The following is a 43,392-nucleotide window of genomic DNA, read 5'->3' as shown; positions in this document are numbered from 1 at the left end:
AGCGAGCGCCCACACAAATTATCTGTTTAAATTCTTAAAGAGCGCATCCAAGCCATTTGCCTGAACGAGCTGCGTATAATACAGATTAAAATACATGATGCAACACTATCAGTGCCAAAAACATAAAAAAGGCCTCAATTCTCATTGAAGCCTTTTTAACAATCTAATCTGCTTTACTAAAAAATCAATTTATTTGATTTCTAAAGCCTGCGTTTCAATACGAGCTTTCCATTCAGCCGGACCTGTAATATGTACAGAAGTACCTGCAGAATCGACCGCAACCGTCACTGGCATATCAACAACATCAAACTCATAAATAGCCTCCATCCCTAACTCTGGAAATGCGACAACATCAGCCTTCTTTATCGCTTTAGAGACTAAATAAGCAGCACCACCAACAGCCATAAGATACACAGCACCAAATTCTTTGATCGCCTCAATGGCAACAGGGCCGCGTTCAGATTTACCTATCATGCCAAGCAAACCCGTCTTATCAAGAATGGTACGAGTAAATTTATCCATACGCGTTGCTGTGGTTGGACCAGCGGGTCCAACAGCTTCGTCTCTTACAGGGTCCACAGGACCAACGTAATAGATAAAGCGACCCTTTAGGTCAACTGGAAGCTCTTCACCATTCGCCAACATCTCAACCATTTTCTTATGAGCAGCGTCACGACCTGTTAACATTTTACCGTTCAACAGAACCGTTTCGCCTGGCTGCCATTCTTTTACTTGCTCAGGTGTGATTTCGTTTAAATTGACACGACGAACACTCTCTCCCACCTCCCAAGTAATTTTAGGCCAATCATCAAGTGAAGGTGGAACCAAATCAGCAGGACCAGAACCATCTAATACGAAATGAGCATGACGCGTTGCAGCACAGTTAGGAATCATAGCCACAGGAAGCGACGCTGCATGCGTTGGGTAGTCCATAATTTTGACATCAAGTACCGTCGTCAATCCACCTAAACCTTGAGCACCAATACCAAGCTTATTCACCTCATCAAAAATAGCCAAACGAAGCTCTTCAACACGAGTCTTTGCTCCACGCGCTTTTAGGTCATGGATATCAATAGGCTCCATTAGTGATTCTTTCGCCATAACCATGGCTTTTTCAGCAGTACCGCCAATACCTATACCTAACATACCTGGTGGGCACCAGCCCGCACCCATTGTAGGAACCGTCTTCTTAACCCATTCAACAATATCATCTGAAGGATTCAGCATAGCAAGCTTAGATTTATTCTCTGAACCACCGCCTTTAGCAGCAACATGAATCTCAACTGTATCACCAGGAACAACTTCCATATGAATAACAGCTGGAGTGTTGTCTTTGGTGTTTTTGCGAGCGCCAGCAGGATCCGCAAGAATAGATGCACGCAACACATTATCCGGATGAAGATAAGCACGTCGAACACCTTCGTTAATCATGTCAGTCACACTCTTAGTGCCTTCCCACTGAACATTCATACCAATTTTAACAAATACTGTGACTATGCCCGTATCCTGACAAATAGGACGTTTACCTTCTGCACACATTCTAGAGTTAATTAAAATTTGCGCCATAGCATCTTTGGCCGCCTGGCTTTCTTCTCGCTCATACGCTTCATGTACGGCGTTAACAAAATCCAGAGGATGGTAATAAGAGATAAATTGTAGCGCGTCTGCAACGCTATCAATTAAATCATCTTCTTTAATAATGCTCATGCTTCTCTCCTGCTGAGTATTACGATTGAATCGAAGATGAAATGGTAAAAGATGCAGACACGCAAAGAAAGCATTAAGGCGAATTTTAGACAAATATACCCCTCATCAACTACATGAATGAGAGGTATATTAAAAAATTGATATAAGCTTTGCAGAAACCTAAGAGATTAAATCAACTCTACCTACTTACCTTTTGATCAGATTTTGGCTTTTGAACCGAGTGTTGAATATACTCTTCCAAGATTTGAGCAGTAAATTCCTCCCGCTCCGACAGTGAAGAAATACGCTCCGCCTCCCAGTTAATTAAACGAATAAATACTGAATATTTTTTAATAAATCCATAACCAATATCCCTTACACCAACACCATTAATTTCCATTAAATAAATTACTTGCTCGAGGTTTTTTCGAGTTTCGAATTGCCCACCCTCACTTGCAGCAATCAATAAACGCTGAATATGCTGTATAGGGTTTTCAGAGGACTTCGATTCATTTTTAGAAAGAGATGACGATAAAAATTTATCTAACATATTCTCAGTATGGGTCTCTCTTTCATGAACATCCAAAATCAAAGCAGATTCACGCTCCAACAAACGAATAAATAAACTTTTATTTTTAATATCTGAAAATTCTAAATCCTTTAACGAAAGATTATTCTTCTCCATAATATCGATAACACTATCATAAGATGCCACTGCACTCTCCCCAACAACCGAGGTAGCCAGAGCCAAATGCTGACGTAGTTCATGCATGATTTTAGCGGCACGATAATCTTCCTTTCTCTGAAGGTGCTGCTTAAATAACTCTTGACTCTTTTCTAGATCTTGGAGAACTGACTCATACCCTTGAACCGCCTCCTGCTCTTCTCTTAGACAGGCCATTCGAACACGAGTACAACTTCCCACCCATGCTTCATAAGATCTTGCCCTTGCCTGAAAAGCCCTTTCTATTGCCTCTTCAAAACTTTGCTCAATTCGAGCTCGATCCGAGCGCTCTTGAATTTCCGATTGCTCGTGCTCATAACGCTTTTGTTTTTTAACTTTTAGGCTCTCCTGCGCCAAAGAAAGCTGAACATTTAATGATTCAATGTCTGAGTGCGTTTTCGCCTCATCAAAACCAGTTAGTTTTTCATATACTTTCGACCAATAACCATCCTCGACAAAAGGCAAACTAGGGTCACTAGTTGCGTACTGTGCCTTTAACGCCTCTGAAAATTCATGCCCTGGGCGAAATACTTCAGCAGCATTAATGACATTATCATTAGATGACGTATAACTTGACGTATGAGCTTGATCACAACCCTGAGCCGACAACTTCTCTTCCACCTCTAAATCCAACTCAAAATCATCCGATATACCATCCATCACCATCTCATCTACCAAATCATCATTTTGATCAAAATTCTGCTTATCTATCTCCTCGCTTGATAACTCTGCATCGTAAAATCCATCAAGATCCATATCATCAAGAATCGTTCGAACAGACTCATAAGCTCGATCAGGGTCGACATATTTTTCAGCGCCGGCCCCCTTTTCACTAAAGCGACGCTGATAAACAGAACCTTCTGAGAAGGTTTTGATTACACTTTCTTTTTTGTGCTGAGGAGCACTTCCACCCCAACTAACTTTATAAAGCATAGCTTGATCACACAATTGCAAAATAGGCAGCTCTCCTTGAGAGATACTGTATTGTCTAATCAATGATTCAGCATGGCGTAATGCCATAGTGGACTCGCTAGCATTAGACGAAGTTGCCAAATTAAATAATTTAACAAGCTTTTGGACTGCCTTCTTCCTTCTGCGTATGCTCATAAAAAATGCTTCCAAATTGGCTGAAATTCACTCTCATATTATATAGAGCACTATTTTCAGAGCGCCTTACTAATAGTATAAATCTGCCTTATTGCTAGGCAATTTCAAATCGTCGCTCAGTAATGACTGAACCTTTTGCAAGATTTCAGCCAAGTTTTCCTTTGTATAAGAAACCGCAGGGAATTGCCCCCAAACAGGCCCAGGCCAACACAAATCTGTTGTGTAACGTACAATATGATGAAGGTGCAATTGAGGCACTTGATTGCCGAGAGCGGCAACATTTAACTTTGCCGCAGAAAAAGCATCATGCAGGGTTTCTGATAACAAACAACTTTCTGCCATCAACAACTGCCGATCCCCTTCCACCAGCTGATAAATCTCAGTGATGTCATTACGCTGAGGCACAAGCACAAACCAAGGGAACTGAGCATCATTAATCAAACGAAGTTGACACAATAAAAAATGCCCGACAAGAATAGAATCACGCTCTAATACAGGATTTAACTCAAACATCTTTATAGATTCCTACTTTACAAAAAAGGCTTTCATAAGCACTATAGCACCCTAAAATTTAAAATCACTCAGAGACTTGGAGCTCACATGACAACAATGCAATGTGTCTTGGATGCACAAGCAAAATTAGCAGAATGCCCTCGCTGGGACGAACACACCCAAACCCTATATTTTGTCGATATTGATGCGTTTAAATTACACGCTTACAATACCCAGTTAAAAACATTAGAAACACGCATTTTTGATGAAGAGATAGGTTGTTTTTCACTAAATGAAAAAGGCGGCTTCATTGCTGCTTTTCGAACTGGCGTATACACCTTTGCGGATTTACATGCACCATTACAAGTTTACTGGCTAGCAACCTACGACAAAAAAACAACTCGTTTCAATGATGGTCGCTGCGATGCAAAAGGTCGCTTCCTTGCTGGAACAATGTATTCACCGAAAGATGCATTTAAAGGTGCGTTACATCAATTTAGCCAAGGCCAAGAAAAGCTCATCGACCAAGCCGCTTGGACTTCAAATGGTTTGGCCTTTTCCCCAGACAACAAAATCATGTACTACTCGGATACACCAAATCACGTGGTTTATCAGTTTGATTATGACCTTGAAAGTGGAACCGCATCTAACAAGCGTATTTTCATTGAGTTCCCACGTGGCAATGGTCGTCCAGATGGTGCTGCTGTCGATATGGAAGGAAACTATTGGTCTGCACTGTATCAAGGCCAGCGCGTTGTGAAAATAAGTCCTGCAGGAGACATTCTAGAAGAGTATCCTGTACCGGCAACCTATCCAACAATGGTAGCATTCGGCGGACCCGATATGAGCACATTGTTCATAACGACATGTCGCTCAGCACAAACCGAAGAAGAACTGAAAGAATTCCCCCAAGCCGGTGGGATTTTTGCCATTACAGTTAATACAAAAGGCCAATACGAACCAAAATTTGCTGGTTAACAACTTAACTTTAAGCAATTTAACCTTAAAAACCTTAACTTTAAAATAGACAGAATTATCATGCGCGCAAGCAATTATTTATTTTCTACCCTACGTGATGCACCAACAGATGCCGTGGTTGCAAGCCATCAATTAATGGTTCGTGCCGGTATGATCCGACAACTATCTAAAGGCCTATACACTTGGTTGCCGACTGGACTAAAAGTACTTCGCAAAGTCGAAAACATTGTCCGTGAAGAAATGGAAAGAGCAGGCTCTCTTGAAGTGATTATGCCAGGCGTACAACCGGCAGAACTATGGCAAGAAACTGGCCGCTGGCAGAAATACGGTGCTGAACTACTTCGCCTACAAGATCGCCATGGTCGTGATTATTGCCTTGGGCCAACACACGAAGAAGTCATCACAGACCTTGCGCGAAATGAACTCACTAGCTACAAACAACTACCAATGAATTTCTTTCAAATTCAGACAAAATTTCGTGATGAAGTTCGACCACGCTTTGGCGTAATGCGCGCACGCGAATTCTGTATGAAAGACGCTTATTCATTTCACGTAGGCGAGGAATCACTACAAGAAACCTACGACATTATGCATCAAGCGTATTGCAATGTATTTGATCGAATTGGCTTAGATTACCGCCCAGTACTTGCGGATACAGGTAGTATTGGTGGCGCGTACTCTCATGAATTCCATGTGCTAGCCGAATCTGGCGAGGATGATATCGCTTTTAGTGATACTTCTGATTTCGCTGCCAACGTAGAACTTGCTGAAGCGGTATGCCTGAAATCAAAAGCAGACGCACCGACACAAGAATTGGCTGAGGTTCTGACACCTGATTGCAAAACAATCCAACAAGTTGCAGAGTTCCTTAAACTTGATGTCACAAAAACTGTCAAAACGATGTTAGTCAAAGGCTTAGATGACAATGAGCAAGCAACTATTGTTGCTCTTGTCTTGCGTGGCGACCACAACATTAACGAATTAAAAGTAGAGAAAATAAACGGTATCGTCTCTCCTTTTGAATTCGCGGATGAAGCAGACATCATTAATAAAATTGGCTGCGCTCCCGGCTCAATTGGCCCTAAAGACTTAAAAGAAAAAGGCATTCAAGTGATTGCCGATCGATCAGCTGCCATCATGTCTGATTTCTGTGCAGGTGCAAACAAAGACGACTACCATTTTACGGGTTTGAACTGGGAAAGAGACTGCCCTGATTTTGAAACCGCTGACTTGCGTAACGTCGTTGAAGGCGACCCATCACCAGACGGAAAAGGCACAATCGTTATTAAGCGTGGCATTGAAGTAGGTCATATTTTCCAGCTTGGCCAACAATATGCGGAAGCATTAAAAGCCACAGTCCTAGATGAGAACGGTAAAGCCAAAGTCATGCACATGGGCTGTTATGGCATTGGCGTATCTCGAATTGTAGCTGCTGCTATTGAGCAAAACTTTGATGATAAAGGCATTTTATGGCCTGCTAATATCACACCTTTTGATGTTGTCATTGTGGCAATGAATTACGATAAATCAGAAGCTGTACGTGACGAATGTGATCGTTTATATACCGAACTGAAAGCAAAAGGCTTAGACGTATTACTTGATGATCGAAAAGAGCGCCCAGGCGTTAAATTTGCGGATTGCGAATTAATCGGCATCCCTCATCGCCTTGTTGTTGGTGACAAAGGATTAGCAAATGGCACCCTTGAATATAAAAACCGTACTCAAGGCGAAAATGAAGACGTAGCCATCGAAGACGCTGTCGACTTTATTGTCGCTAAGAAATAAAAAGCATCAAAAAATAGGCAACACAAAAGCGCTACAGAGGTTCAGCAATCAACATGATTTGCTGAATCTCTCGCTAATGACCCATGAAGCACCCCACTCTCTTTTTAAGCGGACAACCACACAATAAATAGGAAGCCAAAATGACCACTATTTACCACAACCCGCGCTGCTCAAAATCTCGTCAAACACTACAACTCCTAGAAGAGCATGATATTCAGCCGAATATACGCCTGTACTTACAAGACAACCCAAGCGTTGACGAACTGCAAACTATTCTGAAACAACTCGCCATGTCACCATTAGAACTAATGAGAACAAAAGAGAGCCTTTATAAGGAACTTGGATTAAACAAAGACTCTAGTGATGATGAACGACTTCAAGCCATGCATAAAAACCCGAGCTTAATAGAGCGCCCTATTGTCATTCATAACAACAAAGCAAAATTAGGTCGACCACCAGAAAACGTGTTGGAATTATTTAAATGAGTGAACTACCTTACGTTCTAGTTTTATTTTACAGCCGTCACGGCTCTGTATCTGAAATGGCAAAGCACATTGCCAGAGGCGTTAATAAAGTAAGTGATGTTGAAGTAAAAATACGACAAGTGCCAGACGTTGCCGACACCACACAAATTGCAAAACCCGCACTTCCAGATGAAGGTGCGCCTTACTGCACGTTAGAAGAGTTATCCAACTGCTCAGGTCTTGCCATTGGATCACCGTCTTATTTTGGTAGCATGGCAGCACCTCTAAAGCATTTCATAGACCAAACATCGACACTCTGGCTTACAGGTCAATTGATTGATAAGCCAGCTTGTGGATTTACCAGTGCGAGCACTATGCATGGCGGCCAAGAACAATGTATTCACAGCATGATGACGCCATTATTACATCACGGAATGATTTGGGTCGGATTGCCTTACAAAAACAAAGAGCTCATTCACACTATGACTGGCGGTACACCCTACGGCGCAAGCCATTTAGCCAACAGCACCAACGAAACAACATTAACAGATGACGAAAAAGCACTTTGTGAAGCTCAGGGAAAACGTATTGCGGAAATAACGGTAAAGCTTAGAGAATAATCCCTTTCTAAAGCTGAAAAAACCACGATCATTTATGAAGTAACCCCCAATAGTTGGACTATCCAATTACTGGGGGTTTTTTAATGCCTACAAGAAGAGAAGCACACAGAAAGCCTAATATCTAGGCAGCTCAATATCTTTAAATAACAATTCAACTTCTTGTCTATTAGCAGACTCCATAGCTTCAATGACAAGGTCTTTCGTTAAATGAGGCGCGAAAGACTCAATAAATTTATACATATAACCACGAATAAATGTACTACTACGAATGCCTATTTTTGTACAACTATCAGCAAATAAGTGTGAAGCATCCAGTGAAACCAAATCCGAGTCTTGCTCTTCGTTGTACGCCATCGATGCAACAATACCAACGCCCAAACCAAGGCGAACGTAAGTTTTAATAACGTCAGAATCCGCCGCAGTAAATACAACGTTGGGGTGAAGATCTGCATCTTGAAATGCCTGATCCAATTGAGAACGACCCGTAAATCCAAACACATAAGTGACAATTGGAAATTCAGCCAAAGCGTCTAAAGTCAATTTCTCAACTTTTGCTAAAGGGTGATCTTTTGGCACAACCACAGATCGATTCCATATATAACAAGGCAGCATCACCAAATTACCAAACTGTTCAAGCGCTTCCGTTGCAATAGCAAAATCCACAACACCATCATTAGACATTTCAGCGATCTGCATCGGCGTCCCTTGATGCATATGTAAGGTAACGTCTGGATAACCTTCAATGAACTGATTGATCACTTTGGGCAGTGCATATCTAGCTTGTGTGTGTGTTGTCGCGATATCAAGAGAACCTTTACGCTCATCGCTGAACTCTTTAGCAACACGCTTGATATTCTGCGTCTGATTTAGAATTTCACCAGCCAAAGCAATAATTTTCTCACCAGCCGGCGTAACATGCGTTAAATGCTTTCCACTTCGTGCAAACACCTCAACACCAAGCTCATCTTCTAAAAGGCGAATTTGCTTACTTACCCCCGGCTGAGACGTATATAAACTTTGCGCTGTAGCCGAAACGTTCAAATCATTGCGCACCACTTCCCAAATATACCTAAGTTGCTGTAATTTCATCGGCGACCTTATTCGAAAAAGAATTAAAAACATAATAAAATATTACTTTATAGAATAGTAAAAAACATCTAGTGTTGCCAGCTTAAATAACTTCAATATGGTTTATGAATGGATTTTATCTGGTATATCGTTGCTGGTGCCGCAGTTGGTTTGGCAGTTGGCATCACAGGCGTTGGCGGCGGCTCACTTATGACGCCTTTATTATTACTCTTCGGCTTCCCACCACACATCGCTATCGGAACCGATTTAATGTACGCGGGTATTGCAAAAAGCACCGGCGTTGTTATGCATGCAAAACGCGGCAATGTTAACTGGAAAATTGTATTTGCTATGGCAGCGGGCAGCATTCCCGCCTCTTTGGTAACAGTGTGGGCTTTATCTCAATTCCACAAACCAGACCATTACCAAGAAATTCTTACTGGCACATTAGGCGTGATGTTAATTGTGACGGCCATTGTCATATTATTTAGAAATAAACTAATCAAAAATTTGAACGTCAATATCAGAGAAGACCAGGGAACAAAAATCATATTTTTTTCAGGTTTAATTTTAGGTGTATTTGTAACATTAACGTCCGTTGGCGCTGGCGCCTTAGGAACCGCAATTATGATGATTTTATTCCCCATTATGAGGGCAAAGAACATTGTGGGCACCGACCTAGCTCATGCCGTACCATTAACATTGGTAGCTGGCACTGGACATTTATTTTTGGGCAATGTCGATTACACCCTACTAGCAGCACTTTTAATTGGCTCTATTCCTACCATTTATATTGGTACGCGCATCGCAAGCCATGTTCCAAATCATATTTTGCAGCCCGTTCTAGCAACGGCATTATTAGCATTTGGAATAAAATACCTTTTCTTCTAAAAAACTCTTAAGTGGCGGTTCATTCGAAGATAAAAACACGTTATCGTTACTTATATAATTAAAAGCAAAAAAAGCAGGAAACCCCTTAATGAGTAATACACGTCTTGAAGACTTAAATATTGCCTCTTTTACCTCTTTGGTAACACCGAGCCAATTAAAAGAAGAATTATCGGTAAGCGATAGCATTAGTAATCATGTTGCAGAATCACGAGATACGATCAAGAACATCATGGACGGTAAAGATCACCGTTTAGCCATTGTTATTGGCCCATGCTCTATTCATGATACGGCTGCCGCTTTAGATTATGCGAAACGCCTAAAGAAGCTTGCAGCAGAATTAGATGATACTTTGTACATTATTATGCGCGCTTATTTTGAAAAGCCTCGTACGACCGTTGGCTGGAAAGGGTTGATAAACGATCCAAATCTAGATGGTACATTCGATATAGACAAAGGCATTCGAGTTGGTCGTAAATTATTAATCGATTTATCTGAATTGGGCCTTCCACTTGCTACAGAAGCACTGGATCCAATTTCACCTCAATACATTCAAGACCTTATTAGCTGGTCTGCCATTGGTGCTCGCACAACAGAATCACAAACTCACCGTGAAATGGCGTCTGGTTTGTCTGGACCTGTTGGCTTTAAAAACGGCACGGATGGCGGTTTAACCGTTGCTGTGAACGCAATGCAATCTGTATCTCATTCACACTCATTTCTAGGCATAAACGAAAGCGGCCAAGTTAGCATTGTAAACACTAAAGGTAACGCTTACGGCCACCTAGTTCTTCGTGGCGGTAACGGCTTACCAAACTATGATGCAACGAATATCGCACAATGCGAAACAGCACTTACGTCTGCCAACTTGAAACACAACATCATGGTTGATTGCTCCCATGAAAACTCAAGTAAAAAAGCAGAAAAACAAATCGCTGTAATGGAAGACTCAACCCAACAAATTTTGGATGGCAACAACTCCATCATGGGGCTAATGATCGAAAGTAATATTGGATGGGGCAACCAAAAAGTGCCTGCCGATCTGAAAGATTTAGAATACGGTGTATCTATTACTGACGCTTGCATTGATTGGGAAGCAACAGAAAAGTCATTAACTGCTATGGCACATGCTTTACGTGACTCTCTTCCAAAACGTCAACGCAGCTAATCAAAGAAGTCATTTAACATAACTTAAGACTTGATAAAAAAAATCAGTGTAGAATTCATCTACACTGATTTTTTTAAACTCAAATACTACTCACATTCTCAAATCACAAACGAACACTCTCGACTATCAAGTCAACAACATCATCAACTGACGTCTCTGTGATTTCAGAATCAGCAATTGCTGCATCCGCCACCAAGAAAGCTACACCCGTTTGACGAATCAAAGCCGCTTCTTGTACTGTTGCATCCGCTTTCACCAAGGCAACAATACCTTGACGTAGTAATAGTCGCTCTACAGTATCCGCTTTCACTAACACATCCGCAGACAAAGCAATGACAGCTGGCTTTTGACCAAGGCGTGCCGCACGATCTTCTGCGCTCACAACAGAGTCTGCATCCAGCTCAGCAATGGCTTCTTCCACCATCCCAGCACCAACAGTTACGTTAGTTAGACGGTCGATAATCACCAAAGCACCCGTCAAACGACTATTCTGGTATTCATCAAAGGCAACAGGCGCATCAAACTGAATAACACAATCGCCAATACCATTCAGCTCAAGCGCACTAATTTCGGTTTGTTCTAATGTGTTCACATCAATACGATGATTAAAGTGATGCACTTTACCCGGAACAGTTTGTGTTCCCAGCTTAAAGTCGTAAAGCTTACCCGGAACCAAGGCTTGATCTGCCATCCACACAACAGACGCGCGAAGCGTTGAGGCAATCAACGGCTCTTGATCTGGATGAGACAACATATCGCCACGACTGATATCGATTTCATCTTCCAATGTAATCGTCACCGCTTGCCCTGCTTTTGCCGATTCCAAGTTGCCATCGTACGTCACGATCTCAGCGACTTTAGATTTTTTACCAGAAGGCAAAGCCACAATCTCGTCACCCGGCTTAACAACACCCGCCGCAATGGTTCCAGAGAAACCACGGAAATCAAGATTCGGACGGTTGACATACTGAACAGGGAAACGGAAGGAATCACGTTTCACATCACGGTTAATTTGAACTGTTTCCAGCATGCCCATCAAAGGCAAACCTTTGTACCAAGACATACTCTCAGACGGATTTACCACGTTATCGCCTTTCAACGCCGACATCGGGATAAATTGAATGTCTTGTGGTTTACGATTACCAAGCTGATCAACAAACGCAAGGTAATCCGCTTTAATCTCATCATGCTTCGCTTCAGAGAAATCCACCAAATCCATCTTATTCACCGCAACAACGATATGTTTAATACCCAGCAAGGCTGCAATATAAGAATGACGTCGTGTTTGTGTTTGCACACCGTAACGCGCATCGATCAAAATAATCGCAAGGTCACAAGTAGATGCGCCTGTTGCCATGTTACGTGTGTATTGTTCGTGCCCCGGTGTGTCCGCGATAATAAACTTACGTTTTTCTGTAGAGAAATAACGGTAAGCCACATCAATCGTAATGCCCTGCTCGCGCTCTGCTTGCAAACCATCTACCAACAAAGCCAAGTCAATTTCTTCGCCTTGTGTACCGGATTTTTTACTGTCGCGCTTTACTGCATCTAAGTGATCTTCATAAATCAACTTAGAGTCATGCAATAAACGACCAATAAGCGTACTTTTACCATCGTCTACGTTGCCACAAGTAAGAAGGCGCAGTAGATCTTTTTCTTCATGTTGTTTCAAATAACCAAGTATGTCTTGGCTTATCAATTCTGACTGGTGAGACATTCTTTACTCCAAACTCTCTTTGCTCAAACCGACGTTACTTCAAACTTAGAAGTAGCCTTGTTTTTTCTTCTCTTCCATTGAACCGGAAGAGTCATGGTCAATCATTCGGCCTTCACGTTCTGAACTCGTCGTTAACAGCATTTCTTGAATGATCTCAGGCAAAGTCGCCGCTTCAGATTCCACAGCACCTGTCAGTGGGTAACAACCCAAGGTACGGAAACGAACCGACTTCATTTCAGGTACTTCACCATTCAACGGCATACGCTCGTCATCAACCATGATCATAGTGCCATCACGTTCAACCACTGGGCGTTTCGCAGAAAAATAAAGAGGCACAATTGGAATGCTCTCTAAGTAAATGTATTGCCAAATATCCAGTTCCGTCCAGTTAGACAATGGGAAAACACGAATGCTCTCGCCTTTGTTCACCTTACCGTTGTAGATATTCCAAAGCTCCGGACGCTGATTTTTAGGGTCCCAACGATGTTGCTTATCACGGAAAGAATACACGCGCTCTTTCGCACGAGATTTCTCTTCATCACGGCGAGCACCACCAAACGCGGCATCAAAACCGTATTTGTCTAAGGCTTGCTTCAAACCTTGAGTCTTCATCACATCCGTATGCTTAGAACTACCGTGAGTAAATGGACCGATGCCTTGGTCAATGCCTTCTTGGTTCTTATGTACAATAAGCTCTAAACCTAACTTCGCCACCAATTCATCACGGAAGGTGATCATCTCTTTGAACTTCCACGTTGTATCAACGTGCATCAAAGGGAACGGTGGTTTGCCAGGGTAAAATGCCTTCATCGCAAGATGCAGCATCACCGCCGAATCTTTACCGATGGAATACAGCATTACCGGATTATCAAATTCGGCTGCAACTTCACGAATGATATGAATACTTTCTGCTTCAAGCTGCTTTAAGTGAGTTAACCTTTCCTCAGTCATAAATCCTCATCTCTGTTGTAAGGAGTGTGTATCCGTAAACTATAACACGCAGAAAAGTTATAAAAACAAAGAAATATAGATCTTAATAGAATATGCATAGTTGAAAAATTCACTCTTGTTAAGGAGAAATACAGTGAATGAAAGGAAAGTAATTATTAAAAGTATAACTGTCATTAGACAATAAGACAGAATAAAAAGATGCTAAGCGATAGAGTCTTGCGAAGTTGAGTTTCTCAAGTCCATTTAGACAAACATATAGAAGATGATGGTGTCTCAACCTAATAAGTTAGGTTAAGGTAAATCAAATAACTACTTTAACGCACAATCTGCTTCCTGAAGTATTCTTTAATAAAATCAATAAGTAATCGTAGTTTTTTTGATTCTGCAGCACCGGAAGCGAAAACACCATATACATTTATATCACTAAGATTGTAGTCATCCAGTACCATTTCTAAAGTACCGGCTTTAATCTTTGGATGCGCATCATAGCTGGGTATCCGCCCTAATCCATGACCTCCTTCAACAAATGCGGTACGTGCCGCGGCGTTGTTTGTACTGATCTCGCCTTTTACTTTAATGCTAAATGAACGATTTCCTTTTTTTAATTCCAATACGTTTGACGTCAATTTATAAATAACCCATTTATGCGCTGTTAATTCAGACGGTGTTTTGGGGTAACCGTTTTTTTTTAAGTATTGAGGAGAGCCACAAAGGCAAGTTGTCAATGTTGAAAGCTTTGCCGCCTGTAAACCAGAATCAATAAGCGGTGCACCACGAATGGCTAAATCTATGCCTTCTTTCACGATATTAACCACTTCATCGGTAAGCATGACATCGAGCTCAATTTTCGGGTATAGCGTACGAAAATCATTAAGTGCAGGAACAATGGTCTGCAAGCCAATATTAACAGGGCAGGTTATTTTCAATAAGCCTTCTGGCTCATTTTTTAAATTTTCTATTTGCCGGTTCGCCGCAAACGCCTGTTCTGCAATGATACGACAACGCTGATAATACTGCTCCCCTGCTTCTGTAAGTGAAATTGTACGTGTTGATCGGTTGAGTAATTTAATAGCAAGGTGTGTTTCGAGCTTTTTAATATGGTAACTAACAACAGCACGGGACAAGCCGATATGCTTCGCTGCACCGCTTAAGCTACCTTGCTCAACAACCTGAGCAAACACCACCATACTTTTAAGTTGTTCAAACGAAACATCCATTAATAAGCATTCCTATCAAAATTTTTATTGTATCAATTTATTGAACAATGTTGTTAATTTTATCTGCATAGAATAATTATTGAATAGGAATATACTACTGACATTAATTTAATTGGAGAGAATAAAATGAGCACTAAAAAAGTATTAATCGTATTAACATCACATGATGAACTTGGTAATACTGGTCACAAAACAGGCTTTTGGGTTGAAGAATTTGCCGCTCCTTATTACCTCCTAAAAGATGCAGGCGTAGACATCACCTTAGCATCACCAGCAGGTGGCCAGCCGCCTATTGATCCTAATAGCGCACTTCCAGATTTCCAGACAGAATCAACAAAACGCTTTGATGCGGATAAAGAAACACAGGCAATATTATCTCAAACTCATAAACTATCTAAAATGAATCAAGCAGATTACGATGCTGTATTTTACCCAGGTGGCCACGGTCCATTATGGGATTTAACTGAAAACGCAGTATCAATTGCATTAATTGAATCATTTTTAAGCGCTGATAAAGCAGTCGCAGTGGTATGTCATGCTTCTGCAGCATTAATCAATATTAAAGATAAAAATGGCGAGTTAGCTGTGAAAGGAAAAGTGGTAACAGGCTTTTCAAACACAGAAGAAGCTGCAGTTCAATTAACAGACGTAGTACCTTTTTTACTAGAAGACGAATTAGTAAAAAAAGGCGCAGAATATCAAAAAGTCGCTGATTTTGAAGCTTATGCCGTACAAGACGGTTTAATTATTTCAGGTCAAAATCCAGCGAGCTCAGAGTTAGTGGCAGAAAAATTACTTAATCATATGAATGCATAAAGGTAGATACACACATGTTAAATTTTAGTTTTGAAAATCAAACACGTATTCATTTCGGCGAAGGCCAAATTGCAGCAATAACAAATGAAATCCCACTCGATGCAAAAGTATTAGTCACTTACGGCGGTGGTTCAATTAAAAATAATGGCGTTTACGATCAAGTTGTCGCGGCATTAAAAGATCACACTTGGTTTGAATTTTCAGGTATTGAGCCAAACCCAAAATACGATACGTTAATGAAAGCGCAAACCATTATTAAAGAACACGGCGTTGATTATCTATTAGCAGTGGGCGGCGGTTCAGTTGTTGATGGCACTAAATTTATTGCAGCAGCCGCGTTATTTGAAGGCGACGACCCTTGGGATATCGTAACAAAACAACTTAATATTAATAAAGCATTACCTATTGGTGCAGTGTTGACATTACCCGCTACAGGCAGTGAAACAAACACTGGCGCAGTAGTAACACGCAACGGCCATAAACTCCCTTTTAGAAGCCCTGTTGTTCGCCCTAGTTTTGCCGTACTTGACCCAGCGGTAACCTTGTCGCTTTCTGATCGCCAAATTAGTAACGGTGTTGTTGATGCGTTCATCCATACTATGGAGCAATACTTAACTTATAGTGTAAACGGTAAAGTACAAGATCGTTTTGCGGAAGGTTTATTGCAAACATTAATAGAAGATGGCCCGAAAGCATTACAAGCTGAGCATAAAAATGACTTAGAAATACGTGCAAATATTATGTGGTCTGCAACCATGGCATTGAATGGTTTAATCGGCGCGGGTGTTCCTCAAGATTGGTCGACGCACATGATCGGTCATGAGCTAACGGGAACTTACAATATTGATCACGCACGTACATTATCTATTGTATTGCCAGCAGTGATGAAAGTAGGCAAAGAGTCTAAACACGATAAATTAGTGCAATATGCACAACGTGTTTGGAATATTACCGAAGGTAGCGATGCTGAAAAAATCGACCAAGCCATTGAAAAAACAGAAGCCTTTTTTATCAACATGGGCATGCCAATTCGTTTATCTGATATTGATTTAGGCGCATCTGATATTGACGTGCTGATCTCACAACTTGAAATACACGGTATGGTTGCACTAGGCGAACATCAAAGTACAACACTTGAGATTAGTCGCCAAATTTTAAATACAGCATTGTAATAAATTAAATTCAGCCCATACAAGCATGTTTGGGCTGACTAATAGGATAACTCTATGACACAAAATAATACCGTAAATCGTCAAGTACTATTAGCTTCTCGCCCTGTTGGCGCGCCAACTGAAAGTAACTTTTCTATCGCAGAAAATACAATACCTGTAGCGCAGGAAGGAGAAGTATTATTACGTACTGTTTTCCTTTCATTAGACCCTTATATGCGTGGCCGTATGAGCGCAGCAGAATCCTACGCAGCACCAGTTGAAATAGGTTCACCTATGGTCGGCGGCTCTGTGTGTCGTGTTGAAACGTCTTTAAATGCAGACTTTCAAAAAGGCGATTGGGTTGTTGCGTTTGCTGGCTGGCAGGATTATAGCGTCAGTGATGGAAAAGGACTTGTTAAATTGCCTGCCATGCAAAACCCTTCCTATGCATTGGGTGTATTAGGCATGCCGGGGTTCACCGGCTACATGGGATTACTGGATATTGGTCAGCCTAAAGCGGGTGAAACTGTTGTTGTAGCAGCGGCAACCGGTGGTGTAGGTAGCACTGTTGGTCAAGTTGCCAAAATCAAAGGCTGTAAAGTTGTTGGTATTGCTGGTGGCCCTGAAAAATGTAAATTTGCCGTCGAAGAGCTAGGTTTTGATTACTGTTTAGATCACTATCAAGATAATCTAGCTGAAGAATTAGCAAAAGTTTGTGTTGATGGTATCGATGTGTATTTTGAAAATGTCGGCGGCAAAGTCTTTGATGCGGTTTTGCCATTGCTAAACACACAAGCACGTATTCCGCTTTGTGGTTTAATTTCACAATACAACCTGACTGAACTACCGGCTGGACCGGATCGTTCTTCAGCATTAATGGCTCGTTTACTGGTTAAACGTATTCGTCTGCAGGGCTTCATTGTCTTTGATGATTATGGTTCACAATACGGTGAATTTAGTCAACAAATGAGTCAATGGGTTAGTGAAGGCAAAGTTAAATACAAAGAACAAATGGTTGAAGGTTTAGACAATGCACCATCGGCATTTATGGGTCTACTCGAAGGTAAAAACTTTGGTAAATTAGTTGTTCGGGTTGGCGCAGATGACATGGAAACGAAATAATAATTCACCAGCCGCTATAGAATAAACAAAAGAAGGTGATCTTTGGATATTCAAATCTACAAAATCACCTTTTTTATAGCGGTAACACCTATTGAGTTTCTTTTCTTAATGCCGAATCAAAACATAGGTTAGTTTGTAGGTGGGCGATTTGTTGTTGGGTTTGTTTGTTAATCGCCGCGACAAGTACGGGTAAATCGTGAGGCTTTATATTTTCCGGTCAAGCTTCTGGCTTTCTACAACGACTTAACAAAAATAGATCAACAAAATCTAACCAACCTCCCTTCCCAACGCGGCACCCAGTCGGTGGAAGTAGGCTCGAAACGCATGATTGATGCGCTCTCGCTGTTCGCCTTAAGGGTAAAGTCCTGCTTGGGCTTCTTCTGAATAACGGGAACCTTTGACGAGAAATCGACTACTGGGTTTGGCGCCTTCAACGAAGGCTTCAAATGCTCTGGCGCACATTTCTTCTGGTTTGGAATAGTAGACAATTTTGTGGGCTTTAAGGCTGATTTTTGAGTGGCAGAAAGCAGTTGCTAAGGCAAAATAATTTAACTAATTGGCAGGTGAAGGAGCATTTTATTAATTACTTTTTATTAAGCCAATGCACTCATTTCATCTTCTAGATCTTTTAACTCTTCAATAATCGTAATGAATTTTTTACCAAAAGAAGTAACTACGTATTCTACTTTAGGTGGTACTTCGTTATATTCGATTCGTTCAATGATGCCAAAGTCCATGTTTTTACGCAGACAATCGTTAAGCACTTTAGTGGTTAAACCATCAACACTTCGTACCATTTCACCCGGTCGATTAACACCTTCAGCCAAAAGCTGATACACGGTCAATGACCATTTACAACGAAAAACGGCTTCGACTATGCGGGTGCTGCGCTCTGGTATAGAATTAATTTTCATTATTTTTTGCTTATTAATCATAAAGATATACCTTTAAGTACCTACCTTACTAAATAGTACTTACTTTTTTAAAACGATTTTCACTCGTAACCTTTGCTTCACTTTAAACATAAGAACAAGGATTACCAAATGAAAAATACAAAACAATCTGTCGCACTTATTGTTGGTGGATCAAGCGGAATGGGCTTCGAAAGCGCAAAGCTATTATTACAACGCAACATTAAAACAATCATTGTCGGACGCAACCCAGAAAAACTTAATAAAGCCAGTGACGCGCTTTCTGAATTCGGTGACGTTAGCACACTACAAGCAGACTTATACAACAAAGAGGATGTTCAACGTATTGTGACATTCGCTAACGATAATAACTTACACATCAAATATTTACTTAATTCTGCAGGTTACTTTAAACCGAAACCATTTGTTGATCATGATAATAATGATTTCGACATTTATCACGAATTAAATCGCGCCATCTTTTTCATATCCCAAGCGGTTGCTAAAAATATGATTGCGAACGATGGCGGCGCCATTGTGAATATTGGTTCAATGTGGGCAAAACAAGCCATCAAAGCAACGCCTTCTTCTGCTTATTCAATGGCAAAAGCAGGATTGCATTCATTAACTCAGCACATGGCAATGGAACTAGCGGACAGCAATATTCGTGTCAATGCGATTTCACCTGCTTTGGTTAAATCAACGATCTTCGAATCCTTTATTGATCCAACAGTGATGGACGAAACATTAGCAACATTCAATGGCTTCCACCCAATAGGTAGAATTGGACAACCAGAAGACGTGGCGAAAGTGGCAAGTTTACTACTGAGTGATGATACAAGCTGGGTAACAGGGGCAATATGGGATGTTGATGGCGGAGTGATCGCAGGTCGCAATTAATATAAGTTTAGAAATAATGAGATAAAAGAGACAACCAACTCTTTAGTTGGCTGTCTCTTTTTTACAAATTATTCAGCGTTAAGTTGTTGCTCTAATACCAATTGATTAATTTGTTTACGTAGTCGATTTATTTCACCGTTAACCTGAGTTCTAAATGCATCACTGGAATTTATTGCATCTTGATGATTTGTTAAGCTTGTTTGAATTTTTGCTAAATCCGCTGCGCTAACATCCGCAGACTTATTCTCAAGCGCTGAAATCTTTTTCTGCGCGGATTCCAAGTCCTGAAGAAGAGTCCTCACATTCAGACCCAACGTTTGACTTTGACCTGCTTGAAGTGCAATTTGGCTTTCAACTGATTGCAATTGTTTTGCTTGAGCTTCTTGCTTCACAGCAACAACCTTCACCGCTTCATCGATACCAGAAACAGCAGGTATCAACTTATTGTAGCCAGCTTCTAAATCATTAAAGGCTGATGATTGTATTGCGATACGTTTAGACTGAGTGGATAAAGTATCCTTAAGACTCGCAATCAACTTCTGAAGCTTTGCAATTTCATCACCATTATCTGCAATCGATTTTCTATTTCGATCATAAGCAATAGCCCAAAGCTTGCGAATTTCACTATCGTGAGTTTTAAGGGTTTCTTCAAGGGTTTGACCTTGCTTATTCGCAGACACATCCGCAGCAATTAATTGATGGTCTAAATTCTGGATTTCACTTTTAGCACCATAAATTTCATTACGCAGTTGCATATTTTGCTGCCATAACCAATATCCAACGCCAGCCGAAATTAACAGAATAAATATTAATAAAAAATAAACACCTACTAGGCTGGTTTTTTTCTGCACTACCATTGTCTTAGGCGCATGAGTAGGCCTTGCTGGAGAAGGAGCAGAATTATCTTTTGGTGCTGCATTAGGTCTTCTATCACTGACTTCATCTTGATCCAGAGTCAGGCTTGGGATCTCAACATCATCGTCTCTTTGCATGGAAATCTTATATAACCGCTATTAATAAAAATTATGGAAAATCGTAGAAGAACAATCCTAAATAATATTATCTTAAGATGTTCAATGCTACTATATAAGCACCATTAACTGCTTGATAACAAGCATTTTTCGTTAATATAAAGCAAGGAGAATTGAAATGTCTTTTGAATTACCCGCTCTTCCTTACGCTAAAGACGCACTTGAGCCGCACATGTCGGTTGAGACGCTTGAATACCATTACGGTAAGCATCACAACACATATGTTGTTAAATTAAATGGTCTACTTCCAGGATCTGAGTTTGAAAACAAATCACTTGAAGAAATCGTCAAATCTGCCTCAGGCCCTGTTTTCAACAATGCAGCTCAAATCTGGAATCACACTTTTTTCTGGAACAGCTTAAGCCCTAATGGCGGCGGCACTCCAACGGGTGCTCTAGCAGACGCTATCAATGCAACTTGGGGTTCTTTTGAAAAATTCCAAGAAGCGTTCAATGATAAAGCAGTAAACAACTTCGGCTCTAGCTGGACATGGTTAGTTAAGAATGCCGATGGCTCTTTAGAAATCGTAAACACAAGTAATGCAGCAACGCCTCTTACTGGTGACCAAACGGCTCTAATTACTGTCGACCTTTGGGAACACGCTTACTACATTGATTACCGCAATGTTCGTCCTGACTACCTTAAAGGTTTCTGGGCGCTAGCTAACTGGGAATTTGCGGCAGCAAACTTCGCAGCTTAAGGCCTTTCCTGACGTTCTTATTAAAACGTCAGTAAGACCAGTCAAAAAACGCGGCTTATTTGCCGCGTTTTTTATCTAAAAAGAAAATGTCATCACTATTCAAATTTACTCTTTGCTTATTTCATTCTGTACAAATATTTTTGCCTGAATAAATTCAGAATGAGGCATAAAGAGCAATTCACTGATTCTTCTGATTCTATGATCTTCATGGGCATCGAGATCACCATCAACAAAAGCGACACGCCACAAGGCTTTTAGAAGAAGCATTTTTTGCTCTAGTGTTGCGGTTTCATTAATCACTTTAGTGAATTGGTACAAATCATTTGCGTGCTCTACGCCGGTTTTAGCCTCTTGGTAAAGCACATCTATATCATCACCCAATTCGCTGACTTCACGGAGAAAGTCTTTAACTTGCCCTTCTTCTTTTTCATCAATAACATGGTCTGCCAGCATAACTTCCATAAGTAAGGCCGCAACCGCTTTTTGATAGGTTATTTGCTCACCTTGCTCAACTGGCATACTAAAAAGACTCTTTAAAGCTTTAAGCATCATTTCTCCAAAATGGTTTTACGTATTTTTTCAATTAGAACATTAGGAAATTGGCGATAATCTAAATAAGGACACCAAACACAAGAGGACGAAAAAGCAGCAACATGCCCTTCTCCAATTTCTTTCGCAAAGTCTGGCACAGGCCAAGCATCTCGAAAAGTATTACCAACAATGAAAAGTTTGCCTTGATAGCCATCTAATTGATCTACCGTAAAGGCAATCCCAACTTTCTTTAACAAGTCTTTATCACGGAATTCTCGCCAATCATCATAATGAGGAACAACCAGTTTCGCCATGATGGTTAAAATCTTGCGCCAATGGTTACCATTTAATTCAATCAAAAGTGCAGCATCAAGCTCCCTAGACAAAACACAGTCGCTCTCCTTGGATAACATAGGCTTGTTAGGCAAAAGAAAAACACATTGCGCCTCATCTTTTGAAGCACCTAGCCATAAATCATTCATCTAATCTCCTTTATCACTCAAGAATACAGCGTGTTTTCCATATTATCAGCCATCTAATAGGTAAATAGTGTGGAACTAAAGACCCCATTCTCTTTTTATAATCAGTCTTCATAAGCAAAAGTCGCAATAAAAAAATAAAAATCAATCATTTCAAAAAATACATTAGCATTACCTTATTAAGATACATTAGAATAGACTAATATTAATAATTGGAATCTAACATGGAAACTATATTTAACCCTCTCGTTGGCGGGCTACTGATTGGCTTAACGGCAACAATATACCTTCTTGTTACAGGCAAGGTAATTGGTATCAGCGGCATACTGTCACAACTTGTATTTAGCAAAGGCCGTTTTTTGCCTTTTTTATTCATAGCGGGACTCATCATAGGTGGTAGCGCGTACGGCATTTTAACGGAGCAAACGGTTGCGTTTCCTGAAACAAGAAGCCCATTACTTCTAATCATCTCTGGATTGCTTGTCGGTTACGGCACACGACTTGGTGGTGGCTGTACTAGTGGTCATGGCGTTTGTGGCATATCGAGACTATCACCTCGCTCCATTGCTGCAACAATCATCTTTATGGCAACGGCCATCATTACTGTTGCCGTTTTAAACTAAGCAAACAGATTAGGAAATCATCATGAATGCAATTATTACACTTCTGGCTGGCTTGCTGTTTGGTTTGGGATTGGCTTTTTCGGAAATGACTAACCCTGCCGTCGTCATTGGCTTTTTAGATATTTTCGGTAACTGGAACCCTTCACTTATCATTGTTATGGCCAGTGCCATTGCTGTCGGTATGATTGGGTACTTTATTAAAGGAAAGCAACTGCGTCCTTTTTTAGGCAGCACATGGCAAGTGCCAACTTTACGCCAAATCGACTCGAAATTGATTATTGGTTCATCACTTTTTGGTATTGGTTGGGGCATCAGTGGTTACTGTCCTGGACCTGGTTTGACCGCACTAGTGAACAATCCAAACGAAGGTATTTATTTCGTTGGAGCATTAATCATCGGTAGTGGTTTACACTATTTTCAAACCAAAATATCGCACAAATAAGACCTTACAAGTCATATGAAAAAAGAGACGATTTTCCGTCTCTTTTTTTTGACTAAAAAACAAAAAAATACTTGACGTAATCTCCTCTTGACCTTAAATTTCGCCCGCGTCATTGCTGAACATAATCCGCACCGCTTCAACTGCTGCGCTAGTCGCTTAAGGCCATCATAAATAAGGCCGGATAAGTAACAGCCATAAGTAGGACGGGAAAAGCTAAAGACGTTTACTTATTATCGGTTTATGTTTGTACAATGAGGAGTTTCTATCCATGACCATTAATGTCAACGATTTCTACACACCTGAGCGCTTCGCTCGTTTCAAGGCCTTTGCTGCAACAAAAGAAACACCTTTTGTTGTTATCGATACAGAAATAATCGATGAAGCTTACACCGAAATCACCAAAGGCTTCCCTATCGCCGATATCTTTTATGCGATCAAAGCCAATCCAGCACCAGAAGTCCTAACACTACTTCGTGATCGTGGTTCAAATTTCGACATAGCATCACGTTATGAGTTGGATAAATTACTTGCAATTGGTGGCGTATCTCCAGACCGTGTGAGTTATGGCAACACAATCAAAAAAGCAAATGACGTACGCTATTTCTATGAAAAAGGTGTTCGTATGTTTGCGACTGATTCTGAAGCAGATTTACGTAACATTGCCAAAGCCGCACCAGGCTCTCGTGTTTACGTCCGTATTTTGACGGAAGGTACCGTAACGGCCGACTGGCCGCTTTCTCGTAAATTTGGCTGTCGTCCAGACATGGCGATGGATTTACTTGTTTTAGCAAAAGAACTTGGTTTGATTCCTTACGGCATTTCATTCCATGTTGGTTCTCAGCAGCGTGATATAGGTGCATGGGATGCCGCTATTGCTAGCGTTAAAGTGATTTTTGAGCGTTTAAAAGAAGAAGACGGTATTGAGCTTCAAATGATCAATATGGGTGGCGGTTTTCCTGCTAACTATATTACGCGAACCAATGAGCTATCAACTTACGCAGAAGAAATTACACGTTTCTTGGAAGAAGACTTTGGCACAGAATTACCACGCATCATTCTTGAGCCGGGTCGTTCGCTTATTTCTAACGCCGGCGTATTGGTCAGCGAAGTGGTATTGATTTCTCGTAAATCACACACAGCATTGAACCGTTGGGTATTTACGGACGTAGGGAAATTTTCTGGTCTAATCGAAACACTGGATGAATCCATCAAATACCCGATTCACGTAGAAAAAGAAGGCGAACTAGAAGAAGTGATTATTGCAGGTCCAACTTGTGATAGTGCCGACATCATGTATGAAAACTACAAATACGGACTGCCACTTAATCTAGCCATTGGTGATCGTATGTTTTGGTTGTCTACTGGCGCCTACACTACGACATACAGTGCGATAGAATTTAACGGTTTCCCTCCTTTGGCTTCTTATTATCTATAAGACCCATTGATAAGCCTCAAGCTGACAATGCCAAAACGGTAACCGAAAGAACAAGCCTCAGAATTCTATTCTGGGGCTTTTTTATTAGGCTTTTTTAATTGAAAAAAAGACACACCCTAAGTAATAATGATGGCTAATCCCTAAAGGAAATCTCATGACCTACTCCCTGAGCAAACTGGCTATCTATCCGATTAAATCCATTCACGGCATTACATTGCAAACCAGCCAAGTGAACGAAGCCGGCCTTTTGAATGATCGGCGCTACATGTTAGTAACACCAGATGGAGAATGTGTGACAGGAAGGGAATTTCCAAAACTAACCTTAATAAAAGCAGAACAACTTGAAGATGGCGCTTGGTTGCTTTCTCACCCAACTCTTGTAACTGAATTAACGCTTTCCCCAAAAAGCCTTTCTGGGAATTATAAAAACGTCGTTATTTGGGAAGAAAGCGTACAAGGGGAAGTTGCCCTGGAAGAAGCAAATATCTGGTTCAGTTCAATTCTAGCTGAGCCCGTTGAGTTGGTCTACTTTAGTGACAAATCAGTACGTTTCACTAGCAGAAAACCAGATTCTCCAGTCGCCTTTGCTGATGGCTACCCTTTTCTACTCACCACACAAGCATCATTAAATGAACTCAATAGAACCTGTCCAGAAGATATTAAAATGGCTCAATTCCGACCGAATCTGGTCATTGAGGGGAACAAACCATTTGAAGAAGACAGCTGGAAGCGCATTAAAATTGGTGAAGTAGAGTTTGAAAATGTAAAACCCTGTATTCGCTGCATTTTCACCACATTAAACCCAGAAACAGCAGAACGACTCAAAAAAGGTGAACCATTAAAAACACTGGGGAAATTTCGCCTTCTAGATAAGAAAGGCATCACTTTTGGAATCAACATGATTGCTTTAAATACAGGCATTATCAATGTAGACGACAAAGTCGAAATCCTCGAATATCAAGAAGCCGATACTTATAATGACAGACGTTAGTACTAGCCAGTATTAATGCTTAAAAACATTCATCACCTCAAACAGTAAACATAAAAAAAGGAAGACCATTTGGCCTTCCTTTTTTATTTACTTATTCATTTACTTATCTTTTTATGAAACTTAAGACTCTAGCTTTTCTAAGTACTCATCGTAAGTGCCATGGAAATCGACAACACCTTTACTTGTTACTTCGACAATGCGAGTCGCAAGAGAGGAAACAAATTCACGGTCATGACTGACAAAAATCAAAGTGCCAGGATAATGATCCAACGCTAAGTTCAAGGCTTCAATGGACTCCATATCCATGTGGTTGGTTGGCTCATCCATCACAAGAACATTTGACTTTTGCAGCATCAATTTACCAAAAAGCATACGACCTTGTTCACCACCAGACAGTACTTTAACGGATTTTTTAATGTCATTTTGTGAGAACAATAGACGACCAAGTGTGCCTCGGATGATTTGCTCATCATCAGTTTCTTGACCCCATTGGTTCATCCACTCAACCAAGTCCACGTCTTTTTCAAATTCGTGGGCATGATCCTGAGCATAATAACCAATATTGGCATTTTCAGACCACTTCACTTCGCCTTTGGTTAGGTCTGTATCGCCAACCAAACATTTAAGCAGGGTTGTTTTACCAATACCATTTGGACCGATAACCGCAATACGCTCGCCCACTTCAACCATCATGTTCAAGTTACTGAAAAGTGGTTCGTCATAAGACTTAGCAAGGTTTTCAACCTGTACAGCAAGACGATGTAGTTTTTTCTCTTGCTCAAAGCGAATGAACGGGCTTTGACGGCTAGAAGGTTTAACATCTTCAAGTTGAATTTTATCAATTTGTTTCGCACGAGAAGTCGCTTGCTTAGATTTCGATGCGTTAGCAGAAAAGCGGCTCACGAAGGATTTCAATTCGTTGATCTGTGCTTTCTTCTTAGCATTATCCGCTAATAAGCGCTCACGAGACTGTGTTGCTGCTGTCATGTACTCATCATAGTTACCAGAGAACAAACGCAACTCACCGTAATCCAAATCTGCCATGTTGGTACAAACAGAGTTTAAGAAGTGACGGTCATGGGAAATAATGATCATGGTGCAGTTACGATCAACCAAAACGCCTTCCAACCAACGAATCGTGTTGATGTCCAAGTTATTGGTAGGCTCATCCAACAACAGTATTTCTGGATCAGAAAAAAGCGCTTGTGCTAACAATACTCGAAGTTTCAAACCAGGTGCCACTTCGCTCATCAAACCGTAATGTTGTTCAGTTGAAATACCAACACCCAACAACAATTCTCCGGCACGAGCGTCTGCCGTGTAGCCATCCATTTCTGCAAACTCAGCTTCCAAATCACCAGCACGTAAACCGTCGGCTTCTGTCATTTCAGGGTTAGCATAAATCGCATCTTTTTCAGACTTAATAGCCCAAAGCTCTGTATGCCCCATCATGACAGTATCGATAACAGAATATTCTTCGTAAGCGAATTGATCCTGTTTCAATTTACCAAGACGTTCATTAGGATCTTTCGATACATTCCCTGAACTTGGCTCTAGATCACCACCAAGAATTTTCATGAAAGTGGATTTACCACATCCATTCGCTCCGATAAGACCGTAGCGCTTACCTTCACTGAATTTAACAGAAACGTTTTCAAAAAGAGGTTTTGCACCAAATTGCATAGTGATGTTAGCTGTCGTTAACAAAGTATTCTTCCACTGATCATTAAGTAAATGTTTGTACTCCAATCTATCTAATTAAAAATTCAATCAGACTTGAGCAGGAGTAACGCTTATGTGGCGCATTATCGCACAGTTTGCCCTTATTCTTTAAGAGACAAACAACTTATTCCATAAAAAACTAACATCTATCGTTACACTCAATATGATTGTATTACTAGGGAAGACAAAAAAGTGGTGTTTTCCTTGCAGAATAAGTCCAATATTTAATAGATTTAGCTATTTAGAAATACAACTATTAGCCGATGAAATGATAACAGCGAAAACTTATGGCAAGGAAAACCAACAAAAACCCACTTGGCGAAGAGGATAAAAAATGAGAGCCCTCTCAGCAACTGAAGCTCAATACGACATATCCATCACGCGTTTAAAAGATGGGTCTATATTTGGCGCTTTATCAGAACCAGCAATTCAATATTTATTAGACAATGGCATTTTGATACAGGCACAAAAAGGCGACGAAATATTCAGCTATGGTAGTAAAGGCGGCAACTTCAATATTGTTCTGCATGGCAGTCTAGACTTTTACAAACATCACGAAAATAAAAGCATCTTCACCCGCAAGATTCAATTCGGAGAAGTCATCGGGTTTGTATCTATGATTGCACTGCACGATCGAGTAGGTAACCTTTATGCCGACGAAGACTGTTTATTACTTGAAGTCTCAAGTAATCTTTTCAGCGACTTTCATGATGATTTTCCGTTTGATTTCGGAATATTACTGATGAATTTATCAAGGGATATGGCAAGAACCATAAGAACATTAAGTAACGCTCTCGTTGAAAATAATGTCTCTATCAAAAAGTAAATCGAGACAAAAAAATGAGTAAGCGCTAAAAAAGCACCTACTCATTTTCTATATAGAACTTAAAGCGTTATTTTTCTGCAGCAACAACAGACACTTCAACTAACAATTCAGCTCTTGCCATACGTGCTTCAACACAGGCGCGAGCAGGCGCAAAACCTTCTGGAACCCAAGCATCCCAAACGGCATTCATGGCTGCGAAGTCCTTCATATCACGAATGTATACGGTCGCAGACAAAATGTGTTCTTTGCTAGAACCCGCTTGTGCTAACAAAGATTCAACTTTATCCAGCATAGTCTGAGTTTGTTCTGTAATGCCAGTATTCGCATCAGCGCCAACTTGACCACAAAGATACACAGTACCGTTATGTTTTACGATACGACTCATACGTTGACCTACTTCCATGCGCTCAATGGCTGCCATAAAAACCTCTATTAATTCGATTTAAAATAAAAACAAAATGATACCAGTCTTGCAGAAGATTATTTCTCTGAAAAAAACAATTTAATCAGAATATAAAACTATGAAAATCTAGAACTCCAGGCCTTTCTGAGCCTTAATGCCGCGTTTAAAAGCATGTTTTACTTCTTTTATTTCACTCACAGTATCAGCCAATTCAATCAAAGCATCGGAAGCACCACGTCCCGTCACAACCAAATGCTGGCTCTCAGGCCGATTCATCAAAGCCTGTAATACGGGATCTTCATCTAGATATTCGTAGTGCAATAAATACGTTAATTCATCCAACACAACCAGATCAATACTTGGATCAGCGAGCATGTCTGCGGCCTTTCCCCATGCCTGTTTCGAAGACGCTATGTCAGATTCTCTGTTCTGAGTTTCCCAAGTGAAACCTGCTGGCATGATTTCCCATTGAATACCGTCTTGCTTCTTAAAAAAGTCAATCTCACCAGTATTCCACTCACCTTTTAGAAACTGTACAACGCCTATTTTCATACCGTGACCTAAAGCGCGAGCGACCATACCCAGCGCAGAACTGGACTTACCTTTACCGTTGCCGGTTAACAGTACAAACGTCCCTTTATCTTCTTGTGCTTTCGCTATGCGTTTATCAACATGAGATTTGATCGATTGCATGCGCTTTTTATGCTGTTCTGGGTCTGTAATCGTTTTAGCCATGAGCTCATTTTACCTTTTAAACCATGAGATGATTCAATATTAAATACGGTCGTCTTCTGGGTCGTAACCAAGATTTGGGGCTAACCAACGCTCAGCATCGTCTTTGCTCATGCCTTTACGTTCAGCGTAACTATCCACTTGGTCTGGGCCGATTTTACCAACACCAAAATACGTTGCGTCAGGATGAGCAAAATACCAACCACTTACTGCCGCAGTTGGCAGCATGGCATAGCTTTCTGTCATTTCCATTCCAGTATTAGTGGTTACGTCTAATAAATCCCAAAGCTTGGATTTTTCAGTGTGATCTGGACACGCTGGATAACCTGGGGCCGGACGAATGCCTTGATACTTTTCTTTAATCAATTGAGCGTTTGTAAGGTCTTCATCAGATGCATAACCCCAAAATTCTTTACGCACTTTTTCATGTAAATATTCAGCAGTCGCTTCAGCAAGACGATCCGCAACCGCTTTAATCATAATAGAGTTGTAATCATCATGGTCCGCTTCGTATTTCGCCACAATAGGATCAATACCAAAACCTGCTGCACACGCAAATGCGCCTATATAATCAGGTACACCACTGTCTTTCGGTGCAACGAAATCCGCCAAGCTATGATTGTATTTACCTGGTGCTGTTAATTCATTCTGAATCCGAAGGAAAGATAAACGCTCAATCACTTCTGTACGGGATTCATCTGCGTACAACTCTATGTCGTCATGGCTTACTTGGTTTGCAGGAAAAATCCCCACAACGGCTTTGGCTTGCAAGCATTTCGTCGCAATCACTTCATCTAACATTTCCAACGCATCATTAAAAACACGTGTCGCTTCAGCACCCACCACAGCGTCCGTTAAGATTCGTGGATAAGCGCCTGCCAATTCCCACGTTTGAAAGAAAGGCGTCCAATCTATGTAATCTTTCACGACATCAAAATCGATGTCTTTTTCTGTAAGTACGGTTACACCTATTTTCTTTGGCGCCGTAATGCCAGTAGAAAAATCAATAGGCGCTTTATTTAATCTCGCTTTGTCTAAAGAAACTCGACGACCTGCTTTGACACGGTCTTTATAACGAATTCGTGTTTTCTCATAATCCGCTTTGATTTCATCAACAAATTTCTGGCGACGTTCAGCGTCTTTGCTCAACAAGGCACTCGCAACCCCCACACTTCGCGATGCATTGGTAACATGAACCACTTGATTACGCTTATAATTTTGTTCAACTTTCACTGCAGTATGCGCTTTCGATGTTGTCGCACCACCAATCATGACTGGCAAGTCAAAGCCTTGGCGTTCCATTTCTTTTGCAACATGCACCATTTCATCCAAAGACGGTGTAATCAAGCCAGACAAACCAATAATATCGGCACCCACTTCTTTGGCTGTACGAAGTATTTTCTCTGCAGGCACCATGACACCCAAATCGATTACTTCGAAATTATTACATTGCAGCACCACACCAACGATGTTTTTACCAATGTCATGAACATCACCCTTCACGGTTGCCATGACAATTTTGCCATTACTGGAAGATGCCGTGTCCATGTTACGGGCTTTTTCCTCTTCAATATAAGGCATCAAATACGCGACGGCTTTTTTCATTACACGAGCAGATTTCACTACTTGTGGTAAGAACATTTTGCCCGAGCCAAATAAGTCTCCGACAATGCTCATGCCATCCATCAAAGGTCCTTCAATGACTTCTAATGGGCGAGGAAATGCCTGACGCGCTTCTTCGGTATCGTCATCAATAAATTCGGTAATCCCTTTTACCAAGGCATGACTCAAACGTTCGGAAACAGGAAGGTTACGCCATTCTTGAGTTTCTTTTTCCGCCACTTCACCCGTACCAGCAAATTCAGCGGCCATACCAAGCAAATTATCGGTTGCGTCTGGTGTACGGTTAAGCACAGCATCTTCTACTGCATTACGAAGTTTCACAGGAATGTCTTCATACAAGGCCAACTGCCCTGCATTCACAATCCCCATTGTCATGCCTTGCTTAATAGCGTGATACAAAAACACCGCATGAATGGCTTCACGAACTGGATTATTGCCACGGAATGAGAAAGACACGTTAGAGACGCCACCAGACACTTTGGCGTAAGGCAATTCACGAGTGATATCGCCTGTCGCTTCAATAAAGTCCAACGCATAACGGTTGTGCTCTTCAATACCTGTCGCGATAGCAAAAATATTTGGGTCAAAAATAATGTCTTCTGGTGAGAAGCCAACGTCATCAACTAATATATGATAAGAACGACGACAAATATCGATTTTACGTTGACGTGTATCTGCTTGGCCCACTTCATCAAACGCCATCACAATAACCGCAGCACCGTACTTCATCAGCGTTCGAGCTTGTTCTTTAAACTTCTCTTCGCCTTCTTTCATACTGATAGAGTTGACGACACCCTTGCCTTGAACCCACTTCAAACCCGCTTCGAGAATCTCCCATTTTGAGGAATCCAACATGATTGGTACACGGGAAATATCAGGCTCTGAAGCAATCAGCTTTAGAAAACGTTCCATTGCAGCTTGAGAATCCAACATGCCTTCATCCATGTTGATATCAATAATCTGTGCGCCGTTTTCAACCTGTTGACGAGCCACATCAAGCGCCGTATCGAAGTCACCTTCTTTAATAAGACGTTTGAACATTGCCGAACCCGTAACATTTGTTCGTTCACCCACGTTAACAAACAAACTATTACCATCGATATTAAATGGCTCTAGACCTGACAAACGGCATGCTTTTTCTATTTCAGGAATAACACGCGGCGTGGCATCAGAAAATGCTGTCGCAAAGGTTTTAATGTGTTCTGGTGCCGTACCACAACAACCACCAATAATGTTTAAGAAACCGGAGCCTATCCACTCTTGAATTTCTTCAAGCATTTCTTCAGGTGATTCATCGTATTCACCAAACGCATTTGGCAAGCCTGCATTAGGGTGAGCAGAAACATGAACGTCAGCAATACGCGACAATTCTTCTACATATTGACGCAGCTCTTTTGGCCCTAATGCACAGTTTAAACCAACAGAAATAGGCTTAGCATGAGAAATCGAGTTCCAAAAAGCTTCTGTTGTTTGACCCGACAGAGTACGACCAGATGCATCGGTAATCGTACCGGAAATCATGATTGGGTAACGCACACCTGTTTTTTCGAAATAATCCAATACGGCATAAATTGCGGCTTTGGCATTTAAGGTATCAAAAATAGTTTCAATCAGAATGAGATCAGAACCACCTTTAATCAAACCGTCGACGGCTGTTGTATAGGCAGACACCAATTCATCAAAATGAATATTTCGAAAACCTGGGTCATTAACATCGGGTGAAATAGTACAAGTACGACTGGTCGGACCAAGCGTCCCCGCAACAAAACGCGGTTTGTCTGGATTTTGTTTCGTGAATTCGTCTGCCACTTCACGGGCCAATCGAGCGGATTCGAAATTCAGCTCGTAACTAAACTCTTCCATGTGGTAATCGAGCATGGAAATATAATTGGCATTAAACGTATTGGTTTCAATGATATCGGCGCCAGCGTCAAGATAACCAGCATGAATAGTTTTGATAATTTCAGGCTGAGTCAAAGACAGCAGATCATTATTGCCTTTTACATCACTTTCCCAATCAGCAAAACGCTCGCCACGGTAGTCCTGCTCTTCTAACTTATACGCTTGAATCATGGTGCCCATAGCACCATCAAGGATCAAGACATTTTCAGCTAAGCGCTTTTCAATAATAGAATACGAACCAGACTTTACCACGACCACTACCTCAAGAAAGAATATGCGAGTGTACTATACCGAAAAGCAATCAACTTCGCGTTGAAAAAAAGTAATGTGGAGTTGAATGATTCGAGGATTGAACATTAAATATTACAATGTGAACGACTATGTTATGAGATCTCGTTTACTTTAAATACATCACAGGTATGATTACGCACTCATAGACCTTTTTTAATTTTTTGACTTATTACTGGACACCGTTATGAACGACGAAATCAACTATACAAACAATCCGTTACACGGCCTGGGCTTACAAGATCTACTCACCCAGATAGTTGATCACTACGGGTTTGAAATTCTTTATGCTTATCTGAATATCAATTGTTTTAAAACCCACCCGAGTATTGAGTCCAGCGTGAAATTTCTCAAAAAAACAGAGTGGGCACGAGAAAAAGTTGAAATCTTCTATTTGTATAAATATAAAAACCTACCTAGGGTTTCATCTGAGCAGTTTGACCTCCCTCCTAGAAAACGTATTATCCCTGAAGGCCAAACGCCTCGCGAACCAGCAGAGCTAAACTTCGAAGATGCAGAACGCGTACGAGAAAAACAAACTCTAAAAGCAGCTCAACACGGTAAAACGAAACGTTATCAAAACGGCAAACAGGGAGGATATTAGAAAAATAAAACTTCCTATCTGATACTTCATTATCTATCCATGAATACAGAATTGCTTCCACTTCGAGTCACCTAAATACAGTTAAAAAAACCAGTTATTTGCAAAAAATACTGGTTTGCTCCTTAAACTAGATAAACTGAAAGATATAAAAAATAAAGCCAATCCAAGTTGATAACATTTCAGACCATAGATCTATAGTATTGATAGAAGGCTACCTGGTCACTTATCAGGACTTAAAAGTGAACCAACGACTTTGGGTTTGAGTTTGAGTTTGGCTAACATTTGGTATTTGAAATTGTTGCTGGAGCACTTATCAGGACTTAAAAGTGAACCTACGACTTAGGGTTTTGAGTTTGGCTAACATTGGGTATTAGAAATGATTGTGGTAGCACTTTTCTTAACTAAAGAATGAACCTACAACTATTTGTTTATTAACCAAAGATATTTTTATTGTTGGCTCACGAGCGTCAACATAAGCATCTTTAGGAAAAGAAGGCTCCTGATTTAAGGCCTTTAAAGAAGATTATTTAATATCACTAAGTTTGGCATCGAGCGAATTAGACCTGAACTTTGTATAAGTAATCACAGTTAATTCAACAATATCATTTAATTCATTACAAATAATTTTTGCTTTAGATAAATCGTTAGATAAACTTGCCCGTTCTATATTTTGACAAAATGTAAATAGAGTAGATGCTCCTAATGAGCCTGCTGAACTTTTTAACGCATGAGCGTGTTCACCGAGCTCTTCTAGATCAGAATTACTAATTGATAATTTGATCAATCGCACTCTTTTATCAATATCAGCAAGAAAAAAATCAATAAGTGTTAACACCGTAGCAGGTGAAGTATCCTCAACGAGATTGGCAAGCACCTCTTTTGATAAGATTTCAGCCTTTACTACAGCGTTATTCACTTCAGTTTTTGCTATCGACTTCTTATTGTATATGCAACAGTTAATACTATCGATTAATACTTGTGTATCAAAAGGCTTGCCAACAAACGCTTCCATTCCTGCAGCTTTACAACGTTCAACTTCCGACTTTTCTGCATTAGCCGTCATTGCAATAACCGGCGTGTGTCTATTAATACCATCACTCTCTTTTAACGCTTTAACGGCATCGATTCCATTCATTCGTGGCATTCGAACATCCATTAAAATCACATCAAAAGGCTTTATAGTTAACTGTTCAAGGGCATCAATGCCATCACAAGCAAAAGTGACATCATAACCTCTATTTTTTAATGTTTCACCAGCAACAAATCGATTAGCTTCAATATCATCAACCAGTAAAACAGTATTTTTAGTTTTATCTACATATTGCTTTTCATTGTTTTTTTCCTGAGACTCAATGCTTTTAAATTTATTTAAATAACATATTTCATGACAAAAAATAGGTCTGTTAATTCGAGGGTAATCTTGATACGCAGCCGGTAAGACTCTTCCTACGCTACTGATGCAATGAATATTAATATCGAGTGAATTAATCCAATTATTATTATTCTCTTTTTCATTGATTAATACATTATCGTCTATTAGCCAAATAGCAGTTTCACTAAGCATATCTTCAGTTACCTGTTCGCGTAATACACTAATATTATCGAAATCAAAAAACCACACACACATCTCTTCCATTTTATTTCTAAATGCGGATTTTAAACTATCATTATCGGACACCAATACAATTGGTCCTTTCAACATAGGTATTTCTAATTCTTCTTCTTCAGCGAACTGAACAGGCAATGTAAAGTAAAACTCACTCCCTTGCCCTAACACACTATTGACGCCAATCGTCCCATTCATTAGTTGAATAAGCCCTTGAGCGATATTTAAGCCTAAACCAGTTCCTGTCGAACGAGCTTCTAACGTCGAACCCACTTGTTCAAACTCATCAAATATTTTATCTAAAGAATCTTCTTTAATACCAATGCCAGAGTCCTTAACATTAACTTTTATGGCATCATTACCATTAATAAGTTTAATGCGATGGATTGTCACCATAACAATCCCTTTTTCAGTAAACTTACAGGCATTGTCGACTAAAATATTTAGAATTTGACGAAAGTGTGCTGCATCAGTAATAACTCGTCCGACATTTCCTGATGAAGCATCCCCGAGCAATGTTAATTTAGGATTACGCGTTTTCGCTTCAACGCTATTCAATACATCCTCGACGACACTAGCTAAATCGACTTCACTGTATTTTAACTCCATGTGTCCTGCTTCAATTTTAGAGAAATCCAGGATTTCATTAATAACATCTAATAATGCGGTACCACTACTTTTTGCTGTATTTAATAAACGAACGTATTCAGGTGGGGATTTAATTTGCTCCGCAACAAGATTCACAGCGCCTAACACGGCATTCATCGGTGAACGGATTTCATGACTCATTTGGGATAAGAATCTAGATTTAGCCTGAGATGCTTTTTCCGCTTCTTTTTTTGCAGCAGTTAAATGAATTGCATTTTCATTTAACTGTTGTTGATCTGTATTAATCTTATCGAGCATGACATTAAATGCTTTTGCGGTAAGCCCTATTTCGTCATTTGATAGATTTGTAGCGCGCGATGTCATATCACCTGTCGTCACAGCCAATGCAACTTTCTGTAATCCGAATAAACCTTTCGTTAAAAATCGGCCAAGTATTAGAGAAACTAAAGCAACTATCAATAATTCGGCTAACGCAATAATTATTAACCGGTAACGCGCGTTCGTGACAAATACCAACAATGAATCAACGGATAGACCTACTTGAATTTTAGCAAATTCGGTACCTGCTACAGACACACTATCTTGTACATCAAAAATACCATCATTTACTTTATTTATATAAGTATCTTCGATAAAACCATTTTCTAAACTACTCGTATCACCCGCCTGTGCGAGTACACCAAAGCTATCAATAACACGAATATAACGAATACCTTCGAGTCCTGCTATCTGCGTCGTTATTTCATCAAGTGAGGCAATATCAGATGAAATGACCGAATTTTTAGCAAGTAGACTAAAAAGGTGAGACGTTTCATTTGCTCTTCGGTATAAAGCATCTTCTCCGGAGCGTTCTAAATAGCTTAACGATTGCCAAAGTAATAATAACAAAAAGATAGCTTCTGTCATTCCAATCAATAATATGGTTTTCACTCGAAGTGACATATGTTGCTTCCCTATTGCAATATAGTGAGTTCTTATTGTTGTCCAAGCATCATGTTAATATTTAAACTTCGCACATCATCCCAATCACTATCTTCTGCTTGTTGAAAACCTTGCATCCCTAATGGAGACAATAACTCTTTACTCGACGCTAAAACATCAACTGCAAGAAAAGCATCACTTAGCTGTTGACGAGTATGCTCATTAACATGTGGAGAAGTAGCAATTGCATGGGGAGTATATCCATCAGAAGTCCAGATTATTTTTAATTCATTTCTAAATTGCTCAGGATACTCATTAAAAGTACGCATAATCCCACCACCAGCAATAAATCGCCCTTCTGATATATTACGATATACTGCATCATGTGAATTTACGTACTGACCTTCGAATAAAATATTTTTATTCTTTAAATTTGCTTTAGGAATTAATGTGGCAGCAAATGCGGCAGGAGCAGGAAAGGCAAGAGTTTGTAACGATAAATCTTCTAACTTATCAATTTGACTATTTTTATTAGCAACAATAATCCCTTTTATTTTTTTATTTTTTTCATGTACGAGTGCTTTAAAACCTACTTTTTCACTCAATACCACATAATGATAAGGATTCATGTAAGCAATATCATATGCCCCTTCTTCTAGTCGTTTTTCAAACGTAGGGATATCTTTAGCAGTAGAAAATTTTAATCTAACGCCAGACTTCTCGCTAATGAAATTAAGTAATGGGATCCAATTCTGGGCTAACTTAATCGCAGACTGCTGAGGCACAACACCAAATACCAAGTAGTCAGGTTTAATCTGCTCTTCTTCCTTTGCACTGACTGAATGGACAATAAATGTAGCGTACACAATGAACAATATCCTAATAAATACTTTCATGAGGTGACCTTTTATTAATGGTGAATACTTAGATAAAAAGCAATTACTGCGCCATAAGATTATCCAGCCAAAAATAAACATACCTAATTGATATATATGATTATTTTTAAAATAAAGATAACAACTAAAACTCACCGCGTTGTTGTTGCATTTTGAGAGTCATTTTGAATTTCAAAATGACTCTCAAAATGCAACAAAGAAATAAGAAATTTTAACAGTAAAATAGGTCAGCTAATTATTACGATTAGTCTCATTATACTGACTGAATTAGCGTTTAAAGGTAGCATTGTACGATGACCAATATTAAGCCAAGCCAAATTAAACGGAACCATTTTGCCAAGCTTTCATTTTACGATAAATAGTTGATGCACTAACGCCAAGATGTGCAGCGGCTAATGGTATATTTCCGTCACAAATTTCAATCGCTTGTTCAATAGTATTTTTTTCGACTAACCACATAGGTATTATATCTTTAATTTCATTAGAAATAGTGACATTACCGAGGGAGTGTTTATTACTAGTACGTTCAGTTTTAGCTGGTAACTTCAAATTATTTTTACCAAACGTATCAGGTAACATTTCAGTCGTAATTTCGGTCCCTGAGTTTATAACCACCATATTTTCAATGACATTTTGCAACTCACGAATATTGCCAGGCCAATCATATTGTAGGAACATAGATTGAACATTAGGTGATAGTTGAGAAAAGTCTTTATCATTTGCTTTATTTTTATCAGCAAGAATTGAATTAGCCAGTAATAATATATCTTTGCCTCTGTCGCGAAGAGAGGGTAACTGTACCGGAATAACATTCAATCGATAGTACAAATCTTCACGAAAACGCCCTTCGCCAACTTCTTCTGCCGGATGACGATTAGTCGCACACACCACCCTGACATCACTTTGAAGAATATCGCTACTTCCCACTCGATTAAATGTCCCTGTTTGTAAAAAGCGTAATAGCTTAGCTTGTAAATTTAAATCCATTTCACAAATTTCATCGAGAAATAATGTACCGCCATTGGCAACTTCCACGGCACCTTTTCTGTCCGCGAACGCACCACTGAATGAACCTTTCATATGTCCAAAAAATTCAGATTCAAATAATTCACCTGGTATCGCTGCACAGTTAATTGCAATGAAGGGCTCATTTTTTCTTGCACTAAAGTGATGTAAATATTGTGCGCAAACCTCTTTTCCAGTGCCACTTTCTCCTGTGACAAATACGCTAGCTTTACTGCGTAATGCACTATCAAGAAGACGAAATACAGTTTGCATCGCCAGAGATTCACCAATAAAATTCATATCTGATTTTACTGGTTCGTCCATGTCGACTTCTTCAACTTTTGCTTCAAGATTAATCTGCTTTACTGCATTACGAACAGACGTCACCATTCTTTCCCTATCAAAGGGTTTTTCGATAAAATCAAAACCACCTAATCGCATTGCATCAACAGCCACTTCGATGGAACTATTCGAGGTAATAATAATCACGCGTGCTGGTGATTCTTGACGATTAACAAATTGAAGAACTTCTAAACCACTTATGTCTGGTAAACAAACATCTTGAATAATAACACTGGGCATTTTGGCTTTAATGGCAACAAGAGCCGAATAACCGTCAATAAAATGTTTTGTTTCATAACCAAGACTTTCCAATTGAGAACAATATAAAGCGCCACTAGAAAGGCTATCTTCTACAATATAAACTAATTTTTTTGACATCTTATTCCCCTGTTAAAGTCACTTGTTATATTTTTTATTATAGCGTGCTAGTGTTTCGCTAATCAGCCCTAATAACTGATTATCTTCAGCATATAATTGCGTTGGAGGTTTGCATAATCGATCATTTATCTCTTTAGACACAGTTGCAACAGATGACGCGCCATAAAGTGCCGCTGAATTTTTAAGGATATGAGTAATACTTTCGATTTTTTCTACATCACTGATTGCAAAAGCGTTTTCTAAGCTAATCAATGATTCATTCAATTCTACAATAAAAAATCCGAGCAATTTATGGCTAGTTTCCTCACCTAAATCTTTGACCATATTTTGAATAATATTTTCATCTATTAAACAATCCATTATTTACCCTCCTTTTACACATATTTACCATTGTAAAATACAGCTAAGCTTAGAAATAGTGAACTGTATAGACTCGATTATCCAAGTTATACTGTATTTATCCCCAGCGACGTAGATTTTCTTCAAAAGATACTGGTTTTCCAAGTAAAAAACCTTGAGCAGTATCGCAACCCAGTTGATTAAGTATTTGTAGTTGATCTTCGTCTTCAATGCCTTCTGCTACAATATGCAGGCCTAAACGTTGTGCCATTGCAACAATAGCACTACATAAAGTGAAATCTTCGTTGCAGGTAACAATACCATCTACAAAGCTTTTATCAATTTTGACGCCATCTACCTTAAACTCACGTAATAAGCTTAATGAAGCAAAGCCTGTTCCAAAATCATCAATCCAAAGTTGAACGCCCTCTATTTGAAAGGCATTAAATACTTTTGCAATCTTTTGAGGATTTTGGATAAGTGCTGTTTCTGTCAATTCTAATTTAATACAGCGTGTTGGAATTTCTAATTTGTTAACTAATGTCATAATTTCATCAAAAATATTCGTCTTAGCAATCTGAACGGAAGAAACATTAATTGAAACTGTAATATCTTTTAATCCATACTGAAGGAAACGCTTCAGATCTAACAGAACTTGTTGGAAGATCCAATTTCCTAACTCAATAATTTGTCCATTTTCTTCAACATGTGGAATAAACTTATCAGGTGAAATAAAGCCGAACTGTGGTGACTTGCATCGTACCAAGGCTTCAAAACCCACCAATTTGCTTGTTTGCATTGAAAAAAGCGGTTGATAAACCATTGAAAAATGTTGATGCTGCAAAGCATCATCAATAATGCTTGTTAAATTATCCAAATTTGATGGTGTACTAATGTTTGTTTTCTCTGCTAGGAGTACTTGTGCGGGCGACATGCTCATAACGTTTATTCCTTTATTTTTTTATTTAATTAATATGAATAAAGCAATTCACAGACCAACTCGGATAAATATAAAAAATAAAATTTAAGATGATGATTTTAAAGGAGTAAAATAAATGTCAGTATGTGTGTATTTTTGAGTTAGGTTCCTGCTTGCAAAATGCAAATCAACTTGCGAGTACAGTTTGTCAGATTGCAATGGGTCTAAAATTTACTCATAAAAAAAGTAAGGGATTTTTAACGTACCCTACCTTTATTAACATACAAGCCACTAGTTATTCCCTTCACCTTCTGGTGCAGTGTATATCCATTGATCATCATCAACTCGACCACCTAAGGCAGGTAAATCAATTTGAAAAGGAAGAATAAATTGTTCTAACGCATTTTGGGTGGGATCATTTATGTTAAACAGACTCTGCTTTTTTCAGGCTTAAGCCTGTGCATAAAGCGGCTCCGCCAAGTCCTAGTGTGCTACTATCTTCAAATCGGACAACATTGCCCATTTAGCCCGAGAGTTTCTACCAATTTCCCGGTGATAGAGTAATATCCTGCAGGGCAACCACACTGCCCTTGTACATCTGTTCCGCATGCTGCATCACAAATTCCCACATTAAGATTATTACCAATTCCATTGTCATTATTAACATTTAAGTTAGATGGTTGGCATGTTAAGGCTAGTTGACCTTGAGAAATAGGTAGTTTAAACGGTGATTCACATGGTTCACCCGTTATTACTTTTTGTGAAATATAACGTGAACCAACGGGTGAGCCAACTCCCTCAATAACTTCAGGCATAGGGAAAATAGCCAATGTTTCTTTATATAAGAAACCTGGCCCCCCATTTGGAGATCGGCTAATTGCATTCGGGTGTATATAAAGAGTAAAAACTTTATCTGAGATTGCAAGGCATGTTTGTACTGAATCGATTCCTATTAAACAGAATTCAAATAAATTTAAGGTCAGACTCTATCAAAGGCTGACCTATAAACGAGTAATTAAAGGCTTGAATATTATTTTAAACTATTGATTTTAAGTAATTTACTAATACGATTTTGCTAATCGGTTTTTCTAAATAATGAGTAATTCCTTTGTTATATAACTCATTAATCGCACCTTTATCGGTTATACCGGTTAAAGATACTTTAGGTGTTTGCGAATTGATATCACCAGCCTCACGCAAGAGGTTAGCAACATCACTACCCAAAAGCCCAGGCATCTTTTCATCTAGGAAAATTAGATCAAACTCTTGTTTACTGGCAATTGACAATGCCTCCTCCCCATCATCTGCTCCAGTAACAATACACCCCAAACTCTCAAGCATTATCATCATGATCATCTTACTTGGCATACTATCATCAGCAACAAACACGTTTAATTTAAATTGTTCCGTCATATTAATCTCTTAATTACGTACTACTGGATATTTTATCCATTTACCATAATACATCACAACACCTGTGATTCGACCAGAAAATGAGGCAATTAAGAAAAAGATGGTAAAAGTATTTGAGGGCTCTTTTCAATCTTATGGAAAACGTCCACTGGCCTTTGAGTTAAAAAAAGAGTCGTTCAACATTGGTGTGTTCAAAACAGCTAGATTGATGAAAACATTGGGGTTAGTCGCGAAAAGGCCGAATAAACCGCATTACTATACAGCGGGTAAAGAACAACCAACGACACCACACTTATTGAAAAGAGCGTTTAATCCGTCTGATCTCAATACTTGTTGGGTTGGTGATATCACCTATATATGTTCGTACCAAGGTTGGAGTTATTTAGCGACTGTGATGGATCTAGCGAATCGAGAAATAGCTGGATATGCATTATCGAAAACGCCTAATACTAAGCTGGACAAAAAAGCATTAACGAATGCGATTGCAAAACATCAACCGAAAACTCAGGGGTTAATGTTTCATTCAGATCAAGGTGTGCAATACAACGCTAAGTTATTTAAAGAAACACTCCACAATCATAAAATGATTCAAAGTATGAGTCGACGTGGGTGCTGTTGGGACAATGCTGTTCAAGAGCGTTTTTCCGTAATTTGAAAACGGAATACTTGAACGATTTAATCTTTATCAATCACCAATCGGTGGTAACCGCTGTCGAGCGATATATTCGGTTTTACAACGACAAACGTCTGAACTCAGTGCTTGATTATTTAACGTCTATTCAGAAGCGACAAGAATTACTAAAAGTGGCTTAGAAGTCCCACAGAATTACTTGACCATTACATTAATTAGTCAGAACTTTAGAGTTA

At 39.8% G+C, this 43,392-nt stretch carries 42 protein-coding genes; 19 read left to right on the top strand and 23 right to left on the bottom strand.

Features of this window, described 5'->3' with window-relative positions; translation table 11 throughout:
* Positions 1–189 precede the first annotated feature (189 nt).
* From MUS1_RS14725 to MUS1_RS14715, 3 genes are all read right to left on the bottom strand, one after another.
* Positions 190–1,707, bottom strand: coding sequence for a fumarate hydratase (locus MUS1_RS14725; protein WP_036163821.1), 1,518 nt, complete (start codon positions 1,705–1,707; stop codon positions 190–192).
* A gap of 178 nt (positions 1,708–1,885) precedes the next feature.
* Complete coding sequence (locus tag MUS1_RS14720) at positions 1,886–3,532, bottom strand: DUF2786 domain-containing protein (protein WP_245595826.1); 1,647 nt, start codon at positions 3,530–3,532, stop codon at positions 1,886–1,888.
* Positions 3,533–3,586: 54 nt separating this feature from the next.
* Positions 3,587–4,030: an HIT domain-containing protein gene (locus MUS1_RS14715; RefSeq protein ID WP_036163817.1), complete on the bottom strand. Its 444-nt coding sequence runs from the start codon at positions 4,028–4,030 to the stop codon at positions 3,587–3,589.
* A gap of 87 nt (positions 4,031–4,117) precedes the next feature.
* On the opposite strand from MUS1_RS14715, the gene MUS1_RS14710 reads away from it, so the two are divergent.
* The 4 genes from MUS1_RS14710 to wrbA all read left to right on the top strand — a co-directional run bounded on the left by MUS1_RS14710 (position 4,118) and on the right by wrbA (position 7,856).
* Positions 4,118–4,987 carry an SMP-30/gluconolactonase/LRE family protein gene (locus tag MUS1_RS14710; protein WP_036163815.1) on the top strand — a complete coding sequence of 290 codons (870 nt, stop codon included), beginning with the start codon at positions 4,118–4,120 and terminating at the stop codon, positions 4,985–4,987.
* A 60-nt stretch (positions 4,988–5,047) separates the two neighbouring features.
* On the top strand, positions 5,048–6,772 hold the full coding sequence (locus MUS1_RS14705) for a proline--tRNA ligase (protein ID WP_036163814.1): 1,725 nt from the start codon (positions 5,048–5,050) through the stop codon (positions 6,770–6,772).
* Positions 6,773–6,912: 140 nt separating this feature from the next.
* Positions 6,913–7,257, top strand: a complete 345-nt coding sequence (gene arsC, locus MUS1_RS14700) for an arsenate reductase (glutaredoxin) (RefSeq protein WP_036163813.1) — start codon at positions 6,913–6,915, stop codon at positions 7,255–7,257.
* Positions 7,254–7,856: an NAD(P)H:quinone oxidoreductase gene (gene wrbA / locus MUS1_RS14695; RefSeq protein WP_036163811.1), complete on the top strand. Its 603-nt coding sequence runs from the start codon at positions 7,254–7,256 to the stop codon at positions 7,854–7,856. The genes arsC and wrbA overlap by 4 nt, the downstream gene beginning before the upstream one ends.
* A gap of 114 nt (positions 7,857–7,970) precedes the next feature.
* On the opposite strand, the gene cysB is transcribed toward wrbA, so the two are convergent.
* On the bottom strand, positions 7,971–8,945 hold the full coding sequence (gene cysB, locus MUS1_RS14690) for an HTH-type transcriptional regulator CysB (RefSeq protein WP_036163809.1): 975 nt from the start codon (positions 8,943–8,945) through the stop codon (positions 7,971–7,973).
* Between the two features lie 108 nt (positions 8,946–9,053).
* Here cysB and MUS1_RS14685 point away from each other — a divergent pair, with 108 nt between their 5' ends.
* Complete coding sequence (locus MUS1_RS14685) at positions 9,054–9,815, top strand: sulfite exporter TauE/SafE family protein (protein ID WP_036163806.1); 762 nt, start codon at positions 9,054–9,056, stop codon at positions 9,813–9,815.
* 88 nt (positions 9,816–9,903) lie between these two features.
* Positions 9,904–10,980: a 3-deoxy-7-phosphoheptulonate synthase gene (locus MUS1_RS14680; RefSeq protein WP_036163803.1), complete on the top strand. Its 1,077-nt coding sequence runs from the start codon at positions 9,904–9,906 to the stop codon at positions 10,978–10,980.
* A gap of 103 nt (positions 10,981–11,083) precedes the next feature.
* Here the strand turns inward: MUS1_RS14680 and cysN are convergent, their stop codons facing one another.
* The 3 genes from cysN to MUS1_RS14665 all read right to left on the bottom strand — a co-directional run bounded on the left by cysN (position 11,084) and on the right by MUS1_RS14665 (position 14,865).
* The gene (gene cysN, locus MUS1_RS14675; RefSeq protein WP_036163801.1) at positions 11,084–12,697 is read right to left on the bottom strand and encodes a sulfate adenylyltransferase subunit CysN; all 1,614 of its coding nucleotides are present in this window, start codon (positions 12,695–12,697) and stop codon (positions 11,084–11,086) included.
* 45 nt (positions 12,698–12,742) lie between these two features.
* On the bottom strand, positions 12,743–13,648 hold the full coding sequence (gene cysD, locus MUS1_RS14670; RefSeq protein ID WP_036163799.1) for a sulfate adenylyltransferase subunit CysD: 906 nt from the start codon (positions 13,646–13,648) through the stop codon (positions 12,743–12,745).
* 314 nt (positions 13,649–13,962) lie between these two features.
* On the bottom strand, positions 13,963–14,865 hold the full coding sequence (locus MUS1_RS14665) for a LysR family transcriptional regulator (RefSeq protein ID WP_036163798.1): 903 nt from the start codon (positions 14,863–14,865) through the stop codon (positions 13,963–13,965).
* A gap of 126 nt (positions 14,866–14,991) precedes the next feature.
* Here MUS1_RS14665 and MUS1_RS14660 point away from each other — a divergent pair, with 126 nt between their 5' ends.
* From MUS1_RS14660 to MUS1_RS14650, 3 genes are read left to right on the top strand one after another with little or no spacing between them, the layout of a single operon-like run.
* A complete protein-coding gene (locus MUS1_RS14660; RefSeq protein WP_036163796.1) occupies positions 14,992–15,681 on the top strand; it encodes a type 1 glutamine amidotransferase domain-containing protein in 690 nt (229 codons plus the stop codon).
* Between the two features lie 14 nt (positions 15,682–15,695).
* Positions 15,696–16,853 carry an iron-containing alcohol dehydrogenase gene (locus MUS1_RS14655; RefSeq protein WP_036163793.1) on the top strand — a complete coding sequence of 386 codons (1,158 nt, stop codon included), beginning with the start codon at positions 15,696–15,698 and terminating at the stop codon, positions 16,851–16,853.
* 54 nt (positions 16,854–16,907) lie between these two features.
* Positions 16,908–17,954 carry an NADP-dependent oxidoreductase gene (locus MUS1_RS14650; RefSeq protein WP_036163791.1) on the top strand — a complete coding sequence of 349 codons (1,047 nt, stop codon included), beginning with the start codon at positions 16,908–16,910 and terminating at the stop codon, positions 17,952–17,954.
* A 351-nt stretch (positions 17,955–18,305) separates the two neighbouring features.
* On the opposite strand, the gene MUS1_RS16430 is transcribed toward MUS1_RS14650, so the two are convergent.
* A complete protein-coding gene (locus MUS1_RS16430) occupies positions 18,306–18,443 on the bottom strand; it encodes an LPD1 domain-containing protein (protein WP_425411748.1) in 138 nt (45 codons plus the stop codon).
* A gap of 104 nt (positions 18,444–18,547) precedes the next feature.
* On the bottom strand, positions 18,548–18,889 hold the full coding sequence (locus MUS1_RS14645) for a winged helix-turn-helix transcriptional regulator (protein WP_036163789.1): 342 nt from the start codon (positions 18,887–18,889) through the stop codon (positions 18,548–18,550).
* 108 nt (positions 18,890–18,997) lie between these two features.
* Here MUS1_RS14645 and MUS1_RS14640 point away from each other — a divergent pair, with 108 nt between their 5' ends.
* The gene (locus MUS1_RS14640) at positions 18,998–19,765 is read left to right on the top strand and encodes an SDR family NAD(P)-dependent oxidoreductase (RefSeq protein WP_036163786.1); all 768 of its coding nucleotides are present in this window, start codon (positions 18,998–19,000) and stop codon (positions 19,763–19,765) included.
* Positions 19,766–19,833: 68 nt separating this feature from the next.
* On the opposite strand, the gene MUS1_RS14635 is transcribed toward MUS1_RS14640, so the two are convergent.
* Positions 19,834–20,757: a hypothetical protein gene (locus tag MUS1_RS14635; RefSeq protein WP_036163784.1), complete on the bottom strand. Its 924-nt coding sequence runs from the start codon at positions 20,755–20,757 to the stop codon at positions 19,834–19,836.
* 157 nt (positions 20,758–20,914) lie between these two features.
* Here MUS1_RS14635 and MUS1_RS14630 point away from each other — a divergent pair, with 157 nt between their 5' ends.
* Positions 20,915–21,496, top strand: a complete 582-nt coding sequence (locus MUS1_RS14630; protein ID WP_036163782.1) for a Fe-Mn family superoxide dismutase — start codon at positions 20,915–20,917, stop codon at positions 21,494–21,496.
* Positions 21,497–21,601: 105 nt separating this feature from the next.
* Here the strand turns inward: MUS1_RS14630 and MUS1_RS14625 are convergent, their stop codons facing one another.
* Both MUS1_RS14625 and MUS1_RS14620 read right to left on the bottom strand, forming a co-directional pair.
* Positions 21,602–22,015 carry a tellurite resistance TerB family protein gene (locus MUS1_RS14625; RefSeq protein WP_245595825.1) on the bottom strand — a complete coding sequence of 138 codons (414 nt, stop codon included), beginning with the start codon at positions 22,013–22,015 and terminating at the stop codon, positions 21,602–21,604.
* A 29-nt stretch (positions 22,016–22,044) separates the two neighbouring features.
* Positions 22,045–22,509, bottom strand: a complete 465-nt coding sequence (locus tag MUS1_RS14620) for a DUF6942 family protein (protein WP_051436377.1) — start codon at positions 22,507–22,509, stop codon at positions 22,045–22,047.
* 221 nt (positions 22,510–22,730) lie between these two features.
* Between MUS1_RS14620 and MUS1_RS14615 the strand changes: the two genes are divergently transcribed.
* The 4 genes from MUS1_RS14615 to MUS1_RS14600 all read left to right on the top strand — a co-directional run bounded on the left by MUS1_RS14615 (position 22,731) and on the right by MUS1_RS14600 (position 25,997).
* A complete protein-coding gene (locus MUS1_RS14615; protein ID WP_036163779.1) occupies positions 22,731–23,129 on the top strand; it encodes a YeeE/YedE family protein in 399 nt (132 codons plus the stop codon).
* 22 nt (positions 23,130–23,151) lie between these two features.
* Positions 23,152–23,571 (top strand): DUF6691 family protein, encoded by a 420-nt coding sequence (locus MUS1_RS14610; RefSeq protein ID WP_036163777.1) that lies wholly within the window; start codon positions 23,152–23,154, stop codon positions 23,569–23,571.
* A gap of 268 nt (positions 23,572–23,839) precedes the next feature.
* Positions 23,840–25,006 (top strand): type III PLP-dependent enzyme, encoded by a 1,167-nt coding sequence (locus MUS1_RS14605; RefSeq protein ID WP_036163776.1) that lies wholly within the window; start codon positions 23,840–23,842, stop codon positions 25,004–25,006.
* Between the two features lie 154 nt (positions 25,007–25,160).
* Positions 25,161–25,997 (top strand): MOSC domain-containing protein, encoded by an 837-nt coding sequence (locus MUS1_RS14600; protein WP_036163769.1) that lies wholly within the window; start codon positions 25,161–25,163, stop codon positions 25,995–25,997.
* A gap of 120 nt (positions 25,998–26,117) precedes the next feature.
* Here the strand turns inward: MUS1_RS14600 and MUS1_RS14595 are convergent, their stop codons facing one another.
* Positions 26,118–27,704, bottom strand: coding sequence for an ABC-F family ATPase (locus tag MUS1_RS14595; protein WP_036163767.1), 1,587 nt, complete (start codon positions 27,702–27,704; stop codon positions 26,118–26,120).
* A gap of 349 nt (positions 27,705–28,053) precedes the next feature.
* Between MUS1_RS14595 and MUS1_RS14590 the strand changes: the two genes are divergently transcribed.
* The gene (locus MUS1_RS14590) at positions 28,054–28,545 is read left to right on the top strand and encodes a cyclic nucleotide-binding domain-containing protein (protein WP_036163765.1); all 492 of its coding nucleotides are present in this window, start codon (positions 28,054–28,056) and stop codon (positions 28,543–28,545) included.
* A 67-nt stretch (positions 28,546–28,612) separates the two neighbouring features.
* Here the strand turns inward: MUS1_RS14590 and MUS1_RS14585 are convergent, their stop codons facing one another.
* The 3 genes from MUS1_RS14585 to metH form a co-directional block, all read right to left on the bottom strand.
* Positions 28,613–28,966, bottom strand: a complete 354-nt coding sequence (locus MUS1_RS14585) for a RidA family protein (protein ID WP_036163762.1) — start codon at positions 28,964–28,966, stop codon at positions 28,613–28,615.
* Between the two features lie 108 nt (positions 28,967–29,074).
* Complete coding sequence (gene cobO / locus MUS1_RS14580; RefSeq protein ID WP_036163760.1) at positions 29,075–29,683, bottom strand: cob(I)yrinic acid a,c-diamide adenosyltransferase; 609 nt, start codon at positions 29,681–29,683, stop codon at positions 29,075–29,077.
* A gap of 39 nt (positions 29,684–29,722) precedes the next feature.
* Positions 29,723–33,457, bottom strand: coding sequence for a methionine synthase (metH, locus tag MUS1_RS14575; protein ID WP_036163758.1), 3,735 nt, complete (start codon positions 33,455–33,457; stop codon positions 29,723–29,725).
* A 223-nt stretch (positions 33,458–33,680) separates the two neighbouring features.
* Here metH and MUS1_RS14570 point away from each other — a divergent pair, with 223 nt between their 5' ends.
* The gene (locus MUS1_RS14570; RefSeq protein ID WP_036163756.1) at positions 33,681–34,097 is read left to right on the top strand and encodes a VF530 family protein; all 417 of its coding nucleotides are present in this window, start codon (positions 33,681–33,683) and stop codon (positions 34,095–34,097) included.
* A gap of 523 nt (positions 34,098–34,620) precedes the next feature.
* Here the strand turns inward: MUS1_RS14570 and MUS1_RS14565 are convergent.
* The 7 genes from MUS1_RS14565 to MUS1_RS14530 all read right to left on the bottom strand — a co-directional run bounded on the left by MUS1_RS14565 (position 34,621) and on the right by MUS1_RS14530 (position 42,525).
* Positions 34,621–37,254, bottom strand: coding sequence for a response regulator (locus MUS1_RS14565; RefSeq protein WP_036163753.1), 2,634 nt, complete (start codon positions 37,252–37,254; stop codon positions 34,621–34,623).
* A gap of 32 nt (positions 37,255–37,286) precedes the next feature.
* On the bottom strand, positions 37,287–38,129 hold the full coding sequence (locus tag MUS1_RS14560) for a phosphate/phosphite/phosphonate ABC transporter substrate-binding protein (RefSeq protein ID WP_036163752.1): 843 nt from the start codon (positions 38,127–38,129) through the stop codon (positions 37,287–37,289).
* Between the two features lie 318 nt (positions 38,130–38,447).
* On the bottom strand, positions 38,448–39,854 hold the full coding sequence (locus MUS1_RS14555; protein ID WP_036163750.1) for a sigma-54-dependent transcriptional regulator: 1,407 nt from the start codon (positions 39,852–39,854) through the stop codon (positions 38,448–38,450).
* A gap of 18 nt (positions 39,855–39,872) precedes the next feature.
* Positions 39,873–40,214, bottom strand: a complete 342-nt coding sequence (locus MUS1_RS14550; RefSeq protein WP_036163747.1) for an Hpt domain-containing protein — start codon at positions 40,212–40,214, stop codon at positions 39,873–39,875.
* A gap of 97 nt (positions 40,215–40,311) precedes the next feature.
* Positions 40,312–41,133: an EAL domain-containing protein gene (locus MUS1_RS14545; protein WP_211236479.1), complete on the bottom strand. Its 822-nt coding sequence runs from the start codon at positions 41,131–41,133 to the stop codon at positions 40,312–40,314.
* A 479-nt stretch (positions 41,134–41,612) separates the two neighbouring features.
* Positions 41,613–41,927: a hypothetical protein gene (locus tag MUS1_RS14535; protein WP_036163742.1), complete on the bottom strand. Its 315-nt coding sequence runs from the start codon at positions 41,925–41,927 to the stop codon at positions 41,613–41,615.
* A 220-nt stretch (positions 41,928–42,147) separates the two neighbouring features.
* Positions 42,148–42,525 carry a response regulator gene (locus MUS1_RS14530; protein WP_051436376.1) on the bottom strand — a complete coding sequence of 126 codons (378 nt, stop codon included), beginning with the start codon at positions 42,523–42,525 and terminating at the stop codon, positions 42,148–42,150.
* A gap of 64 nt (positions 42,526–42,589) precedes the next feature.
* On the opposite strand from MUS1_RS14530, the gene MUS1_RS14525 reads away from it, so the two are divergent.
* Together MUS1_RS14525 and MUS1_RS16425 are read left to right on the top strand one after the other, a co-directional pair.
* Entirely contained in the window at positions 42,590–43,180 is a 591-nt protein-coding gene (locus MUS1_RS14525) for an IS3 family transposase (RefSeq protein WP_281171217.1), read from the top strand.
* Entirely contained in the window at positions 43,135–43,338 is a 204-nt protein-coding gene (locus tag MUS1_RS16425; RefSeq protein WP_084035639.1) for an IS3 family transposase, read from the top strand. Before MUS1_RS14525 ends, MUS1_RS16425 begins: the two co-directional genes overlap by 46 nt.
* Positions 43,339–43,392: the final 54 nt, after the last annotated feature.

It is taken from the genome of Marinomonas ushuaiensis DSM 15871, assembly GCF_000521805.1.
Lineage (GTDB): Bacteria > Pseudomonadota > Gammaproteobacteria > Pseudomonadales > Marinomonadaceae > Marinomonas > Marinomonas ushuaiensis.
This window is presented reverse-complemented; position numbering and strand designations above follow the sequence as displayed.

Bases quoted from the DNA above. Each gene is read 5' to 3' on its own strand.
- MUS1_RS14535 (WP_036163742.1), bottom strand. From the start codon at position 41,927: ATGCCTGAAGTTATTGAGGGAGTTGGCTCACCCGTTGGTTCACGTTAT.
- MUS1_RS14640 (WP_036163786.1), top strand. From the start codon at position 18,998: ATGAAAAATACAAAACAATCTGTCGCACTTATTGTTGGTGGATCAAGC.
- MUS1_RS14650 (WP_036163791.1), top strand. From the start codon at position 16,908: ATGACACAAAATAATACCGTAAATCGTCAAGTACTATTAGCTTCTCGC.
- MUS1_RS14705 (WP_036163814.1), top strand. From the start codon at position 5,048: ATGCGCGCAAGCAATTATTTATTTTCTACCCTACGTGATGCACCAACA.
- cysN (WP_036163801.1), bottom strand. From the start codon at position 12,697: ATGTCTCACCAGTCAGAATTGATAAGCCAAGACATACTTGGTTATTTG.
- MUS1_RS14560 (WP_036163752.1), bottom strand. From the start codon at position 38,129: ATGAAAGTATTTATTAGGATATTGTTCATTGTGTACGCTACATTTATT.
- MUS1_RS14625 (WP_245595825.1), bottom strand. From the start codon at position 22,015: ATGCCAGTTGAGCAAGGTGAGCAAATAACCTATCAAAAAGCGGTTGCG.
- MUS1_RS14555 (WP_036163750.1), bottom strand. From the start codon at position 39,854: ATGTCAAAAAAATTAGTTTATATTGTAGAAGATAGCCTTTCTAGTGGC.
- MUS1_RS14615 (WP_036163779.1), top strand. From the start codon at position 22,731: ATGGAAACTATATTTAACCCTCTCGTTGGCGGGCTACTGATTGGCTTA.
- MUS1_RS14635 (WP_036163784.1), bottom strand. From the start codon at position 20,757: ATGCAAAGAGACGATGATGTTGAGATCCCAAGCCTGACTCTGGATCAA.
- cysD (WP_036163799.1), bottom strand. From the start codon at position 13,648: ATGACTGAGGAAAGGTTAACTCACTTAAAGCAGCTTGAAGCAGAAAGT.
- MUS1_RS14660 (WP_036163796.1), top strand. From the start codon at position 14,992: ATGAGCACTAAAAAAGTATTAATCGTATTAACATCACATGATGAACTT.
- MUS1_RS14605 (WP_036163776.1), top strand. From the start codon at position 23,840: ATGACCATTAATGTCAACGATTTCTACACACCTGAGCGCTTCGCTCGT.
- MUS1_RS14570 (WP_036163756.1), top strand. From the start codon at position 33,681: ATGAACGACGAAATCAACTATACAAACAATCCGTTACACGGCCTGGGC.
- MUS1_RS14545 (WP_211236479.1), bottom strand. From the start codon at position 41,133: ATGAGCATGTCGCCCGCACAAGTACTCCTAGCAGAGAAAACAAACATT.
- MUS1_RS14655 (WP_036163793.1), top strand. From the start codon at position 15,696: ATGTTAAATTTTAGTTTTGAAAATCAAACACGTATTCATTTCGGCGAA.
- arsC (WP_036163813.1), top strand. From the start codon at position 6,913: ATGACCACTATTTACCACAACCCGCGCTGCTCAAAATCTCGTCAAACA.
- MUS1_RS14715 (WP_036163817.1), bottom strand. From the start codon at position 4,030: ATGTTTGAGTTAAATCCTGTATTAGAGCGTGATTCTATTCTTGTCGGG.
- MUS1_RS14565 (WP_036163753.1), bottom strand. From the start codon at position 37,254: ATGTCACTTCGAGTGAAAACCATATTATTGATTGGAATGACAGAAGCT.
- MUS1_RS14620 (WP_051436377.1), bottom strand. From the start codon at position 22,509: ATGAATGATTTATGGCTAGGTGCTTCAAAAGATGAGGCGCAATGTGTT.
- MUS1_RS14630 (WP_036163782.1), top strand. From the start codon at position 20,915: ATGTCTTTTGAATTACCCGCTCTTCCTTACGCTAAAGACGCACTTGAG.
- MUS1_RS14550 (WP_036163747.1), bottom strand. From the start codon at position 40,214: ATGGATTGTTTAATAGATGAAAATATTATTCAAAATATGGTCAAAGAT.
- MUS1_RS14610 (WP_036163777.1), top strand. From the start codon at position 23,152: ATGAATGCAATTATTACACTTCTGGCTGGCTTGCTGTTTGGTTTGGGA.
- MUS1_RS14600 (WP_036163769.1), top strand. From the start codon at position 25,161: ATGACCTACTCCCTGAGCAAACTGGCTATCTATCCGATTAAATCCATT.
- cobO (WP_036163760.1), bottom strand. From the start codon at position 29,683: ATGGCTAAAACGATTACAGACCCAGAACAGCATAAAAAGCGCATGCAA.
- MUS1_RS14685 (WP_036163806.1), top strand. From the start codon at position 9,054: ATGGATTTTATCTGGTATATCGTTGCTGGTGCCGCAGTTGGTTTGGCA.
- MUS1_RS14710 (WP_036163815.1), top strand. From the start codon at position 4,118: ATGACAACAATGCAATGTGTCTTGGATGCACAAGCAAAATTAGCAGAA.
- wrbA (WP_036163811.1), top strand. From the start codon at position 7,254: ATGAGTGAACTACCTTACGTTCTAGTTTTATTTTACAGCCGTCACGGC.
- cysB (WP_036163809.1), bottom strand. From the start codon at position 8,945: ATGAAATTACAGCAACTTAGGTATATTTGGGAAGTGGTGCGCAATGAT.
- MUS1_RS14530 (WP_051436376.1), bottom strand. From the start codon at position 42,525: ATGACGGAACAATTTAAATTAAACGTGTTTGTTGCTGATGATAGTATG.
- MUS1_RS14590 (WP_036163765.1), top strand. From the start codon at position 28,054: ATGAGAGCCCTCTCAGCAACTGAAGCTCAATACGACATATCCATCACG.
- MUS1_RS14645 (WP_036163789.1), bottom strand. From the start codon at position 18,889: ATGATTAATAAGCAAAAAATAATGAAAATTAATTCTATACCAGAGCGC.
- MUS1_RS14725 (WP_036163821.1), bottom strand. From the start codon at position 1,707: ATGAGCATTATTAAAGAAGATGATTTAATTGATAGCGTTGCAGACGCG.
- MUS1_RS14665 (WP_036163798.1), bottom strand. From the start codon at position 14,865: ATGGATGTTTCGTTTGAACAACTTAAAAGTATGGTGGTGTTTGCTCAG.
- MUS1_RS14585 (WP_036163762.1), bottom strand. From the start codon at position 28,966: ATGGCAGCCATTGAGCGCATGGAAGTAGGTCAACGTATGAGTCGTATC.
- MUS1_RS14680 (WP_036163803.1), top strand. From the start codon at position 9,904: ATGAGTAATACACGTCTTGAAGACTTAAATATTGCCTCTTTTACCTCT.